This window comes from Parvibaculum lavamentivorans DS-1, from assembly GCF_000017565.1.
GTDB classification, from domain to species: Bacteria; Pseudomonadota; Alphaproteobacteria; order Parvibaculales; family Parvibaculaceae; genus Parvibaculum; species Parvibaculum lavamentivorans.
Genome location: NC_009719.1, coordinates 2,870,448 through 2,925,956, shown reverse-complemented (window position 1 = coordinate 2,925,956; position 55,509 = coordinate 2,870,448). Strand labels below are relative to the sequence as shown.

The 55,509-nt window shown below is 63.5% G+C and carries 54 protein-coding genes and 1 tRNA gene (2 of these 55 running past the window's edge); 24 read left to right on the top strand and 31 right to left on the bottom strand.

Annotated features, from left to right (window positions below; genetic code table 11):
- Positions 1–154, bottom strand: partial view of a hypothetical protein gene (locus tag PLAV_RS19065; RefSeq protein ID WP_143710228.1) — the beginning only. 926 nt of this gene lie to the left of the window's left edge; the window shows 154 of its 1,080 coding nt (coding positions 1–154); its start codon is at positions 152–154; the stop codon falls past the left edge of the window.
- A gap of 243 nt (positions 155–397) precedes the next feature.
- Here PLAV_RS19065 and PLAV_RS13785 point away from each other — a divergent pair.
- Positions 398–470: transfer RNA gene (locus PLAV_RS13785), tRNA-Thr, on the top strand.
- Between the two features lie 235 nt (positions 471–705).
- Here the strand turns inward: PLAV_RS13785 and PLAV_RS13780 are convergent.
- Positions 706–1,188: a Rap1a/Tai family immunity protein gene (locus PLAV_RS13780; RefSeq protein ID WP_143710227.1), complete on the bottom strand. Its 483-nt coding sequence runs from the start codon at positions 1,186–1,188 to the stop codon at positions 706–708.
- 104 nt (positions 1,189–1,292) lie between these two features.
- Between PLAV_RS13780 and PLAV_RS13775 the strand changes: the two genes are divergently transcribed.
- From PLAV_RS13775 to PLAV_RS13765, 3 genes are all read left to right on the top strand, one after another.
- Positions 1,293–2,666, top strand: a complete 1,374-nt coding sequence (locus PLAV_RS13775) for an aspartate aminotransferase family protein (RefSeq protein ID WP_012111641.1) — start codon at positions 1,293–1,295, stop codon at positions 2,664–2,666.
- Positions 2,663–4,030 carry a glutamine synthetase family protein gene (locus PLAV_RS13770; protein WP_012111640.1) on the top strand — a complete coding sequence of 456 codons (1,368 nt, stop codon included), beginning with the start codon at positions 2,663–2,665 and terminating at the stop codon, positions 4,028–4,030. Before PLAV_RS13775 ends, PLAV_RS13770 begins: the two co-directional genes overlap by 4 nt.
- Positions 4,031–4,119: 89 nt before the next feature.
- Positions 4,120–4,677: a DUF4142 domain-containing protein gene (locus PLAV_RS13765; RefSeq protein WP_012111639.1), complete on the top strand. Its 558-nt coding sequence runs from the start codon at positions 4,120–4,122 to the stop codon at positions 4,675–4,677.
- Between the two features lie 59 nt (positions 4,678–4,736).
- On the opposite strand, the gene PLAV_RS13760 is transcribed toward PLAV_RS13765, so the two are convergent.
- The 5 genes from PLAV_RS13760 to PLAV_RS13740 all read right to left on the bottom strand — a co-directional run bounded on the left by PLAV_RS13760 (position 4,737) and on the right by PLAV_RS13740 (position 9,465).
- Positions 4,737–5,177 (bottom strand): Rap1a/Tai family immunity protein, encoded by a 441-nt coding sequence (locus PLAV_RS13760; RefSeq protein WP_012111638.1) that lies wholly within the window; start codon positions 5,175–5,177, stop codon positions 4,737–4,739.
- Positions 5,178–5,303: 126 nt separating this feature from the next.
- Positions 5,304–6,188, bottom strand: a complete 885-nt coding sequence (locus PLAV_RS13755) for an SDR family NAD(P)-dependent oxidoreductase (RefSeq protein ID WP_012111637.1) — start codon at positions 6,186–6,188, stop codon at positions 5,304–5,306.
- Positions 6,185–7,219 carry a hypothetical protein gene (locus PLAV_RS13750; RefSeq protein ID WP_012111636.1) on the bottom strand — a complete coding sequence of 345 codons (1,035 nt, stop codon included), beginning with the start codon at positions 7,217–7,219 and terminating at the stop codon, positions 6,185–6,187. Before PLAV_RS13750 ends, PLAV_RS13755 begins: the two co-directional genes overlap by 4 nt.
- Before the next feature lie 44 nt (positions 7,220–7,263).
- On the bottom strand, positions 7,264–7,947 hold the full coding sequence (locus PLAV_RS13745) for a TetR/AcrR family transcriptional regulator (protein ID WP_012111635.1): 684 nt from the start codon (positions 7,945–7,947) through the stop codon (positions 7,264–7,266).
- Positions 7,948–8,022: 75 nt separating this feature from the next.
- Entirely contained in the window at positions 8,023–9,465 is a 1,443-nt protein-coding gene (locus tag PLAV_RS13740) for an MFS transporter (RefSeq protein ID WP_012111634.1), read from the bottom strand.
- Between the two features lie 117 nt (positions 9,466–9,582).
- Between PLAV_RS13740 and PLAV_RS13735 the strand changes: the two genes are divergently transcribed.
- Complete coding sequence (locus PLAV_RS13735; RefSeq protein ID WP_012111633.1) at positions 9,583–10,242, top strand: class I SAM-dependent methyltransferase; 660 nt, start codon at positions 9,583–9,585, stop codon at positions 10,240–10,242.
- A 3-nt stretch (positions 10,243–10,245) separates the two neighbouring features.
- On the opposite strand, the gene PLAV_RS13730 is transcribed toward PLAV_RS13735, so the two are convergent.
- From PLAV_RS13730 to glpK, 6 genes are all read right to left on the bottom strand, one after another.
- Positions 10,246–11,022 (bottom strand): helix-turn-helix domain-containing protein, encoded by a 777-nt coding sequence (locus PLAV_RS13730; protein WP_049767792.1) that lies wholly within the window; start codon positions 11,020–11,022, stop codon positions 10,246–10,248.
- Between the two features lie 35 nt (positions 11,023–11,057).
- A complete protein-coding gene (locus PLAV_RS13725; RefSeq protein ID WP_012111631.1) occupies positions 11,058–13,397 on the bottom strand; it encodes a xanthine dehydrogenase family protein molybdopterin-binding subunit in 2,340 nt (779 codons plus the stop codon).
- Between the two features lie 94 nt (positions 13,398–13,491).
- Positions 13,492–14,268, bottom strand: a complete 777-nt coding sequence (locus PLAV_RS13720) for a class II aldolase/adducin family protein (RefSeq protein WP_012111630.1) — start codon at positions 14,266–14,268, stop codon at positions 13,492–13,494.
- Positions 14,269–14,355: 87 nt separating this feature from the next.
- Positions 14,356–14,664 (bottom strand): hypothetical protein, encoded by a 309-nt coding sequence (locus PLAV_RS13715; protein ID WP_041536023.1) that lies wholly within the window; start codon positions 14,662–14,664, stop codon positions 14,356–14,358.
- Entirely contained in the window at positions 14,661–16,070 is a 1,410-nt protein-coding gene (locus PLAV_RS13710; RefSeq protein WP_012111628.1) for an FAD-binding oxidoreductase, read from the bottom strand. Before PLAV_RS13710 ends, PLAV_RS13715 begins: the two co-directional genes overlap by 4 nt.
- A gap of 152 nt (positions 16,071–16,222) precedes the next feature.
- Positions 16,223–17,716, bottom strand: coding sequence for a glycerol kinase GlpK (glpK, locus tag PLAV_RS13705; RefSeq protein ID WP_012111627.1), 1,494 nt, complete (start codon positions 17,714–17,716; stop codon positions 16,223–16,225).
- A gap of 110 nt (positions 17,717–17,826) precedes the next feature.
- Between glpK and moaA the strand changes: the two genes are divergently transcribed.
- The gene (gene moaA, locus PLAV_RS13700) at positions 17,827–18,864 is read left to right on the top strand and encodes a GTP 3',8-cyclase MoaA (RefSeq protein ID WP_012111626.1); all 1,038 of its coding nucleotides are present in this window, start codon (positions 17,827–17,829) and stop codon (positions 18,862–18,864) included.
- On the opposite strand, the gene cutA is transcribed toward moaA, so the two are convergent.
- Complete coding sequence (cutA, locus tag PLAV_RS13695) at positions 18,861–19,202, bottom strand: divalent-cation tolerance protein CutA (RefSeq protein ID WP_012111625.1); 342 nt, start codon at positions 19,200–19,202, stop codon at positions 18,861–18,863. The genes moaA and cutA overlap by 4 nt on opposite strands.
- Positions 19,203–19,278: 76 nt before the next feature.
- On the opposite strand from cutA, the gene PLAV_RS13690 reads away from it, so the two are divergent.
- Positions 19,279–20,046, top strand: coding sequence for an NAD kinase (locus PLAV_RS13690; protein WP_012111624.1), 768 nt, complete (start codon positions 19,279–19,281; stop codon positions 20,044–20,046).
- A 234-nt stretch (positions 20,047–20,280) separates the two neighbouring features.
- Here the strand turns inward: PLAV_RS13690 and PLAV_RS13685 are convergent, their stop codons facing one another.
- Complete coding sequence (locus PLAV_RS13685; RefSeq protein ID WP_012111623.1) at positions 20,281–21,102, bottom strand: NUDIX hydrolase; 822 nt, start codon at positions 21,100–21,102, stop codon at positions 20,281–20,283.
- A gap of 148 nt (positions 21,103–21,250) precedes the next feature.
- Between PLAV_RS13685 and PLAV_RS13680 the strand changes: the two genes are divergently transcribed.
- Positions 21,251–22,447 carry an EAL domain-containing protein gene (locus PLAV_RS13680; protein WP_012111622.1) on the top strand — a complete coding sequence of 399 codons (1,197 nt, stop codon included), beginning with the start codon at positions 21,251–21,253 and terminating at the stop codon, positions 22,445–22,447.
- Between the two features lie 3 nt (positions 22,448–22,450).
- Here the strand turns inward: PLAV_RS13680 and pcaF are convergent, their stop codons facing one another.
- The 3 genes from pcaF to PLAV_RS13665 all read right to left on the bottom strand — a co-directional run bounded on the left by pcaF (position 22,451) and on the right by PLAV_RS13665 (position 25,409).
- Entirely contained in the window at positions 22,451–23,653 is a 1,203-nt protein-coding gene (gene pcaF / locus PLAV_RS13675) for a 3-oxoadipyl-CoA thiolase (protein WP_143710329.1), read from the bottom strand.
- A gap of 94 nt (positions 23,654–23,747) precedes the next feature.
- Positions 23,748–24,884 (bottom strand): DUF2336 domain-containing protein, encoded by a 1,137-nt coding sequence (locus PLAV_RS13670; RefSeq protein ID WP_049767791.1) that lies wholly within the window; start codon positions 24,882–24,884, stop codon positions 23,748–23,750.
- Between the two features lie 111 nt (positions 24,885–24,995).
- Positions 24,996–25,409 carry a DoxX family protein gene (locus PLAV_RS13665; protein WP_012111619.1) on the bottom strand — a complete coding sequence of 138 codons (414 nt, stop codon included), beginning with the start codon at positions 25,407–25,409 and terminating at the stop codon, positions 24,996–24,998.
- A gap of 156 nt (positions 25,410–25,565) precedes the next feature.
- Here PLAV_RS13665 and PLAV_RS13660 point away from each other — a divergent pair, with 156 nt between their 5' ends.
- The 3 genes from PLAV_RS13660 (at position 25,566) to PLAV_RS13650 (ending at position 28,851) form a co-directional block, all read left to right on the top strand.
- Complete coding sequence (locus PLAV_RS13660; protein WP_012111618.1) at positions 25,566–26,762, top strand: CaiB/BaiF CoA transferase family protein; 1,197 nt, start codon at positions 25,566–25,568, stop codon at positions 26,760–26,762.
- Between the two features lie 42 nt (positions 26,763–26,804).
- Positions 26,805–27,671: a glutathione-dependent disulfide-bond oxidoreductase gene (gene yghU, locus PLAV_RS13655; protein WP_012111617.1), complete on the top strand. Its 867-nt coding sequence runs from the start codon at positions 26,805–26,807 to the stop codon at positions 27,669–27,671.
- A gap of 88 nt (positions 27,672–27,759) precedes the next feature.
- A complete protein-coding gene (locus PLAV_RS13650) occupies positions 27,760–28,851 on the top strand; it encodes an NADH:flavin oxidoreductase (protein ID WP_012111616.1) in 1,092 nt (363 codons plus the stop codon).
- A 3-nt stretch (positions 28,852–28,854) separates the two neighbouring features.
- On the opposite strand, the gene PLAV_RS13645 is transcribed toward PLAV_RS13650, so the two are convergent.
- The 3 genes from PLAV_RS13645 to PLAV_RS13635 all read right to left on the bottom strand — a co-directional run bounded on the left by PLAV_RS13645 (position 28,855) and on the right by PLAV_RS13635 (position 35,475).
- Entirely contained in the window at positions 28,855–32,130 is a 3,276-nt protein-coding gene (locus tag PLAV_RS13645) for a carboxyl transferase domain-containing protein (RefSeq protein ID WP_012111615.1), read from the bottom strand.
- Positions 32,131–32,216: 86 nt separating this feature from the next.
- Positions 32,217–34,934, bottom strand: coding sequence for a cation-transporting P-type ATPase (locus tag PLAV_RS13640; protein WP_012111614.1), 2,718 nt, complete (start codon positions 34,932–34,934; stop codon positions 32,217–32,219).
- A 73-nt stretch (positions 34,935–35,007) separates the two neighbouring features.
- Complete coding sequence (locus PLAV_RS13635; RefSeq protein ID WP_012111613.1) at positions 35,008–35,475, bottom strand: group III truncated hemoglobin; 468 nt, start codon at positions 35,473–35,475, stop codon at positions 35,008–35,010.
- A 112-nt stretch (positions 35,476–35,587) separates the two neighbouring features.
- On the opposite strand from PLAV_RS13635, the gene PLAV_RS13630 reads away from it, so the two are divergent.
- The gene (locus PLAV_RS13630; protein ID WP_012111612.1) at positions 35,588–36,025 is read left to right on the top strand and encodes an Rrf2 family transcriptional regulator; all 438 of its coding nucleotides are present in this window, start codon (positions 35,588–35,590) and stop codon (positions 36,023–36,025) included.
- Between the two features lie 6 nt (positions 36,026–36,031).
- Here the strand turns inward: PLAV_RS13630 and PLAV_RS13625 are convergent, their stop codons facing one another.
- The gene (locus tag PLAV_RS13625; protein WP_143710226.1) at positions 36,032–36,241 is read right to left on the bottom strand and encodes a hypothetical protein; all 210 of its coding nucleotides are present in this window, start codon (positions 36,239–36,241) and stop codon (positions 36,032–36,034) included.
- A 78-nt stretch (positions 36,242–36,319) separates the two neighbouring features.
- A complete protein-coding gene (locus PLAV_RS19060; protein ID WP_012111611.1) occupies positions 36,320–37,318 on the bottom strand; it encodes a hypothetical protein in 999 nt (332 codons plus the stop codon).
- Between the two features lie 171 nt (positions 37,319–37,489).
- On the opposite strand from PLAV_RS19060, the gene PLAV_RS13615 reads away from it, so the two are divergent.
- Entirely contained in the window at positions 37,490–38,908 is a 1,419-nt protein-coding gene (locus tag PLAV_RS13615) for a spinster family MFS transporter (protein ID WP_012111610.1), read from the top strand.
- A 143-nt stretch (positions 38,909–39,051) separates the two neighbouring features.
- On the opposite strand, the gene PLAV_RS13610 is transcribed toward PLAV_RS13615, so the two are convergent.
- From PLAV_RS13610 to PLAV_RS13600, 3 genes are all read right to left on the bottom strand, one after another.
- Positions 39,052–39,513 carry a response regulator gene (locus tag PLAV_RS13610; protein WP_012111609.1) on the bottom strand — a complete coding sequence of 154 codons (462 nt, stop codon included), beginning with the start codon at positions 39,511–39,513 and terminating at the stop codon, positions 39,052–39,054.
- Between the two features lie 92 nt (positions 39,514–39,605).
- A complete protein-coding gene (locus PLAV_RS13605) occupies positions 39,606–40,013 on the bottom strand; it encodes an HIT domain-containing protein (RefSeq protein ID WP_012111608.1) in 408 nt (135 codons plus the stop codon).
- An 8-nt stretch (positions 40,014–40,021) separates the two neighbouring features.
- Positions 40,022–41,191 (bottom strand): acyl-CoA dehydrogenase family protein, encoded by a 1,170-nt coding sequence (locus PLAV_RS13600; protein WP_012111607.1) that lies wholly within the window; start codon positions 41,189–41,191, stop codon positions 40,022–40,024.
- A 98-nt stretch (positions 41,192–41,289) separates the two neighbouring features.
- Between PLAV_RS13600 and PLAV_RS13595 the strand changes: the two genes are divergently transcribed.
- The 4 genes from PLAV_RS13595 (at position 41,290) to PLAV_RS13580 (ending at position 45,379) form a co-directional block, all read left to right on the top strand.
- Positions 41,290–41,754 (top strand): MaoC family dehydratase, encoded by a 465-nt coding sequence (locus tag PLAV_RS13595; protein ID WP_012111606.1) that lies wholly within the window; start codon positions 41,290–41,292, stop codon positions 41,752–41,754.
- A 3-nt stretch (positions 41,755–41,757) separates the two neighbouring features.
- Positions 41,758–42,609: an HpcH/HpaI aldolase/citrate lyase family protein gene (locus PLAV_RS13590; protein ID WP_012111605.1), complete on the top strand. Its 852-nt coding sequence runs from the start codon at positions 41,758–41,760 to the stop codon at positions 42,607–42,609.
- 7 nt (positions 42,610–42,616) lie between these two features.
- Positions 42,617–43,537, top strand: coding sequence for a 2-hydroxyacid dehydrogenase (locus tag PLAV_RS13585; protein ID WP_012111604.1), 921 nt, complete (start codon positions 42,617–42,619; stop codon positions 43,535–43,537).
- A gap of 102 nt (positions 43,538–43,639) precedes the next feature.
- Positions 43,640–45,379: an N-acyl-D-amino-acid deacylase family protein gene (locus PLAV_RS13580; RefSeq protein WP_012111603.1), complete on the top strand. Its 1,740-nt coding sequence runs from the start codon at positions 43,640–43,642 to the stop codon at positions 45,377–45,379.
- A gap of 107 nt (positions 45,380–45,486) precedes the next feature.
- On the opposite strand, the gene chrA is transcribed toward PLAV_RS13580, so the two are convergent.
- Positions 45,487–46,818, bottom strand: a complete 1,332-nt coding sequence (chrA, locus tag PLAV_RS13575) for a chromate efflux transporter (RefSeq protein WP_012111602.1) — start codon at positions 46,816–46,818, stop codon at positions 45,487–45,489.
- A 164-nt stretch (positions 46,819–46,982) separates the two neighbouring features.
- Here chrA and PLAV_RS13570 point away from each other — a divergent pair, with 164 nt between their 5' ends.
- Together PLAV_RS13570 and PLAV_RS13565 are read left to right on the top strand one after the other, a co-directional pair.
- On the top strand, positions 46,983–48,413 hold the full coding sequence (locus PLAV_RS13570) for a tetratricopeptide repeat protein (protein WP_168713204.1): 1,431 nt from the start codon (positions 46,983–46,985) through the stop codon (positions 48,411–48,413).
- A 51-nt stretch (positions 48,414–48,464) separates the two neighbouring features.
- Positions 48,465–49,274, top strand: coding sequence for a phytanoyl-CoA dioxygenase family protein (locus tag PLAV_RS13565; RefSeq protein WP_012111600.1), 810 nt, complete (start codon positions 48,465–48,467; stop codon positions 49,272–49,274).
- Here PLAV_RS13565 and PLAV_RS13560 read toward each other — a convergent pair.
- Positions 49,271–49,999 carry an HAD family hydrolase gene (locus PLAV_RS13560; protein ID WP_012111599.1) on the bottom strand — a complete coding sequence of 243 codons (729 nt, stop codon included), beginning with the start codon at positions 49,997–49,999 and terminating at the stop codon, positions 49,271–49,273. The two genes, PLAV_RS13565 and PLAV_RS13560, sit on opposite strands and share 4 nt — an antisense overlap.
- Positions 50,000–50,085: 86 nt before the next feature.
- Here PLAV_RS13560 and PLAV_RS13555 point away from each other — a divergent pair, with 86 nt between their 5' ends.
- The gene (locus PLAV_RS13555) at positions 50,086–50,373 is read left to right on the top strand and encodes a hypothetical protein (RefSeq protein WP_012111598.1); all 288 of its coding nucleotides are present in this window, start codon (positions 50,086–50,088) and stop codon (positions 50,371–50,373) included.
- 3 nt (positions 50,374–50,376) lie between these two features.
- Here PLAV_RS13555 and PLAV_RS13550 read toward each other — a convergent pair whose 3' ends face one another.
- Entirely contained in the window at positions 50,377–50,979 is a 603-nt protein-coding gene (locus PLAV_RS13550) for a nitroreductase family protein (RefSeq protein WP_041536021.1), read from the bottom strand.
- Between the two features lie 130 nt (positions 50,980–51,109).
- Here PLAV_RS13550 and PLAV_RS13545 point away from each other — a divergent pair, with 130 nt between their 5' ends.
- On the top strand, positions 51,110–51,898 hold the full coding sequence (locus tag PLAV_RS13545) for a hypothetical protein (protein WP_041536020.1): 789 nt from the start codon (positions 51,110–51,112) through the stop codon (positions 51,896–51,898).
- 1 nt (position 51,899) lies between these two features.
- Here PLAV_RS13545 and PLAV_RS13540 read toward each other — a convergent pair whose 3' ends face one another.
- Complete coding sequence (locus tag PLAV_RS13540; RefSeq protein WP_012111595.1) at positions 51,900–53,654, bottom strand: hypothetical protein; 1,755 nt, start codon at positions 53,652–53,654, stop codon at positions 51,900–51,902.
- A 142-nt stretch (positions 53,655–53,796) separates the two neighbouring features.
- On the opposite strand from PLAV_RS13540, the gene PLAV_RS13535 reads away from it, so the two are divergent.
- Genes PLAV_RS13535 through PLAV_RS13525 form a run of 3 tightly spaced genes read left to right on the top strand, consistent with a single transcriptional unit; the run spans position 53,797 to position 55,107 of the window.
- Positions 53,797–54,117, top strand: coding sequence for an ArsR/SmtB family transcription factor (locus PLAV_RS13535; protein ID WP_012111594.1), 321 nt, complete (start codon positions 53,797–53,799; stop codon positions 54,115–54,117).
- A 31-nt stretch (positions 54,118–54,148) separates the two neighbouring features.
- Positions 54,149–54,691 carry an SRPBCC family protein gene (locus PLAV_RS13530; RefSeq protein ID WP_012111593.1) on the top strand — a complete coding sequence of 181 codons (543 nt, stop codon included), beginning with the start codon at positions 54,149–54,151 and terminating at the stop codon, positions 54,689–54,691.
- Positions 54,692–54,708: 17 nt separating this feature from the next.
- Entirely contained in the window at positions 54,709–55,107 is a 399-nt protein-coding gene (locus PLAV_RS13525) for a VOC family protein (protein ID WP_012111591.1), read from the top strand.
- A gap of 147 nt (positions 55,108–55,254) precedes the next feature.
- Here PLAV_RS13525 and thrS read toward each other — a convergent pair whose 3' ends face one another.
- On the bottom strand, positions 55,255–55,509 hold the 3' portion of the coding sequence (thrS, locus tag PLAV_RS13520) for a threonine--tRNA ligase (protein WP_012111589.1). Its footprint extends 1,704 nt past the window's final position; 255 of the gene's 1,959 nt are visible here — the last part of the coding sequence; its start codon lies beyond the right edge, outside the window; the stop codon is at positions 55,255–55,257.

Below are 55,509 nucleotides of genomic sequence, written 5' to 3'. Positions count from 1 at the left end.
CAACCAGCGCGCCATCCTCAGCGTAACTCACGAGATCGCGGACAGGGCCGAAATTCATCAGGGCCTGCCCGCTGCGTTCCAACGCGGATTGCTCGTTCTCAGATGTCACGACGTCCCAGATCAACAAACCTGCGAGCAGAATAGCGATTCTCATCCACATAACCCGATGCTCCTTTTGGCGGCGGGAGCGCGCCCCTCGAAGGAGGACGGGGGCTAGCTCGCCAGCGCCCCCACAAGCAGCACCAAACTAGATTATGGAGCTTGAACCCATAATGAGACACTCGTTCATCTGGCGTTAACATGGAATCGCCGGGAGATCGGCCATTTACCTGCCATCACCCCCGAGGAAGCTTCGCTTGCCGCGCGCGCTCGCCGCAACTATCTTGCGCGCACGGTCGCCCTTGTAGCTCAGTTGGTAGAGCACCTGATTTGTAATCAGGGGGTCACGGGTTCGAATCCTGTCGGGGGCACCGTTATTCACTAGCCGGTGCCAGGGTGCCGCGCCAGTGTGACAATGGATTGTCGCAACGGCGGTCCGGCCCGCCATCCTCTTCCTCCATACGCCAAGATGGCGGAGCGCCCGCTGCCAGCCTTTATGAGTGGCGTCCAATTCTGGAAACGATTGCGGATCAGGGCCGAATAGGCAGCAAAAAGCAGAAAAGCCGTCCCGAGGGACGGCTTTTATTTCTTGAGGTACGAGGTGCTTTAATCAGGACAAGGATAATGCTCGGCCAGCGTCCTTGCGCCCATCTCAAAGGCCGAACGGTCGTAAAGTTCCGGATGCTCCGGCGCAAATGAGATCACCTGCTCCGCAAAGGTTGCATAAGCAAGCTTCTCGGGAAGCCGGAAGCAAACTTCTTCGTCCATTCCGGGTCCCAGCCGCCGCACAACCATTGGCGTCCCCTTCTCCACCGAACCATAAACGCCCGCCACCAGACCGGCGAGAAACTGATGGCACGAGGCCCGCGCGATCCTGTCATCGGTCGACCCGCCAGGGCCCACAGCCATCGAACAGGCCGAAACAAGCTCAGCCCCCGTCGCAATGCGCGGCACCTGCGCCCAAGCCAAACCCGTGGGCACCATCGCAGCAACCACCAAAAACCCGGCTAATTTCCCTCGCCATTCCATCTGAAATCCTCCGCTTTGTTGAGACTTTCCATTTTGCTCCTTGCAGATGGCGCTCAACATGTGCGGCTTGTCGCGCGTCCTTTGGGCGCAGCCGCGGCGCGCTCCCTATGCGGCGGGGCGGCCTTGCGCTAAAGAAACCTGTATTGCCCACCGGAGTCCCCACAATGACCATGCCTGTTGAAATCAGGCAGCGCGCCGAAGCGCTCATCGCCGCCGAAAGTACCCGCTTTGACGAGCTGCATCCCCGCTCGCGTCAAATGGCGGTGGAAGCTTCCGCCCATTTCCCCGGCGGCGTACCCCTTCATTGGATGCTCGACTGGGAAACGCCCTTCCCCATCTTCGTACGCGAAGCGAAGGGCTCCACCGTCACTGATGTCGACGGCCACGCCTATTCCGATTTCTGTCTCGGCGACACCGGCGCCATGTTCGGCCACTCGCCCGCGCCTGTCGCCAAGGCTATCTCCGAACAAGCCGCGCGCGGCCTCACCGCCATGCTGCCTTCGAATCTGACAGCCCAGGTCGGTGCGTTGCTCGCCGCCCGCTTCGGCCTTCCATTCTGGCAGGTAACGGCAACCGCCAGCGACGCAAACCGCGCGGTCGTTCGATGGGCGCGCGCGCTGACGAACAGGCCAAAGGTTCTCGTCTTCGACGGCTGCTATCACGGTCAGGTGGAAGATGCCTTCGTGAAACTCGATGGCGGCGGGACCATAATGAAGCCGAGCCTGCTTGGCCAGGTAACGGACATTTCCGCGACCAGCATCGCCGCGCCGTTCAATGATCTCGAAGCTGTCGAGAAAATTCTGGCGGCAGGCGACGTCGCACTCATCCTCACGGAGCCCGCCCTCACCAACACCGCAATGGTTTTGCCGGAACCCGGCTTTGTCGAAGGCCTTGTCGCCTCCGCCCGCCGCCACGGCACGCTGCTCTGTCTTGACGAAACCCATACAATCTCCGCGGGGCCTGGCGGCTTCACCCGTGAGCATGACCTTTCGCCGGATTTCTTCGTCCTCGGCAAGCCCATCGCCGGAGGGTTGCCTGCCGCCGTCTTCGGCTTCACGCATAAGGTCGAAAACGACATGCGCCGCGTTCTTGGAACAAAAACGCCGGGCTATTCCGGCATCGGCACGACGCTCTCAGGAAACATGCTCGCTCTCGCCGCCATGCGCGCCTGCCTCGAAGAAGTGATGACACCGAAGAACTACGGCCACATGACAGCTTTGGCCTCACGGCTCGCCGATGGAATGCGCGCAGCCGTAACTCGTCACAACTTGCCATGGACCGTTACGCAGCTCGGTGCGCGCGCGGAACTCGTCTTCTCCGAACGGCCCCTCCGAAATGGCGCGGAAGCAGCCGCCGCAATCGACCATGCGGTCGAGCGTGCCATTCATCTCTTTCTGCTGAACCGCAACCTGCTTGTCACGCCGTTTCACAACATGACGCTAGTCGCGCCGACCACCACCGAAGCGGATGTCGAAAGCCTCGTTATCCGCTTCGACGAAGCATTGTCCGCCCTCAGCGGCGAAGGAGAATTCGAATGACGCGCGCGAGTGAAAGTGAAGCAGCGGAGTTTCTCGCCGCTCATCCGGATACAGTCCAGATTCAGGCTTTCCTCACCGACCCGTCTGGCGTGGCGCGCGGCAAGGTGCTGCGCCCGGAAGAACTTCTTCCAGCCTATCGTGACGGGCGGCCACTCCCCTGCTCCATCCAATCTCTCGATATGCTCGGCGCGGACGTTCTTGAAACCGGCCTCGTCTGGGAAGAGGGCGACAGCGACCGTCCCTGCTATCCCGTCGCCGGCACCCTCACCCACGCGCCCTGGCACGACGTGCCGACCGCGCAATTAATTCTCGCATCTTACGAACGCGATGGCTCGCCGACACCGGCAGACCCGCGCCACGCACTCGCACGCACCGTCGCCGCGCTGGAAGCGAAAGGCCTCGTTCCGGTCGTGGCCATCGAGTTGGAGTTCTATCTGATCGACCCTGATGTCGCCCTTTCCGGCAAGCCGAAGCCGCCCACCGCGCCGAACGGCTTCTCGCCCGCACACCTTCAGGCCTATCTGATGCAGGATCTTGAGGACTTCGCACCTTTCCTCAATGAGGTCTTCGCCGGCGCAAAGAAGATGGGGCTGCCCGCCCGCACGCTCATTTCCGAATACGCACCCGGCCAGTTCGAGATCGTGCTTGCGCACCGCGCCGACGCGATGCGCGCTGCCGATGATGCCATTCTCTACAAGCGTCTCGTGAAAGGCGTCGCGGATCGCCATGGCTATGTCGCGACTTTCATGGCCAAGCCCTATGCCGAAACCTCCGGCAGCGGCATGCATGTCCATGTCTCACTCGCGGACGAGGAGCATGAAAATCTCTTCGCTGGCAACGGCATCGAGCTTACGCACCATCTTCGTCATGCAATCGGCGGCCTTGAGGCAACGATGGCGGAAAGCATGGCCATCTTCGCACCCAACGCCAATTCCTTCCGCCGCTTTCGTCGCAACACCTACGCCCCGCTCAATCCAGCATGGGCTTTCGATAACCGCTCGGTGCCCCTCCGCATAACGGCAGGCAAGCCCGAAACGCGCCACCTGGAGCACCGTGTCTGCGGCGCCGACGCAAATCCATACGTAGCCCTCGCCGCCGTTCTTGCCGGCATAGCCACGGGGATCGAAAATGAGATCGAGCCGAGCGCCCCGGTCACGGGAGATGGATACAGGCATGAGCAGGAAGCCACGTTGCCCATGAACTGGTGGAAAGCACTGGAGGCCGCTCGCAGCTCCGCATTTTTGTCCGAATATCTGGGTAAGGAGTTCATGAACATCTTCCTCACCATCAAGGAAGCGGAATGCGATCGCTTCTTCGCGGCAATCAGCGATCTCGATTTCGCCTGGTACCTTCGCAACGCCTGACTTCTTGTCACTGCGAAAAGGAACCAACGGCCTTGGCCGTTGGTTATGTGTTCTCAAATGAGGAGAAGTCTCTTCACAGGAGAACCATTATGCGAATTCGTACCCATGTGGCTGTCACAGCCGCTCTTCTCGCCTTCGCGCCGCTCTCCGCGGTTCCGCTCGCCGCACAGAACGCCGCGCCTGGCATGGCGGAAGAAATGAAGGAAATCACGACCGAGCAATACGTCAACAAAGCCGCTTTAGGCGACCTTTTTGAAATCCAATCGAGCGAAATCGCTCTCTCGAGGTCGGGAAATGACGACATCAAGGCTTTCGCCGAGATGATGGTCGAAGATCACACCGCATCATCCGACAAGCTGAGCGCCGCCGTATCGGAAGGCGGCAGTCGCGCCCAGATTCCGACCACACTTGATCCGGCGCATGAAGAAAAAATCAGCCAGCTGCGGAATGCGGACGAAGGCGAATTCGACGCTCTCTATCTGGAAATGCAGGAGGAAGCACACGAGAAGGCTCTGCAACTCCACCGCGCCTATGCAGCGAATGGCGACGATGAGGCGCTGCGAAATATTGCCGACGAAATGGTGCCCGTGATCGAAGGCCACCATGAAAAGGTGAAAAGTCTTCGCGAAAGCGAAGACGCCTCCTGACACTTTGCGTCGCACGGGGTGAGCCGCAACAGCCTCAGGGCGTTGCGGCTTCTCCCGCTCTACTCTTCCTGTGGCTCGTGACGGAGCTGCTCTTCAGTACAAGGATAGCTTTGCGCCAGCGCCCTCGCGGCGAGTTCATAAGCAGGCGCGCGCTTCATTTCCGGATTTGTATCGGCATAGGCAATAACCTGCCCAGCGAAGCCCGTGAACGGCAGGCTTTTCGGCAACTGGAAGCAAGCCGTTTCGTCCTCGTTCGGTCCGAGCCTGCGTGCACGAAACGGCTCTCCCACCGTTAGGGTCTGCTCCTGCGTCTTCACCATATCGACAAGGAAATTCTTGCAGAGCGCGCCGGGGGAACCGTCCTGCGAGCCGCTGTCAATCAGCGATTGACACGCGCTGACGAGCTCCGGGCCCTTCGTTATTCTCTGCGCATATGCATCACTTGTAGACATCACGGCGGCAAGCGCGACGCCACATGTCAGAGTGGCAAGTTTTTTCATTCTGCTTCTCCTTGCTGGCTCGCCGCCCTCAACATCAACTAATGCGACCGCTCCTGCCGTCAACCATCTGAAGACGACAAAGATCAGGAGCGCTTCCAGAAAGCCTCGTTCGGCTTCCAAACACTCTTAGTCGAAAACCTTGATTTCCTTCGGCGTCTGGTATGCCGCGCCGCTGAGCGCGGGGCTTTCGCTCGCGCGCAAAAAGGCGGCCATGATATTGCGCGCACGCTCCTCGAAGAGCGGCGCCATATCCGGATGTGTAAAAATATAGAGCTCGTTGGCCTGTATGGCTTCCAGCACCCGCGCGCCGACCCGGTCCGGATCGAGCCCGCCAAGCACCAGTTGCTTCGCCGCCTCGATCCGAGCGGGATCCCGCTCGTCGGTCGCGGCCGGCCCGAACTTTTCTTGCCGCGCGCGCCCGCTTTCGTGGATGCGGGTACGCACGAAGCCGGGACAAAGCACCGATACGCCGATATTCTCCGGCGCAAGCTGTCCCGCCCATCCCTCCGACATGCCGACAACGGCGTATTTTGACGCAGTGTAAGGCTCCATTCCGGGAACGGAAATCATGCCCGCCATCGACGCCGTGTTGACGAAATGTCCGCCCTCGCCATGCGCGCGGATGTGAGGGAGAAAGGCTTCCGTGCCGTAAACGACGCCCATCAGGTTCACTGCGATGGTCCAGTCCCAGTCGCCAGGCTTCACAGTGCCGATCGCGCCACCTGCACCCACGCCTGCATTGTTGCAGACGACATGCACCTTGCCATAGGTCGCGACGGTTTCTTCCGCCGCCTGCTCCAGCGATTTGCGGTCCGCGACATCGCAGCGAACGCCTGCCGCCTTGATTTGCCGCTCGTTCAGCTCGGCGACGGCCACCCCGAGATCGTCTTCGTTGATGTCGGCCAGCATGACGTTCATGCCGGCGGCGCCGAATGCCCTGGCCATCGAAAGGCCGATGCCGCTGGCGCCGCCCGTTACGAACGCCGTCTTGCCCTGCAGGTCGCGCATCATGCTGCCTGCTTCTCTTTTTCAAGCGCGTCGAACTCGGAAAAAAGCTTCGCTCCCTCAGGCGCGTTCGCAAGCCCGGCCTTGATCGCCTCGCGCGTCTGTTCGCGTGAAAAATCGGCTTGCGTTACCGAATGCCAATGCACCATGCCTTCCCAGATCGGATCGATCAGATCCTTGCCCTTCACCGTCCCGCCATCGACGGACTTGAAGGTGAAGCTCCGCATTTCCGAAATCGTCGTCTGCAAATAGCCGACATGGATCGCTTCGTCGGTGCGGATACGCTCGACCATTTCCGCCGCCTTGGCTGCGTCGCCCCGCCGCTCCGGAAATGCTTCAGGGTCGCGCATGATCTCGCAGCAGAACGCGAAGAAGCTCTCCGCGCGAACTTCGATCATCAAAACATTCATCAGCAAAAGGATAAGCTGCTCGAAGCCCGCCGGAAGCTGCGGCATAAGCCTTCCCGTATCCGGCCGCCCGATGCTCTCAGGTATCTCCGGCAGCGGATACCGGTCCTTTCCGAAGCACAGATCGCGCGCCGCATACCACATCTGGTCATGCGCGCCATATTCCGGTTCGTCCGGATCGCCGCCCTCATCCGCGCCATGCGCGTAGAGAAGACCCTTGTGCAAATGTCCTGTGCAGGTCTGCGAAATATCGTCTTCGATGATCGCCTGGAAGTCCGGCGCCTGCAGGTCGCAAAGCGCGCGGCCCCGTGCCTCGATCACGCCGGTGATGGTCAGCGAGTTCCAGAGCGACTGGCCGACACCGTGAGCAAGCAGAAATTTCTCCTGCGGAATGTTCGGATAGTTGCCGCGCTTCAGCAGTTGCACCGTCGCGTCAATCAGCGGCCAGCCCTTGGCCGTCAATTCGCGCTGCCAGGCCTTCACTGCGGGCCACCGGTTCAAAACCCGTGGCGAAACATAAGTGCCGTCCGCCAGCAGCCCGCCATGCAGCTTGTAGCCTACTGCTTCGTGCGGCTTCGCATAGTCATGCGAGGCCATCAGCTCATCTCGCGTATAGGACAGCTTCGCCATGTGATTTCCTCCCGCTCGGCCTCTTCGGACCGTCATTGTTTGCGTTATTTTTTCAGCGCACGAACAAACAGCCGCGCCATTCCTTCGATCACATCCGCCCGCTCAAGCCTCCGGCGAAAACCGTAGGCCCCGCCCTGCTTGATCGCACCTACAATCAGATAGCCCGCCATCCTCGTGTCGAGCTCGGCGAAGGCCTCGCCGGTTTCCTTCCAGTGCTCCATGAGCTGCGCCCAGACATCCGCCCAGCGGTCCACCGGCATCTTCTTGCCGGTGTCCCCCGTCGACAAAACGCTGATATCCGTCAGCGCCGCGGCAAGCACGCCCGGGTTCTTGTCCGAATATTCGAAGATGGCCGTCAGCAGTTCGCGGATGCCCTCCTCCAGGGAACCCGCCACCGCGTGATGCGTCTGCACGAAGATTTCAAGTTCATCCGCCGCCTCTTCCGTGAAGGCGAGAAAGCAATCGAGCTTGTCTTCGAAATGAAGATAGAAGGTGCCGTGGCCAACGCCGGCCGCCTTGGAAATGTCCTGCGGCCGCGTTTCGTGATAGCCGCGTTCGACAAAGAGTTTGCGGCGGCTTTCAAGTTTCCGCCGCGACGCGCCGGTAAGCACGGCCACGCCCTGGCCGTCTGCCTCGTCAGGGGCAGTGGCCTCTCCTGTTTGCCGATCCTCCAGAATGGCCGCTTCAGCGGCTTCTCGGGTTCTGGAACCCGCTTCCTCCGTGGTCATGAAGAAAGCTTTGGATCAAAATGACAAAATGTCAACAAAACAGGATGAATTTTGAGGGCATTTTTTCTCCCTGCCTCAGTCCCACGCCCTCAGCGGCTTCGTCACTGTCTCGAGAGCCTGGCGTTCCGCGGCAACGCCCCAGATCGCCTGCACGATTGCTGCGGCTGTCATGAAGCCTGCTCCCACCAGGTATCCGCCGAACACCGCGTCGCGCGAGCCGGATTCGATCAGCCATCCGAAGAGCGCCGGCCCTGCCACCCCGCCGAGCCCCGTCCCAACGGCGTAGAAAACGGCAATCGCCACCGCGCGCATTTCCAGCGGAAAGGTCTCGCTCACTGTCAGATAGGCGGAGCTCGCCGCCGCTGACGCGAAGAAGAAGATCACCATCCAGGCAATCGTCTGTGTCTGCGCGGTCAGCAGCCCTTCGGCGAACATATAGCCACTGCAGGCAAGCAATACGCCCGATATTGCGTAAGTGGATGCGATCATGATCCGCCGCCCCACCGTGTCGAACAGCCGCCCAAGAATAAGCGGCCCGAAAAAATTCCCCGCCGCGAAGGGCAGGATGTACCAGCCGACCTGCGCCGCCGGAATATCGTAGAAATCCGTCAGCACCAGCGCATAGGTGAAGAAGATCGCATTGTAGAAGAAGGCTTGTGCCGACATGAGCGCCAGCCCAACCAGCGCGCGGCGGCGATGCACCTGAAACAGCGTATGGAAAATCTCGCGAACGCGCAGCGGTCTGTGCTGCCGCAGCTTTATGCATTCGAGTCCTTCCTCGGCAAGCTCGTGCCCCCGTCTGCGATACTGCCCCTCGATATCGGCGAGGATGCCGCTCGCCTCGGCGACGCGTCCATGCGTCATCAGCCAGCGAGGGCTTTCCGGCAGCCAGAACCGCATCGCAAAAATGAAAAGCCCGAGAACGCCGCCAATGAAGAAGCAAAGCCGCCAACCGAGGTCTCCACCGGCAATGTCCGGGTCGAGAAGGACGATGGATAACCCCGCACCCAGCGCCGCACCGAGCCAGAAGCTTCCATTGATCGCAAGATCGGTCCACCCGCGGAAGCGCGCCGGAATGAGTTCCTGGATTGTCGAATTGATTGCCGTGTATTCGCCGCCGATCCCCGCCCCGGTCAAAAATCGGAAAAAGGCGAAGCTCGCAAGGCTCCAGGAAAATGCCGTGGCGATTGTCGCAGCAACGTAAAGCGCCAGCGTGATGAAAAACAGTTTCCGCCGTCCGAACCTGTCGGTAAGCCAGCCGAAAAAGACGCCTCCAAAAACCGCGCCGACAAGATAGGCGCTTGCGGCGAGCCCGATATCCGACGCGTTCATGTCGAGCGACGGGCTCTCCCGCAACGCGCCGGCGACAGCCCCCGCCAGCGTCACTTCCAATCCGTCGAGTATCCACGTGATACCGAGCGCGGCCACAACCAGCGTATGGAAGCGTCCCCATGGCAGCCGGTCTAGCCGCGCTGGCACGTCGCATTCGATGGCTTCACCTTCGGGGTTGTCTCTCATGGATGCCCTCCCTGCCGCTGAAACGCTCGCATCGGCCCTGCGGTTCCCTCTCAGCGTTTCGTTCAAGACCTGTGCAAACCGCTTCTCCTAGATATCGCTCGTACAAAGGAGATGGTCATGCAGGAACGCAGCTTCGTCCCCGCCCTGGGGAAGTCGGAATTCACGAACAGCTACGACAAGGTGATCGCCGTAATGACACGCGAGAAACGCTGGCGACCGCTCGTCGTGAACGCCCTCGCTCTTCAAACAGGCGAGACGGTCGTCGACATTGGCGCCGGAACCGGCTCGCAGGCAATCCTTCTGAAACAGGCCGTGCCCGGCATACGCATCATTGGCATTGATCCCGACCCCGATGTACTCGCCATCGCGCGCGCAAAGGCCGAGGCCGCCGCCGTGGAGGTCGACTGGCGGCAGGGCTTCGGCGATGAAGCGGACCAGATCGCAGGCTCTGAAATTGCGGATGCGGTCGTGTCGAGTCTCGTCCTCCATCAATGCCCGATGGAGGTAAAATCCGGCATCCTTGCGGCGGCGAACCGTGTTCTGAAACCGGGTGGTCGTCTCGTCATCGCCGATTTCGGCCTCCAGCGCACCTTCTTGATGCGTACGCTCTTTCGGCAGGTTCAGGCAGTCGATGGCTATGAATACACACAGCCGAACGCCGAGGGCATCCTGGCGGAGTTGATCCCGGCGGCAGGCTTCACCAATTTCGAGGAGCGGCACGTCTTCCCGACACATACCGGTTCGATCAGCATATATTGTGCCTTGAAACCGAGCTGAAATTCAGGCGAGCAGGTCTGCGGCGATGCGCGGCGTCACACCGAACATGCGCCGCATCGTCCGCGCGAAATGTGCCTGATCGGCAAAGCCGCCTGTCGCCGCCGCCTCTGCAAGCCCGGCGCCGTCGGCAATCGCATGAGAAGCACGCGCAAGCTTTTGCCATAACAGCCATTGTGACAGCGCAACACCCAACTCCGCTCGCGCCAGTTCGCGCAATCGCGGAGCAGATATGCCTGCCGCCTTTGCGGCCTTTCCCACGGCGCCGGGAGCGCCGGGCCCATGCCGCAAGCAGGCAAGCGCGCTGGAAAGCCTTGGGTCGATGGGCCCCGTCTCGCGTACTGCAAGCAGCGCCGACAGTCCTTCCATCGCTTCCGGCGGATCGCTCTCCCCGAGCAAACCATCAATGGCAGGTGGCGCGGGCATCGCCTGATCGCCTGGACAAAGGGTCCGCAACGCACGTCCCGGAAGCCCTTCCGCCTCCAGATAAAACGCCGTCACGGATGTTGCCTGCGACAGCAATTCATGGCGCACCATCGAGGGAATGATCACCGTCCGGGCGCGCGTCGTAACATCGCCGCACCGTACCCCCACCATACCCTCTCTCGCCACCGCAATCTGGATCGCGGCATGGCGATGTGCCGTGTTCGCATCCGCCGGCCCGCGATAGACAGCCCATCCGTCGCCGAATTCGAACCGCCCGGCCCACATGACGCGACCCCTCGTTCCCAGCCGGCCGCCATGCGCATCCGGCGGAAGGCAGAAATCTTTTGCGGCAGCCATGAAGAAAATGGCGACCGCAATCCCCCCTTTGTTGTCTACTCCGCCGCGCTGCGCTCGCCCCGCACGATATTCCAGAGTTTCAGCGGCGTCACCGGCATGTCGATTTCCTCGATCCCGTATGGCCGAAGCGCGTCGATCACCGCGTTGATGAAGGCCGCCGGCGCGCCGACTGTCCCGGCTTCACCCGCACCTTTCACGCCCAGCGCGTTCGACTGCGCCGGAATCTCGTTGTAGCTCACATCGAAATGCGGGAAATCGCCCGCACGCGGCATCCAGTAATCCATGAAGGAGCCGGTCACGAGCTGGCCGTTCGCATCGTAGACCGCATGCTCGCCCATCGCCTGGCCGAGCCCCTGCACGATGCCGCCATGCACCTGCCCCGCCACCAGCATCGGATTGAGGATCTGCCCGAAATCGTCGACAGCCGTAAACCGCGTCACATGATAGACGCCGGTATCCGTGTCGATCTCGACCTCGCAGATATGAGCGCCGTTCGGGAACGTGTTGCCCTTCTGCGAATATTCGCCGTCGCCCGCGAACTCGCCGAGATCGGCCTGCCCCTCTGCGAGCCGCGCCACCGCGAACAGGTCGATCACCTTGTCCGTGCCCGCCACCGCGAACACAGGCTCGCCGTCCGCACCTCGATACTCGATGTCGGCCTTCGCCGCTTCGAGTTCGTTCGCCGCAATCTCGCGTCCCTTCTCGATCAGCTTGTCGCCCGCGTCGGAAATCGCGCCCGACACCATGTAGACGGCCTTCGATCCGCCCGTGCCCGCGCCGCCCGGCAACACGTCCGAGTCGCCAAGATGCACCTTGATCTTTTCCGCCTCCACGCCGAGCCGCGACGAGATGAGCTGTGTCCACGCCGTCTCGTGGCCCTGCCCGTTCGTCTGCTGTCCGGTCCAGACATGCACGATGCCGTCCTTCCCGTCGACGGCGATACGCGCATAATCGGTCATGCCCGCCGCCGTCCGTTCCACGTAATAGCTGTAGCCGAGTCCGAGCAGCTTGCCTTCTTTCGCCGCCGCCGCGCGCCGCGCCTCGAAGCCCGTCACATCGGCGCGCTTCATCGCATCGTTGAGGTTGCGCTCGAAATCGCCGGAGTCGAAAGGCAGCGACGGCGGCGCATTGAGCGGCATCGCGCTCGGCGGCACGAAATTGCGCCGGCGGATTTCGTCCGGCGCAAGGTTCATCTCCCGCGCCGCCTTCTCCATCAGCCGTTCGATCACATAGGAAGCTTCCGGCCGTCCCGCCCCGCGATAGGCGTCCACCGGCACCGTGTTCGTATAGACCGCGCGCACGCGGTTATGCATCGCCGGCACCATATAGACGCCGACATGCATGCCGCGCGGCGCGAGCGACGGAATGAACGGCCCGAACTGGCTCTGATAGGCGCCGAGATTGGCGATCGTCGACACCTGCACGGCGAGAATTTTCCCGTCCTTGTCGAGCGCCACCGCCGCTTCCGTCACATGGTCGCGCCCCTGGCTGTCGGTGACGAAACTGTCGGAGCGGTCCGCCGTCCACTTTATCGGCCGCCCCGTCAGCTTCGACGCATAAAGCACCAGCGGATATTCGGGATAGACGAAGGTCTTCATGCCGAAGCCGCCGCCCACATCTTCCGTCACCACGCGCAGCTTCTCGACCGGAATCTTGAGCGAGAACTGCGCGATATAGTTGCGCATCGAATGCACGCCCTGGCTGCCGGTATAGAGCGTGTAGTGGTCGCGGTCCGCCTCGTAATGTCCGAGCGCCGCGCGCGGCTCCATCGCGTTCACGACGATGCGGTTGTTGATGAGCTTGATCCGCGTCACGTGATGCGCGGCCTTCAAGCCCTCTTCCACTTTCGCGGCGTCGCCGATCTCCCAGTCATAGGCAAGGTTGCTGCCGTTCTCCTCCCAGATCACCGGCGCGCCATCGGCAATGGCGCCTGCCGTATCCGCGACCGACGGCAGATCGTCATAGTCGATGATGAGAAGTTCCGCCGCGTCGCGTGCCTGCGCCGCCGTCTCGGCAACGATCACCGCCACCGTGTCGCCGACATGGCGCACCCGCTCCCGCGAGATCAGGTTGCGCGTGGTCTTGAAGATCGCCGTCCCGTCCTTGTTCTTCAGCATGTCCGCCGCCGGGCTCGCGACGATGCCGAGCCCCGCCGCTTCCGCATCCGCGCCGGTGATGACCGCGATCACGCCCGGCGCCGCCTTCGCGTCTTCCGCGTCGATGCCGGTGATGACGGCATGGGCACGCGGGCTCCGCACCATGTAGGCATGCGCCTCGTTCGGAAGCGAAATATCGTCGGTAAACCGCCCCTTGCCCGAAATCAGCCGCATGTCCTCGACGCGCCGCGCCGGCTGCCCCACACCGAACTTCACCATGAACGGACCTCTTTCAATGCGTAACGGATGCGGAAGGCCGAAAGCCTCCCCATCTCAATTGGAAAGTCGTTGAAGCGCGCGCTCCTGAAACGGATCAATCGCGATAGGACGGATCGATCCGGTCGAGCGTACGCAGAAGCGCCGGCCAGGCGAGTTTGCCGATGCCGTGCTTCTTGTGGAACATGCCCTGGTCGGCGGTCTTCTCCGGCACGCCCTGGTTCGGCATGGTCAGCTTCACGCCGCCGGAAAGAGCGCGCACCTGCATCGTGCAAGCCCGCTCCAGAAAATAAAGCCGCAGGAAGGCGTCGGGGCAGCTCGCGCCCGCCGTCAGCAATCCGTGATTGCGCAGGATCATGCAATGCTTGTTGCCGAGATCGCGCACCAGCCGCTCGCGCTCGTCATGTTCGAGCGCGATGCCTTCATAATCGTGATAGGCAAGGTCCTCGAGCACGATCATCGCCGTCTGCGACAGCGGCAGCAGCCCGTCTGCCTGCGCCGACACCGCGACCCCGTCATCCGAATGCGTGTGGATCACGGCATTCGCATCCGGCACCGACATATGCACCGCGCTGTGGATCGTGAAGCCCGCCGGGTTCACCGCATATTCCGTCGGCATGACGATATTGCCGTCGAGATCGATCTTCACAAGGCTCGACGCCGTGATCTCGTCGAAGCTCATGCCATAGGGGTTGATCAGAAAGTGATGCTCCGGCCCCGGCACGCGCGCCGAGATATGCGTATAGATGAGGTCGCTCCAGCCGTAATGCGCCACCAGCCGGTAGGTTGCCGCGAGATCGACGCGCACCTGCCATTCGGCTTCCGAAACCTGGTCGCGCACTGAAACGCCGCTGAAATCCTCCGCTACCGACATGGGGGCCGCCTTCCGTCACTCATTATGAAAAACCGGATTCTGTGTTCCGGTCAGTCTGCCACGCCATCACCCGCGCCGCAAATTGCCTCACGGAAAGCCCGGTTCCCGCGCCTCGGCCGTTTCGTGCTCCTTGTCGTAAAGACAGGCCCACTGCGCCGTCTGCCCCGCCATCGCGGAACCCTCCGGCCATCTCCCGTCCACCACGGCGAATACATGATGCTCAAAATTCGTCACCGGCGCGGCGATGCTCGGCGCGTCGAGCCCCGACGCCGCCATGCAGGCCGCCTCCGCGCGCTTCTTCAACTCGTCCCAGGCATCGGGCGAAGAGGCCCACGCCACGATCGTCCCGGCGCTCAGCACCATCGCAATACCCGCCGCCATTGCCGTCCGCTTCATTCCGCCGCCTTCGCTTGCGGCAAGGGCTCAAGCACCTTGCCGGGATTGAGAATATTCTTCGGATCGAGCGTCCGCTTCAGCATCCGCATCAGCGCCACTTCTTCCGCGCTCCGCGACCAGTCGAGATAGGGCCGCTTTTCGAGGCCGATCCCGTGTTCCGCCGAAACCGATCCCTGCCTGTCCCGCAGCCGTCCATAGACCACCGCCTCGACACCATGCCGCGTCTCCGGCCCCGCATCGGGAAAGCGCCCCGGAATGACATGCAGGTTGCCGTCGCCCAGATGCCCGAACACCATCAGCGAACTATCCGGCCATTTCGCGGCAAGCCCCTTCTTCACATCGGCGATATAGCTTTCCATGTCGGCGATCTTGAGGCTCACATCGAAAGTGAACATCGGATAGGTATGCACCACCTGCCCCACATCGTCGCGCAGCGCCCACATCGCGTCGCGCTCCGCCTGGCTCTTCGCGATCACGGCATCCGAAATCTCGCCCGCTTCCAGCGCCTCCATCATCGCCGCCTCGAAGCGCGCGCTATCGGCCTCCTGGTCGCCGCCCATGGATTCCACCAGCACATAATAGGGGTGGCCATGCGGCACGATCGGCTTCCCCTTCGCGGGTTCCATCGTCACCAGCTTGTAGAAATCCTCCCACATCACCTCGAAGGCCGAGAGCGTACCGCCCAGCGCCCGCTCCATGTGACGCAGAAACTTCGGCAACTGGTCGAAACTCTCGACCGCCACAAATCCCGTATCCTGCGACACCGGCTTCGGCCGCACGCGCAGCACCGCCCGCGTGACGACGCCAAGCGTCCCTTCGGAACCGATGAACATCTGCTTCAGGTCGTAGCCTGCATTGTTCTTGATGAGCTTGTTCATCGAGCTCATCACCGTGCCGTCCGCCAGCACGACTTCGAGCCCCAGCACCAGGTCGCGCGTCATCCCGTAGCGGATCACGCGGTTGCCGCCCGCATTGGTGGAAATGTTGCCGCCGATGGTCGCCGAGCCACGCGCGCCGAGATCGAGCGGAAACAGCAACCCCTTCGCCTCCGCCGCCTCGCACACCGCCTGCAGCACGCAACCTGCCTGCACGCTCATCGTGCCGCCCAGCGTGTCGATCTCCTCGATCTTGTTCATGCGCTCGAGCGACAGCGCAATATGCCCCTCTGCCTCGCCGCCTTCCACAAGCCCCGTCTTGCCGCCCCACGGCACCACGCCCTCGCCCGCCGCATGGCAAAGCTTCAGCGCCTTCGAGACCTCTTCGGTCGATGCAGGCCTGAGCACCGCGGCGGGCACCCCGAGCTTGCTCCAGCCCCCTTGCGCCTTCTCCTCGGCATCCTTGCCGGTAAGCACACCGGCATCACCCAGCGCCGCCTTCAGCTTCGCAATAAGATCGTCCGACGCCATGTCATCCTCCCGGGATCAGCGTTCTTTCAGAAACTATAGCGCGATCAGGCTGGAATGGCCCGGCTTCTTCCCACCCTCCCCTCGGGGGAGGGTCGAAATTTGCGCTGCAAATTTCGGGGCGGGGGCGCGGCGCAAACCACGGAACGGCAACCTCATCCGATCACCCGCTTCACGCACCCCCGCCACCGCTCATACCGCTCCGCCCGCTCAGCTTCCGCCATCTTCGGCGAAAACGCCCGCTCGCAGCGCCAATGCGCGGCGACGTCGCTCATGTCGCCGTAAAACCCCACATGCATCCCCGCCAGATAGGCCGCGCCCAAGGCCGTCGTCTCGGTGATTTCCGGCCGTTCCACCGGCCGCGCCAGAATGTCGGCGAGGTTCTGCGCGAACCAGTTGTTCGCCACCATCCCGCCATCGACGCGCAGCGCCTGCGGGCTTTTGAGCCCCGCCGCCTTCATGTCCGCCGCCATCGCATCCATCAGGTCCCGCGTCTGGTAGGACACGCTTTCGAGCGCCGCCCGTACGATCTCCTTCGCGCCCGTATCCCGCGTCATGCCGAACAGCGCCGCCCGGGCATCCGGCTCCCAGTAAGGCGCGCCGAGCCCCGTGAACGCCGGCACCAGCACGGCATGGCTGTTCGGGTTCGCATCGCGCGCCATCGCCTCACTGTCTTCGGACTTCGCCACCAGCCCCATCTCGTCGCGCAGCCATTGCACGATCGCCCCCGCCATGAAGATCGAACCCTCCAGCGCATAGGTCGTCTTGCCGCCGATCCGGTAGGCGACGGTCCCAAGCAGCCTGTTCCGGCTTTCGACGCGCCGCTCGCCCGTATTCACCACCGCGAAGCAACCCGTCCCATAGGTCGATTTGATGAGCCCCGGCTCGAAACATGCCTGCCCCACCGTCGCCGCCTGCTGGTCCCCTGCCACGCCCGCCACCGGGATCTCGATGCCGAACAACTCTTTCTCGGTCACGCCGAAATCCGCGCAGCAATCCTTTACCTCCGGCAGTATCTCGCGCGGAATGTCGAACCAGCCGAGCAGCTCGTCGTCCCAGTCCTGTGTCTCGATGTTGAAGAGCAACGTCCGCGACGCATTCGTCGCGTCGGTCGCATGCACTTTCCTGCCCGTGAGATTGAAGATGAGCCACGAGTCGATGGTCCCGAAGCAGAGCTCGCCCTTCTTCGCCCTCTCCCGCGCGCCCTCCACACGGTCGAGCAGCCATGCGAGCTTCGTCCCCGAAAAATAAGGATCGAGCAGCAGCCCCGTCTTCGCCTGTACGACGGGCTCCTTGCCCTCCGCCTTCAGCTTCGCGCAAAGCTGCGCCGTCCGCCGGTCCTGCCACACGATGGCATTGTGCAAGGGCTTCCCCGTCGCCCGCTCCCAAAGCACCGTCGTCTCGCGTTGATTGGTGATGCCGATGGCCGCGACATTCCCCGCCGTCGTTCCCGCCGTCAGCAGCCCCCGGCAAACCTCCAGCGTCGCCGCCCAGATCTCGGCCGCGTCATGCTCCACCCAGCCATCCTGCGGAAATATCTGCCGCAAATCCTTCTGCCGCACCCGCATCGGCGAACCCGACCGGTCGAACAGCAGCGCCCGCGTGCTCGTCGTCCCCTGATCGATGGAAAGAATGTAGTCGGCCGCCATGAACGTCCCCCTCGTCTTGATTGAGGCAGAGGCTATCCCGCTCCGGCACCCGGCAAAACCCCTCTCACACAGGGGGCGAAATCCGGCTGACCCGATGCTATATTCCGGTCATGGACCTGGAAGCGCCTCTTTTCCCCGCCGGAACGCCCGCCACGCCGATGATCGATCCCTTCGGCCGCGCGGTCACCTATCTGCGCGTCTCGGTGACGGACCGCTGCGACTTCCGCTGTGTCTATTGCATGTCCGAGCACATGAACTTCCTGCCGAAGCCCGAATTGCTGACGCTGGAAGAACTCGACCGCGTCTGTTCCGCCTTTATCGCCAAGGGTGTCCGCAAGCTCCGCCTCACCGGCGGCGAGCCGCTGGTCCGCCGCGATGTCATGACGCTGATCCGCTCCCTCGGCCGCCACCTGGAATCAGGCGCGCTCGACGAACTGACGCTCACCACGAATGGCAGCCAGCTCGCGCGCTACGCTGACGATCTCCATGCCGCCGGCATTCGCCGCATCAACGTTTCGCTCGACACGCTGAACCCCGATCTCTTCGCCGAAATCACCCGTTGGGGCCGCCTGCCGCAAGTGCTCGACGGCATCGCCGCCGCAAAGCGCGCCGGCCTCCAGATCAAGATCAACACGGTCGCGCTCAAGGGCGTCAATGAAGCCGAGCTCCCCTCGCTCATCGAATGGGCGCATGGCGAAGGCCACGACATCACGCTGATCGAAACCATGCCGATGGGCGACATCGACGGCGACCGCACCGAACAATACCTGCCGCTCTCGCAAGTCCGCCGCGCGCTCGCCGAAAGCTGGACACTCGACGAAATGGATTTCCGCACCGGCGGCCCCGCGCGCTATCTCCGCGTCAAGGAAACCAGCGGTAAGCTCGGCCTCATCACGCCGCTGACGCACAACTTCTGCGAAAGCTGCAACCGCGTCCGCCTCACCTGCACCGGCACGCTCTATATGTGCCTCGGCCAGGAAGACGCCGCCGACCTCCGCAGCGCCGTCCGCGCGAGCGAAACCGACGAAATCCTCAACGCCGCCATCGACGAAGCAATAGGCCGCAAACCCAAAGGCCACGACTTCATCATCGACCGCACCCACAAAGGCCCCGCCGTCCCCCGCCACATGTCGCTGACGGGCGGCTAGCCTCCGGTCTGCCCCCTCGCCCAGGCCAAATAATCCTCATTCCCGCCCTCGATCGGCAGCACCAGCATCGCCGGCACCTCATAAGGATGCAGTGCCCTCAGCCGCACCATCACCTCATCCACAAGCGCCCGTCTTGTCTTGATGAATGCCGCCGCCTCGTCCTCCCGCTCCACCGCGCCCTTCCATTCGTAAACGGAGCGCATGCCGGGATGGATATTGACGCAGGCCGCCAGCTTCTCGCGCACCAGCACCTCCGCGACCCGCTCCGCATCCGCCGCCGAGCCAAGCGTCGTGTAGACGAACACGAATTCATCCTTGGCTTGCGTATCTCCGCCCATATGCTTACCTCCTTGTGTCGGCGGTTAATTTACCGTTTCGTGAGGAAAATTATCCGCCGCCCTCGAGGGGAAGATAATGAAATTCGAGAAGATCGCCTTCGTGGCGACCGAAATGCCGGAAGCGGAGGCCGCGCGCAAGGCGCTCAGCCGGCGCTATGGCGACGCCAAGCCCGAGGAGGCGGATGTCATCGTCGCGCTCGGCGGCGACGGCCTCATGCTCCAGACCATGCACCAGCACATGAAGCGCCGCATCCCGATCTACGGCATGAACCGGGGCTCGGTCGGCTTCCTGATGAACGAATATCGCGACGATAATTTGACGGAGCGTCTCGCCGCCGCTGAATGCGCGACCATTCATCCCCTGCGGATGCGCGCCTCGCTCGCGGATGGTTCCTGTCACGAGGCGCTGGCAATCAACGAGGTCGCCCTCTTCCGCGAAACCTATCAGGCCGCCAAAATCCGCATCTCCATCGATGGCAAGACGCGCATGGAAGAACTCGTCTGCGACGGCGTGCTCGTCGCGACGCCTGCCGGCTCCACCGCTTATAATCTTTCCGCGCAAGGCCCCATCGTGCCCATCGACGCCGCGCTTCTCGCGCTGACGCCGATCAGCGCCTTCCGCCCTCGCCGCTGGCGTGGCGCATTGCTCTCGCACCGTGCGCAACTGCGCTTCGAAATTCTGGAAGCCGAAAAGCGCCCCGTCAGCGCCGTGGCCGACCACACCGAGTTCCGCCAGGTGCGCGAGGTCGAGGTCGAGGAAGACGGCTCCATCGACATGCTGATGCTCTTCGACCCCGACCACGGCCTCGAAGAGCGCATCATCACCGAACAATTCCTGTACTGAGTCGGATAAAGAACGCCACGCTTGCTGGCCACGTTGCACTTCTTCCCACCCTCCCCTTGGGGGAGGGTCAAAATTTGCACAGCAAATTTTGGGGCGGGGTCACAGCCTCCATCCCATGGAACAAGCTATCGAATTTCACCTGCCACCCTCCCCCTGTGGGAGGGTCAAACGGCTGCAAGCCGTTTGGGGAGGGGTAAGCGTGGAACCTCAGCGCATAATCCCGAAAGCCGAACCCTACCCCGCCTTCGGCTTGGCCACATTCGCCACCGCCGACAAGGGCTCCTCCGTCACCGAATAACCTGCCTCAACAGGAATCCGCAGCACCGGTTCGCCCGCATCGTTCTTCGTCACCTGCGGCTCCACCGTCACCACAGGCCGCCCCCGCGCCGCCTCTATGGCATGAGCGGCGCTCGGGCTCTCTCCGAGCTTCTCCACATTCATCCGTGTCGGGAAGATGATCGTCCGCGTCCCCGCCTCCGCTTCGGCCAGCGCATGCACCGGCCTGATCCACACGCTGTCGACCGACTCCGACCCGTCATGCACCGCCAGATGATCCTCCGGCGCCACCGCGAGATAGAACCGCGTGTCGAACCGCTTCGGCATCATGCTCGGCGTTATCCAGTGCGCGAAGGGCGTCAGCGCGTCGCCGCAAAGCCGCAAGCCCTCCCTCGCGAGGAAATCGCCGATGCCGACCTCCCCCTTGTTCAGCGGATCGCGGTAATGCTCCAGCATCTTCAGCCGCGCCGCATCGACCAGCTTGCCCGTCTGCTCGCTCCGCGCCAGCAGCACGCCCGATTCCTCGAACGCCTCGCGGATCGCCGCCACGCGCATGGAAAATTCCCAGTCGTCCAGCCCCTCCGCGCCGTCCACGCGCTCGCGCACATGCGGCTCGCGGTCGAGCTTGTCCACCTTGCCGCCCGGAAAGACGAGCGCGCCGGAAGCGAAGTCGATCTGGTGATGCCGTACCACCATGAAAACCTCGACGCCTTCCGCGCCATCGCGCAGCAGAAGGATGGTCGCCGCCGGAATCAGCGCATCGCCCGCGGATTTGCTCACTTGAAACCTCCCATTGCTTCAATTCGAAGCATTCTTTTTATCTTTTGGCGACGCTGTCCGCCGCTCGTTTCATCCCGTTAAGCACTCGGAAAGAGACTCGGCCCACCCTGTGCCGAAGCCCGATTGTTGTGTGCCGCCCGGGACCAAGATGTACAGCAGTTCCTTTCGCCTGACCAACCGCGACATCGACCTCGCTTTCGAGGCCGCCCATCTTTTCATCGTCTGCCAGCCTAAGATCGCGCTGGCCACCGGCGAGGCGATCGGCGCGGAAGCCTATGTGCGCTGGAACCACCCGGATTACGGTCTGCTCCCGCCTGGCCTTTTCCTCTCCTTCTTCGAGCGCCGCGAACGCGCCGGCGAACTCACGCGTTACGTAGCGTCGGCCGCGGCCGATACGCTCGCCGAGCGGCAAGGTGCGGGTCGCGACTGGCCGCTCTCCATCAATCTCGGCGCGCCTGATCTCGCCGATATGGGCCTCCCCGGCGCGCTCGACGCCATCATGGCCGAGCGCGGTCTCGACCCCGCCACCCTCATTCTCGAAGTGCCCGAAGGCGCCTTTGCCCGCCATGGCGAGGCAGCCGCGCAAACGCTTGCCGCCTTCCGCCGCCTCGGCTTCCGCACCGCGCTCGACGGCGGCGGCGCCGTCATCGTGCCGGATGAATTCATCTCGCCCGACTATTTCGACGAAGTGAAAATCGGTGGCGCCGCGATCATCCAGTTCGCCCACCGCCTGAAGCTCTCCGGCCTCGGTTTCGTCGGCAAGCGTGTCGCCCTCGCCGCCTCGCGCGGCCTCGGTGCCGCTGCCGTCGGCGTCGAGGATGAAACGACGCTCGCCGCCCTTTCCGCCCTCGGCTTTACTGCCGCGCAAGGCGCCTATATCTGCCGCCCCTTGCCGCCCGAAGACCTCACCTTCTGGTCCGCGCCGCATCTCGTCTCCGCGCTGGAGGAGGCGGAAACCGAAATCCTTCTCACCGATCCCCTGCCCGAAGAGGAAGAGCCCTGTATCGAGGAAGTGCCGCAGCCCGTGATTGCCGCGCCCGTCCTGGAATATTCATGGGAAGATGTGGACCCGGCGATCCCCGGCGAGGAAATCGCCATCGCCGCCTGGCGCCTCGACCGCACCTGCCTCTCGCCGGACCGCCACCTGCTCGCCCTCGTCCGCCGCCCCCGCCGCCTCGCGCATATGGCAAAGCCGGCGCGGAAAGAGCCGAAGCCGCGCGCGCCCGAACCGGCGAAAATGAAATCGGAAAAGCCGCTGGCCCCGCGCGCACCGAAACGCAAACCCCGCACCCCCTCCGGCCTCGTCACCCGCCCCAGCCTCGTGCAGATCGCCTTGGGCTTCTAGCCCTCAAACCCTCTCGATCACCATCGCAATGCCCTGCCCCACGCCGATGCACATCGTGCACAGCGCATAGCGCCCGTCGCGCTTCTCCAGTTCGTACATCGCCGTCGTCACCAGCCGCGCCCCGCTCATGCCGAGCGGATGGCCGAGCGCGATGGCGCCGCCATTCGGGTTCACGTGATCCGCATTGTCCGGCAGCCCGAGATCGCGCAGCACGGCAAGCCCCTGCGAGGCGAAAGCCTCGTTGAGTTCGATCACGTCGATATCGCCGATATTGAGCCCCGTCTTTTCCAGCACCTTGCGCGTCGCTGGCGCCGGCCCCATACCCATGATGCGCGGCGGAACGCCCGCCGTCGCCATCGCCACGATCCGCGCCCGCGGGCGAAGCCCGTTCGCCTCCGCTCCGTCGGCCGACGCAATGATGAGCGCGCAGGCACCGTCATTCACGCCCGATGCGTTCCCCGCCGTCACCGTGCCGCCTTCGCGGAACGGCGCCTTGAGCTTGCCGAGCGCCTCGAGCGTCGTTTCTGGCCGCGGGTGCTCGTCCGCGCTCACCACCGTCTCGCCTTTGCGGCTCGCAATCGTCACCGGCACGATCTCCTGCGCGAAACGCCCCTCTTCGATGGCCCGTCCGGCACGCTGCTGGCTCCGCCACGCAAAGGCATCCTGGTCGGCGCGTGAAATCTGGAAATCCTCGGCCACGTTCTCCGCCGTCTCCGGCATGGAGTCGACGCCATATTGCCGCTTCATCAGCGGGTTCACGAAGCGCCAGCCGATAGTCGTGTCGTAAATCTCCGCATCGCGCGAAAAGGCGCTCGTCGCCTTCCCCATCACGAAGGGCGCGCGCGACATGCTCTCCACGCCGCCGGCGATCATCAGCGATGCCTCGCCCGATTTGATTGCCCGCGCCGCCGTGCCGACGGCATCCATGCCCGAGCCGCAGAGCCGGTTCACCGTCGATCCCGGCACGCCTTCGGGCAGCCCCGCCAGCAGCGCCGACATCCGCGCCACGTTCCGGTTGTCCTCGCCCGCCTGGTTGGCGCAGCCGAAGATCACATCGTCCACCCGCTCCCAGTTCACATCCGGGTTCCGCTCCATCAGCGCCATCAGCGGCACCGCGCCGAGATCGTCCGCGCGCACCTGCGCCAGCGCCCCCGCATAGCGCCCGATAGGCGTCCGCACGGCGTCGCAAATGAAAGCGTCTCTGATCTGATGGGTCATGAATTGTCCGCCTCTTCCGGTTTGAAGTAGGCGAAACTAGATCATTTTCGGGAGAATAAAAGCCCGCCCTCCGCTAAGGCGGTCAGGCGACGTGCTGCGAGCGCACCGCCGGCTGCGGGCCGATGATCTTCGCCAGCTTGTCGATCATGCTGTCGAGGTCGGGGGCCACCGTTTCAAACGTCTCCTGCAGCCCTTCCAGCACATGCAGCCGGTAGAAATCGAGCTCCAGCGAGCCATCGGAGCTGCGAACCGCATGATAGGTGTCGAGCACGCAGCGGAACGCCGGATAAAGCGCCTCCGGCATCCCCGCCCGCGCATAAACGGCCCGGAAGCCGAGCGCGCCGACATCGTGAATGAGCCGCCAGATGCGCTCGTCCGGCACGCCGGTCAGCTCCGCGAAGGCCGCTTCCACGAAGCGGATTTCGCCGACACATGCCGCCCGCAGGATCAGCGTCGCGGTCAGCCGGTTGTTTTCCGCAAGCTGCGCCACCAGCCCGCGCAGATCGTCATTGCCCATGCGGCCGATCGTGTCGGTCGTCGCCCGCTCGCGCGCCTGCTCTTCCAGCGTCGCCGCAACGCGCCCGTCGACCTCGTGATGCGACACGAGATATTCGCGCATCTGTTCGGAGACCATCGCGATCAGCCGTTCGACGAGCAGCGCCGGCAATTCGTTCCGCTGCACCAGCGGCGCTGCAACGTCCGCATCGTCCGCATAGCGTTGCACCAGCATCGTCGCCGCCGCTTCGTTGATGACGGCCCCGCTATTGTGAATGAGTTTCAGCACCGCGCTGCGGTCGCCGCGATGGGCAATCGCCTCGGACACGGTCGCGCGCACCTCTTCCCGCCCGGCAATCGCGCATTGCTTGTCCGAACTGCCGTAATAGACGAGCCCCACAAGGTCCTCATCCGTCAGCACCGGCGAACGCTCGAGAATGGGAATGGCCACCTGGTCGATATCGCGCGCGAGATGCAGCACGATGTTGCGCGGCGCCGCCGGATTGTCGTTCAGGCAGCGCGACAGCGCCTCGCGCACATTGACGGCAACGTCGCGTACCAGATAGCCGAGGATTTCATGCGCCAGCTCGCGCTCGCGCGGCGCCAGCGTGATGGTGCTGAACTGGCTGGCGACTTTCGCCGCCACGGCCGCGCGTGCGTCTTCGGACGTATCCGTAAGGAGACGCTGCACATCCGCGACTGTCAGCTTTTCCGAATCCATCATCGCCTCGGGCCCAAATTCAGCGCCATCTCACAGGAAAGCGCCCTGATTGGAGCCTAGGCGAAACCGCTTAACGAACGGTTTCACATAAAGACACGCAGTAAACGGATGATTTCAGCGTGCGGCCCGCCGATGCATGAAAATCGTTACCAGAACGAGCGCGCCGATCACGCTCACATGCTCCGTCGCTGTATGGAAACTGTTAACCTGTTGCGGCCCCTCCGGCATCGCCCAGAAATTATGGACGAAGAGGATGGTGAGGAAGGTAAAGACGCCGAGCGCCCCCGCCCCGAGCCACACATAGCGCCCCGAAATCACCAGCGCCGACCCGATGAGCTGCGTTGCCGCCGTCGCGATCACGACAAGCTCAGGATAGACAAAGCCGAGCGCCCCGAAAATCTCCACGCTCTGATTGAAATTGGCCAGCAGCCCCAGCCCGCTCGCCCAGAACATGAAAGTCAGCAGCACCCGCGTCGCCACCGCGACGGCCGGCGCTTCGAGAATGGCCGCAATAAAACCTGGTGTCATGTGGTCCCCCCGGACAAAAGAATCTCCCCGAAAATAATTCTCCCACTCCCGATTTCTGTCCAGTCCCCTCCGTCTTCACCCCCCACTTTGACTCCCCCGCCTTTTCATGGATGATCCGCCCCAACAAGAAATTCAGCTAAACGGGGATCGGACACCATGCTTGAGGGCCTCAAGGTCATTGAAATGGCCACCTACATCGCCGCGCCGGGCGCCGGCGGCATCCTTGCCGACTGGGGCGCGGACGTCATCAAGGTGGAGCCGCTTTCCGGCTGCCCCATGCGCTATACGATGCAGAATGTCGGCGCCGACCATCTGAAGGGCAGCCCGATCTTCGATCTCGATAATCGCGGAAAAAAAGGCCTCGCCATCGACACCTCGAAACCGGAAGGCGTCGAGGCCGTGAAGCGCCTCGTCAAAGACGCCGACATCTTCATCACCAATGTCCGCCCCGGCGGGCTGGAGCGCGCGGGCCTCGATTACGAGAGCCTGAAAACCGTGAACCCCCGCCTCGTCTATGCGAGCGTCACCGGCTACGGCCTCGAGGGCCCGGACCGCGACCGCCCCGGCTTCGACATCGCCGCCTTCTATGCCCGCTCCGGCGTCGGCTGGCTGCAGACCGTGAAAGGCAAGGAGCCGACGACGCTGCGCACCGGCATCGGCGACCACACCACCAGCATGGCCACGGTGGGCGGCATCCTCGCCGCCATCTTCGAGCGCGAGAAAACCGGCAAGGGCCGCCTCGTCGAGGCCTCGCTGCTCCGCGCCGGCATCTATGCCGCCGGATCGGACACCGCCGTCCAGCTCCGCTACGGCAAGCTCGGCTCCACCAAGTCGCGCCACGAAGCACTCATGCCGATCAGCAATTTCTTCAAGACGAAGGACACCTGGATCGTCATCGTCCCGCGCCAGGGCACGGTCGACTGGACGGCCGTCTGCCGCGCCATCGGCAGACCCGAGCTCGAAACCGACGAGCGGTTCGACAATCCGAAAAAGCGCCGAGCCAACGCCGCCGAACTGGTCGACATTCTCGATGCCGCCTTCGCCGCGCATGATGTCGATTACTGGCGCGCAAAGCTCGATGCTGAAGACATTATCTGGGCGCCCCTCATGCGCCCCGGCGACGTCTTCGAGGATCCGCAGGCCCACGCCGCAGGCGCCTATGTCAAAGTGCCGGAGGAAGACGGCTCCGGCACCTATCTCGCGCCCGCCTCGCCCATCCGCTTCCCCGGCTTCGACGACACGCCGAAATCGGCCTCACCCGCGCTCGGCCAGCACACGCTCGAAACATTGAAGTCCCACGGCTTCAGCGACGCCGAAATTGAAAGCCTTCGCGCCTCTGGCGCCATAAAATAAAACACCCATATCCGGACATTCGCCGCACAAAGGAAACGCTCCATGACCGACCAAACCTACACGCCGCCGAAAGTCTGGACCTGGAACCAGGACAAGAACGCCAACCGCTTCTCGAACATCAATCGCCCCATCGCGGGCCCGACGCATGAGAAGGAGCTTCCCGTCGGCAAGCATCCCTTCCAGCTCTATTCGCTGGCGACACCGAACGGCGTCAAGGTCACGGTCATGCTGGAAGAGCTTCTCGAAGCCGGTCACAAGGGCGCCGAATACGACGCCTGGCTCATCAACATCTCGGAAGGCCACCAGTTCGGCTCAGGCTTCGTCGCCGTCAATCCGAACTCGAAGATCCCCGCCTTGATGGACCACAGCACCAATCCGCCGACCCGCATCTTCGAAAGCGGCGCCATGCTCCTCTATCTCTCGGAGAAGTTCGGCGGCGCCTTCATGCCGAAGGACCTCACGAAGCGCGCCGAGGTCTATTCCTGGCTCATGTGGCAGATGGGCTCCGCGCCTTATCTCGGCGGCGGCTTCGGCCATTTCTATGCCTATGCACCGTTCAAGATCGAATATGCGATCGACCGCTTCGCCATGGAGATCAAGCGCCAGCTCGACGTCCTCGATCGCCGCCTCGCCGAGAGCCGCTACATCGCGGGTGACGAATACACCGTCGCCGACATGGCCATCTGGCCCTGGTACGGCGCGCTCGCCAAAGGCCTCCTCTACGAAGCCGCCGAGTTCCTCAGCGTCCACGAATATAAGAACGTCATCCGCTGGACCGACGAAATCGCCGAACGTCCGGCGGTGAAGCGCGGCCGCATGGTCAATCGCGCCTGGGGCGAGCCTTCGAGCCAGCTCCCCGAGCGCCACGACGCCTCGGACTTCGAGAAAGTCGCGAAGGCCGAAAGCTGACGGCATCTTTTTTGCCGGCGGATGGATGAATGCACAGATGCCCCCTATATAGGGGGCATCGCCATTCGCTTTCATTTCGAGGACGGAAATGCTGACAACGGAAAAGCTTGCCGAGCCGCTTTCGCTCGCCCACGGACCCGCCATGAAGAACCGCTTCATGCTGGCGCCGCTCACCAACACGCAGAGCCACCCCGATGGCCGTCTCTCCGACGATGAATTCCGCTGGCTCACCATGCGCGCGGAAGGCGGCTTCGGCCTCACCATGACCTGCGCTGCCCATGTCCAGGCGGGCGGACAGGGCTTCCCCGGCCAGCTTGGCATCTGGGACGACCGTCACCTCGAAGGGCTGACGCGCCTCGCCGCCGCCATCAAGGCGCAGGATTCGGTCTCCTCCGTCCAGCTTCATCATGCGGGCATCCGCTCGCCGAAGGACCTCGTGGGCGATGTCGTCGGCCCCTCCGACGACAAGGACACCGGCGGCCGCGCGCTCACCACCGCCGAAGTCGAAAAACTGCGCGACGATTTCATCGCCGCCGCAAAGCGCGCCGAGAAGGCGGGCTTCGACGGCGTCGAGGTGCATGGCGCGCATGGCTACATCCTCGCGCAGTTCCTTTCGCCCGAATTCAACCGTCGCGACGACATCTATGGCGGCTCGCTCGAAAACCGCGCCCGCCTCGTCTTCGAGATCGTCAACGGCATCCGCGCCGCCTGCCGCCCGGACTTCCAGCTCGGCATTCGTCTGTCCCCGGAGCGTTTCGGCCTGAAGCTCGCGGAGATACGCGATGTCGCCGCCGAACTTCTCTCCGACGCAAAGATCGACTATCTCGACATGTCTCTCTGGGATGTGAAGAAGGAGCCGGTGGAAGAGGAATTCCACGGCCGCTCGCTGATGAGCCTCTTCACGGACCTGCCCCGTGGGCCGGTCCGCCTCGGCGCCGCCGGCAAGATCATGACCGCGCAGGATGCCGCCGAAGTCATCGAGGCCGGTTGCGACTTCGCGATCATCGGCCGCGCCGCGATCCTGCGCCACGATTTCCCGCGCCGGGCCCTCGCCGACCCCGCCTATGTCTCGCCGCCGCTCCCCGTCACGGAACAGCATCTCCGCGACGAAGGCCTCGGCTCCGCCTTCGTCACCTATATGCGCGGCTGGAAGGGCTTCGTTGCCGAAGAGGCCGCGTAAACCTCACCACGTATCGATGAAGGCGCGGGAGGGTTTCGCTTCCATCGGCGGCAGCGATTTCAAGCCCCGCGTGATCCAGTGCCTTGTCTCCGCCGGATCGATCACCGCGTCGATTTCTAGGAAGGCGGCCATATTGGTCGCCTTTCCGTTCTCGTAATAGCGGTCGACCATCTTGCGGTAGAAGGCGTCGCGCTCCTCCGGGTCTTCGATCGCCTCCATCTCGCGGCGATAGCCGAGCCGCGCCGCCCCTTCGAGGCCCATGCCGCCGAATTCGCCCGTCGGCCAGGAGATGTTGAAGAACGGCGCATGAAAGCTCCCCGCCGTCATCGCCTGCGCGCCGAGCCCATAGCCCTTGCGCAGCACCACCGCGAAGAGCGGCACGCTCATATTCGCCGCCGTCACGAACATGCGGCTGACATGGCGCACCTGCGCCTCTTTCTCGATCTCCGGCCCCACCATGAAGCCCGGCGTGTCGCAGAGCGACAGGATCGGCAGCCCGAACGCATCGCAAAGCTGCATGAAGCGCGCCGCCTTGTCCGCTGCCTCCGCGTCGATGGCGCCGCCGAGATGATAGGGATTGTTCGCCATCAGCCCCATCGGCCGCCCTTCCATGCGGATAAGCGCCGTCTTGATGCCGATACCGAATTCGCGCCTGAGTTCCAGCACCGATCCCTTGTCCGCCACGCCCTCGATCACCTTGTCGATGTCATAGGCGCGCAACCGGTTCTCGGGGATCATGTGGCGCAATAGCCGCTGGTCGCTCTCCTCCCACTTCTCCACCGCACCTTGAAAATACGAAAGATACTTCTGGCAGGCCTCGATCGCTTCTTCTTCGTCCTTCACGAAAATATCGATGACGCCATTCTTGCGGTGAACCGCCGCCGGGCCGATATCCTCGGGCGCATAAACGCCGAGCCCGCCCCCCTCGATCATCGCCGGGCCGCCCATGCCGATATTGGAATCCGCCGTCGCGATGATGACGTCGCAGCAGCCGAGCAGCGCCGCATTCCCCGCGAAGCACCGCCCCGCCGTCATGCCGACAAGCGGCACCTTGCCTGAAAGCGTCGCAAACGTGTGGAAGCTCGGCGTGTCGAGACCGGCAACGCCCGCCGTGTCCGTGTCGCCCGGCCGCCCGCCGCCGCCTTCCGCCAGCAGCACGATGGGCAGCTTCTGGTCCCGCGCGAGGAAGAGCATGCGGTCCATCTTCTTGTGGTTCATCGCACCCTGGGTCCCTGCGAACACGGTGAAGTCGTAGCCCATCACCATCGCGCGCGCCTTCTCTTCGCCGAAGAGCGAGGCGTTCACAGTGCCGATGCCCGACACCAGCCCGTCCGCCGGGCTCATCTTCAGAAGCTCCTCCAGCGAGCGCCGCCTCCGCTGCGCGGCCAGCGCCAGCGCGCCATATTCGATGAAGCTCCCCTCGTCGCAGAGCTGGTCGATATTCTCGCGCACCGTCCGCTGGTTGCGCTTGCGCCGCCGCGCCACAGCGTCCGGCCGGTTCTCGTCGAGCCCCAGCGCATGCCGCTCGATCACATGTTGCAGGTCGGGGCGGATGTAATCGGGATCGACCGCTTCTTCCGTCACCGCCGCCGCGTCGTCGCCCGCGCCCTCTTCGATGAAGAGGATCGGCTCTCCCTCCATCAGCGTTGCATTCGTCACGGCGGCGATTTTCCGCACCGTGCCGCCGAACGGCGCCGCGATGGTGTGCTCCATCTTCATCGCTTCGAGCACCGCGATCTGCTGTCCCTTCGCAACCGTCGCGCCTTCCGCCACATCGACGGAAATCACCTTGCCCTGCATCGACGAAGGAACAGGCGTCGTCCCCGCCGGCCCTTCCACATGTCTGGCAGCCGCCGCCGCGCCCGTACCGTTCCCGCCGGTGAAATAGCGCCCCGGTGTCGCCTCCGCCTTTGCCAGCTCGCCCGCATGTTCCGCGATGAAGCCCGTGCTCACCTCATTCGCCTGCACGTCGTCCCGCGCCATCAGCGCCTGCAGGAACGAAATATTCGTCGTCACGCCCTCGATCTGGAATTCACTGAGCGCGCGCCGCGCCCGCGCCACCGCCGCCGCATAGTCCGGCGCCGGCGAATGTGCGATCAGCTTCGCCAGCAGCGAGTCGTAGTTCGGGCTCGTGCGGTATCCGGCATAGCCGAACGTGTCGACGCGAATGCCCGGCCCCGAAGGCGGGTTGAACGTATTGAGCACGCCGCCCGTCGGCACAGCCTCGCCCGTCTCGTTCATCCGCTCCATGTTCACGCGAAGCTGGATCGCGAAACCGCGAGGGCTTGGCGTCTCCGTCAGCCCCACTTCCTTCAGCGTCGCGCCGCCCGCGATCCTGAGCTGCGTCTTCACGAGGTCGACCCCCGTCACTTCTTCGGTGACGGTATGCTCCACCTGCAATCGCGGATTGGCCTCCATGAAGGCAATCGCGCTCTCCGCGCTTTTCGCTTCCATGTCGATCAGGAATTCAAACGTGCCAAGCCCCTTGTAGTTCGCCGCGCCCGCCAGCTTCCGCGCCGCCTCCACCAGCCGCTTGCGAAGCCCTGCGTCGAGCGTCGGGCTTGGCGCAACCTCCACCACCTTCTGGTTCCGCCGCTGCAGCGTGCATTCGCGCTCGCCGAGATCGATCACATCCTTGCCGTCGCCGACGATCTGGATTTCGATGTGCCGCGCTTTCCGCACCAGCTTCTCGGCATAGAGGTCGCCGCTGCCGAATGCCGCCGTCGCTTCCGAGCGGCAGCGTTCATAGGCTTCCGGCAATTCCTTGATGTCGGTGACGGCGCGCATCCCGCGGCCGCCGCCGCCCGCCAGCGCCTTCAGCATGATCGGCGCCTTCACCTTCTCCATGAAAGCCCGCGCCTCTTCGAGGCTCGTGGCGCCGTTCGTGCCGGGAAAAAGCGGCACACCCTCTTTCTCGGCGAGCGCCCGCGCCTTGGCCTTGTCGCCGAACAGCCGCAGCGCCTCGGGCGAAGGTCCGACGAAAATAATCCCCTCCTTCGCGCATTCTTCCGCGAAAGCCGCATTCTCGCTCAGGAAGCCATAGCCCGGATGGATCGCGTCGCATCCCGCCTGCTTCGCCTCGGCCACGATCTGCTTGATGTCGAGATAGGCGGCTGCCCCCGTGCCGGTCAGCGGCAACGCCTCGTCCGCCGCCCGCACATGCAGCGACAGCGCATCATCCTCCGCATAGACCCCGACAGTCCGCAATCCGAGTTCCGCACCCGCGCGCGCAATGCGCACGGCAATTTCACCGCGATTGGCAATCAACAGGCTTTTCATGGATCGGGCCTCCCTCGCCCCAATGGCTTTTACCAATTGGAGTAGGGAGATGGACCGCCCCTGTCAAACCCGGCCTTCGGAAGTTCTCACCTTACAAATCCGAACCGCGCCGCCACGCGCTTCTCGATCTCGACCACGACCAGCAACAAAATGCCCGCGCCGACTATGACGGCACCGTCGGTCAGGGAGACCGGCCTGCTGCCGAAAATGCCCTGAAGGAACGGCATATAGGTAAAGGCGAACTGCGCCGCGATTACCGTCCCCACGCCCGCGAGAACGGCGGGCGTGCCCAGCACCCCCCGCCATGTCAGCGACGTGCCATGCACATAGCGCACGCTGAAAAGATAGAAGATTTCCATGACGACCAGCGCGTTCACCACCATCGTCCGCGCCGTCTCCACCGGCAGGCCCCGGCTCGTCGCCCAGGCATAGATGCCGAACGTGCCCGCCACCATCAGCAGCGAGACGAAAACGATCCGCCACAGCAGCCTGCCCGACAGCAGCCTCTGCCCCGCCTGTCGCGGCGGCCGGCGCATCGCGCCCGCCTCCGTCGGCTCGAACGACAGCGTCAGGCCGAGCGCCACCGCCGTCACCATGTTGATCCAGAGAATCTGCACCGGCGTCACAGGCAGCGTCAGCCCGAACAGGATCGCGAGAATGATGGTCAGCGCCTCGCCGCCATTGGTCGGCAGCGTCCAGGTGATCACCTTGGTGATATTGTCATAGACCGTCCGCCCTTCGCGCACGGCGGCGACGATAGACGCGAAATTGTCGTCGGCCAGCACCATCTCGCTCGCCTCCTTCGCCGCCTCCGTTCCCTTGCCGCCCATCGCGACGCCCACATCCGCGCGCTTCAGCGCCGGCGCGTCGTTCACGCCGTCGCCCGTCATCGCGATCACCGAGCCGTCCGATTGCAACGCCTCCACCAGCCTCAGTTTGTGTTCCGGGCTCGTCCGCGCGAACACCGCCGCCTCCCGCGCCGTCCTGCGGAATTCATCATCCGCCATCCGGTCCAGTTCCGCGCCCGTCACGGTCCTCGGCTCGTCGGCAATGCCGAGCTGCCGCGCGATCGCGCAGGCGGTGGCGGCGTGGTCGCCGGTAATCATCTTGACGCTGATGCCCGCCGCCCTGCATTCGGCCACCGCCTTCATCGCTTCCTCGCGCGGCGGATCGATCAGCCCGGCAATGCCGAGTAATGTCAGCCCCTCTTCCGCATCGCGCGGCGAAATCTCCGTGCAACCCTCCGGCATCACGCGCCGCGCCAGCGCAATCACGCGTTGGCCGTCGGAAGCCAGCGCCTCGATCTGCCGCTGCCAGTAATCCGCGTCCACCGCCCCCTCGCCCTCCGCCGTCGCGGCGCGCGCGCACATCGCCACCACCTGCTCGGGCGCGCCTTTCAGGTAAAGCACCGGCGCGCCGCTCCCGCGCGCATTGAGCGTCGCCATGTAGCGATGCCGCGCATCGAAGGGAATGACGTCGAGCCGCGTGAAGCGTTGGCGCGCGGCGTCGATGTCGTGCCCCGCTTTCGCCGCAAGCGAAACCAGCGCCCCCTCCATCGGGTCGCCATCCACCAGCCAGTTCCCGTCCGCATGGCGCAGATGCGCGTCGTTGCACAGCAGCCCCGCCAGCGACAATTCCTCCACCACCGGATAGGCGGCAATGTCGGCAGGCGCCCCATCCGCGAGAAACCGCCCCTCCGGCGCATAGCCCGCCCCTTCGACATCCGTTCGTCCAGCCGCCGTCACCGCCGCGCGCACCGTCATCTCGTTGCGGGTCAGCGTGCCGGTCTTGTCGGAACAGATCACCGACACCGATCCCAGCGTCTCCACGGCGGGCAGCTGGCGGATGATGGCATTGCGGCTCGCCATGCGCCGCACGCCGACGGCAAGCGCAATGGTCATGACGGCGGGCAGCCCTTCGGGGATCGCCGCAACCGCCAGCCCCACCATCACCATGAAGGCGTCGCTGAACGAATAGCCGCCCGCGAAAACCGCGTAGAGAAAGACGAGCGCGGAAACGCCAAGCACCGCCACAGTCACCTGCCGTGCGAACAGGTTCATCTGCCGCACCAGCGGCGTCGTCAGCCGCTCGACATCGCCGAGCATACCGCTGATATGTCCAAGCTCCGTTGCCGCGCCCGTGGCCACGGCCACGCCTGCCCCTTGTCCGGCGGCGATGAAGGTGCCGGAAAACGCCATTGAAAAGCGGTCGCCCAGCGGCGCTCCTGCATCCACCGGGGAGGTGCTCTTGTCGACCGGCACGGACTCGCCCGTCAGTGCCGCCTCGTCGGCTTTCAGGTTGTGCGCTTTCAGCAGCCGCAGGTCGGCGGGCACCCGATCCCCCGCTTCCAGCAGCACCACATCGCCCGGCACCACCTCGTCCGCGCCGATCGTCAGCCGCCGTCCGCCACGCATCACCGAGGCATGCGGATCGATCATGTCGCGTATCGCGTTGAGCGCCTGTTCCGCGCGCCCTTCCTGTACGACGCCGATAATCGCATTCAGGATGACGACCAGCAGGATCACGGCAGCGTCGGTCACATGGCCGATCCCCGCCGCGAGAACACCCGCCGCGATCAGCACATAGATGAGGAGATTGTGAAACTGGAGGAGAAAGCGCATCGCGAGCCCGCGAGGCTTCGCGCGGGGCAGCCGGTTCGGCCCATAGGCTTCGAGCCGCCGCGCCGCCTCCTCCTCGGAGATGCCGCCATGCCCGCTGCCGGTCTCGGCCAGAACGGCCTCGCGCTCCAGCGAATGCCATGCGCGCGCTTGCGGCGCTGCGACTTTTTCCTGCGATGCTGCCACGCCGGCCCCGTTCTGCTTCAGACCGTTTCTATGTAACAGATTTCCCGCAAAGCCGTCCCGCGTCGGAATGTCCTCAGCGTCTTTGCCGTTCCGGATCGTGCAGCGCCGGCTCGAAGAACATACCGAGCTGCAGGCTCTCCGCGATCCGCGCCGCCTTCTCCGTGAAGAGGTCCGCCACTTCCGGCGCGCAGATCTCGTCCGCCGTCTCGCGGAAAAGCGTCAGCCAGCGGTCGAAATGCGAGGGGCTCACCTCTTTCAGCTTCAGATGCGCCCGCATCGGCTGCCCCTTGTAGCGGCCGGTGGTCAGCATCACGGAGGACCAGAAGTCGAACATCTTTTTCAGATGCGGTTCCCAGTCCTCGCCGATGACGCCGTCGAAGATCGGCCCGAGAACCGCATCGCTCCGCACCTTCACATAAAAAGCGCGCACCAGCCGCTCGATTTCCTGCTCGTCGGTCGCGCGGCGCTTCGCATCCTCGTCGATGCACCAGCGGGCATTCTCGCTTTCGCCTTCGCCACCGCCCGGTTCGTCATTGCCCATTATCGCCCGCTCCTTTAACATGTATCTTTGATACATCTTTAAAGTCACGCCTCGCGGCGCCGAATGCAACATTTCCCGCCTGCGGCATTTCGCCGGTTCACGAAAGCTCCCCATGCGCCTCACCCTCCATACGGATTATGCGCTGCGCCTCCTCACTTATCTGGCGCTGAAGCCGGATGAGATTGCCACCATTTCCGAAGTGGCGGAGAGCTACAGCATCTCGCGCAACCATTTGACGAAAGTCGCGCATGAACTCGGCCGCGCCGGCTTCGTCGAAACGCTGCGCGGTCGCGGCGGCGGCCTGCGGCTCGCCCGCGCGGCCGGGAAAATCGGCATCGGCGACGTCGTCCGGGCGATGGAAGAGGATTTCTGCATCGTGGAATGTTTCGCGGCCGAGACGGACCGCTGCCGCATCGGCCCCGCCTGCCGCCTCAAGCGCGTGCTGAAGCAGGCGCTCGATGCCTGGCTTGCCGTGCTGGACGACACCACGCTTGCCGATCTCGTCGAACGACCGCAACCGCTCCGCCGTCTGCTCGCTCTTGCTGGCTGAGACGGATCAGTGCTTGCCCTGCTCGGTCTTTCCGAAATTCTCTCGCGTCACGACTTCGCGTTCGGCCTTCTCGGCAGGGGTCTCTTCCTGTCGCGCCGTGCGCCACTGCATCGTGGCATAGGCGAATACAACGCCAAGCACTACCGCGCCGCCGCCGACCACGAGAAGCCAGAGATTGCCGCCGGACCACAGGGCAGTCGTGAAATCGGTCTCCACAAGTACCTCCAATCGGAATGCAGGCGGACTTGAAGCCGCCTTCCTCTACCAACGGGAGGAATGGAACTTGGTTCCGTCTCAGCTATAGGCGAAGCCGGAGCGCGGCAGCATCCGCGCGCGCTCACGCCGCTCGTCGCGGGCTTCCGCTTCGTCGCGTGCATTTTTCTTGTCCCCGCTCCGCAGCGTTTCGCTGCCCTCGGGAATCGGGTCGAGCGAGGCCAGCAATTCGACGATACCGGGGGTAAGTTGCAGCGGCGCGCGTCCGACACTTGTCCCCGTGCTGGCGGCCGGATAGGCGCCGCCCGAAACCGGGGATAAAGCCGCCGCGCCGCGTGTCGCATAGCTCCGTCGCGCCTCGCCCGCCGGCTGCTCCGTGAAGCCCGGTTTTTCCTTTGTGACGGTTTGATTACGGTTCGATGACAGTGGACGGTTTTCCGCCATTTCCTGCATCCGCGAGGCATCGGCATTTTCATGCTTCGCCACCAGGTTCCGATAGACCTCGGAAACCGTCCGCGCGCGCCCATCCGCATTGTAGAAGATCGACCGGTTGGCATCCGCCGCAGCTGGAAAAAGCGTGTCCGCACGGGCATTTGGCGTGTCTTCCGCCGCCCCGATCAGCTTCGATGCGCCGCCCGCGCCGAGGAAATGCGCGATGTAAAGCTCGCCCTCATTCACCTCACGCCCCAGCCGCCCCTCGAGATGCGCCGCGCTGTCCTGCGTATAAGCCCCCGCCATCAGCGCCGAAGCATGCGCATCGTTCCGCAAGGCAAGAATTTCCTGCCTTTCGGCAGCATTTTCCACGACATAGCGGCCATTGGCATTGCGCGTGATCGACGCCGAATAGTCACCGAGACCCAGCGCCTCGCCATGCTTCTTCAGGGTGCCGAGCCAGCTCTGTTCGGTGAACTGGAACAACCCGCAGGCGCTGGAAGTCTTTGATTGTGCTTCACAATTCAGGCTCGACTCGCGCATGGCCGTCTTCAGCAGATAGTCGAAATCGGTCCCCGTGCGCTGGCTCGCGGCCTGCAGCGCGGTGGCGATTGTCGGCTGTATGCCAATGGTTTCGACAAGGCTCATCCGGTTTTTCCTCTCATTCCGGTGAGCAAGGTCGCAAGCCCCGTGCCAGTTCAATTTACCGTTCAATATCGCGGAAACCCTGCGTTTTTCGCGCGCATTTCCATCCTTCCGCGTTAAGCTTCCTCAAAAGCATGGGAAAACCATGCACCACCTGGAGGGAGGAAATACGGAATGGCCGAGATCGACGTCGCGGCGGAAGTCGAGGAGAGTCTTCATCACCCTGCAAAAGAAGAGGCGGAAAAGCCTTATCCCAAAGCCATTTACGGCTGGTACGTGGTCGGTATTCTCGTCCTCGCCTACACCTTCTCCTTCATCGACCGGCAGATTCTGAGCCTCCTGGTCGGACCCATCAAACGGGATCTGGCCATCTCCGACACGCAAATGAGCCTGCTGCAAGGCTTTGCTTTTGCTGCCTTTTACTGTGTTGCAGGCCTCCCGATCGGCCGTCTGGTGGACCGCTACCACCGCGTCAACATCATCGCCCTCGGCGTCTTCGTTTGGAGCTTGATGACCGCGCTGTGCGGCACCGCGCGCTCCTTCCTGATGCTTTTCGTCTTCCGCGCCGGCGTCGGCGTCGGCGAGGCGGCGCTCTCGCCCGCCGCCTATTCCATCATCGCGGACTATTTTCCGCCGAAACGCTTGGGTTTTGCGCTCGGCGTCTATGGCATGGGCGTCTATATCGGCGCCGGCCTCGCCCTCATCATCGGCGCCGCCGTTATCGCCCTCGTCTCCGAAGGCGGCAGCGCCACCCTGCCCCTGATCGGCGAAATCTACGCCTGGCAAATCACCTTCCTCGTCGTCGGCCTGCCCGGCATCCTTGTCGCCCTCTGGGTCTGGACCCTTCGCGAGCCTGTCCGCCGCGGCCATGTCCGTCAGGAAACCGGCGCCGACGGCATCTCCCGCCGCGTCGAGGTGCCGGTGAAGGAAGTCTTTGAATATATGGGCAAAAACTGGCGCACCATTGTGCCGCTTAACCTCTGCTACGCCCTCTCGGCCATGATGGCCTATGGCGTCGCTGCCTGGATTCCGACCCTCTTCGTCCGCACCCACGGCTGGACCTATCCCGAAGCGGGCTTCTGGTATGGCCTCGTCATCGTCATCTTCGGCACCACCGGCGTCATCGCGGGCGGCTGGACGGGCGACTTCCTGACCGGCAAGGGCATCCGCAACGGCCGCATGATGGTCTGCGCCTTCACCGGCCTTGCCGCCTTCCCCTTCTCCATCGCCTATCCGCTGGTGGACGACCCCTGGATTGCGCTTTTGCTGCTCTGCCCCTCGACCTTTTTCGCCACTTTCACCACCGGCGCCGGCCCCTCCGCGCTCCAGGAACTGATGCCGAACCAGATGCGCGGCTTCGCCTCCGCCATCCTGATTTTCGTGGTCACGATCATCGGCCTCGGCCTCGGCCCCACCTCGATCGCGCTGGTGACGGACTATGTCTATGGCGATGAAGCGATGCTGCGCTACTCGCTGGCAGTGGTACCGGCCATCGTCTTGACCCTCGCCATCGTCGCGGGCTTCCTCGGGCTGAAGCCTTATCTCGCGAGCCTCGACTACCTGAAGCACTGGAGCACCCAGAACGAAAAGTGACAGCAAAAACAAGAGATTGGGTCCGCAAGCGGATTCAATCTCTCAATATCTTGGGGCGCAAGGGCGCCTTAACCCTAAATCTCAGGATCAACTCTATATATAGGTGATTTCAAAGGCTTGGGCACATATCCACAATGTGGATATCAGACGGCCTTGCCAAACAGCCCAAAGCGCCACGCCGTGGCGCCGGCGGCTGAATTGTCCTGCACCAGCCGCAAGTGCGACCGCCCGGCGAGCCGCCCGCGCGTCCGCGCCTGCCCCAGCTTGAAGGCAAGCAACGCCTCATCGAACGGCTTCGCGAGATAGTCGTCGGCCCCAGCCTCGATCGCGCGGCGCACCGATGCCGGCGCGGCATCGCCCGTCACATGGAAAAGGCAGAAATCCTGCCCACCCGGCAGGCGCCGCAACGCCTCTACCAGCAGCCCGCCGCTCGGCATTTCCAGCCGCCCGTCGATCATGATGAGGTCCGGCGCCGTACCCGCCGCCATCGCCAGCGCCTCCTCGCTGCCGGACGCTCCCGCCACCCGAAAGCCGAGGCGTTCGAGCAGGTGGCTCGCGGCGCGGCGCGAGGCGGGCGAAAGATCGGCAACAAGGGCTGTGTTCAAGGCTCCGGCTCCGGAATGCGGGTGAATCGCTCCCCGTCTTCCCCCGGATATTGAGCCTCGAGTCTTAAACCAATCGTTAACCGTGACGGCCCTCAGCCGCGAAAATCCCGTCCCAGCCGTTCGACAAGGGCACGCCTCTCTTCCTCGCCGTAGGCTTCGGCCGTCCCAACGCCCCAGACCGGCGCCGGCCAGGCCGCATCCTCGGGAAACCGGGCAATCACATGCACATGAAGCTGCGGCACCATGTTGCCGAGCGCCGCCACATTCATTTTGTGTGCCTTGGTCACTTCCCTCAGCACATCCGAGGCAAGGTCGATCTCCGCATGGAATTTCGCTTTCTCCTTCGCCGCCACATCATCGAAATCCCGCAGCCCCTCGCGCCGCGGCACCAGGATCAGCCAGGGAAACCGCCGGTCATTCATCAGCAGCACCCGGCAAAGCGGCAGGTCGGCCACCAGCAGCGTATCGGCGGCAAGCCGCTCGTGAAGGGTGAATGCCATCGACAACCTCAATAAGACTTCGGCAGGCCAAGCACCCGCTCGGCAATGAAACTCAGGATCAGCTCACGGCTCACAGGTGCAATCCGCGCGATCATCACTTCGCGCATATAACGCTCGACATGGAACTCCTTGGCATAGCCCATGCCCCCATGCGTCATGATCGCCGTCTCGCAGGCCCGGAAACCCGCCTCCGCCGCCAGATATTTCCCCGCATTGGCCTCCGCCCCGCAATTCTCGCCCGCGTCGTAAAGCGCCGCCGCCTTGAACACCATCAGGTTCGCCGCTTCCAGTTCCGCCCAGCACCGCGCCAGCGGATGCTGGATCGCCTGGTTCTGCCCAATCGGCCGGCCGAACACCTCCCGCTCCCGCGCATAATCCGTCGCCTTCTTCAGCGCAATCCGGCCGACACCCACCGCCTCCGCGCCGATCAGCACCCGCTCCGGGTTAAGCCCATGCAGCAGATAGTGAAATCCCTTCCCCTCCTCGCCGATCAGGTCTTCCTTCGGCACCCGTAGCCCATCGAAGAACACCGCGTTCGAGTCGACCGCCTTCCGCCCCATCTTCTCGATCTCGCGAACCTCCGTGGCGCCACCGCGATCGAGGTTCGTATAAAAGAGTGACAATCCTTCGGTCGCCTTGGCGCATTTCTCCTTCGGCGTCGTCCGCGCCAGCAGCAATATCTTGTTCGCCGTCTGCGCGGTCGAGGTCCACATCTTCCGCCCATGCACCACATAGGCCTTGCCGTCCCACTCCGCCTTGGTGGAGATCGCGGTGGTATTGAGCCCCGCATCCGGCTCCGTCACGCCGAAGCAGCAGCGGTCCTCGCCCTTGATGAGCGGCGGCAGGTTCTTCTGCTTCTGCTCCTCGGTCCCGAACACCACCACGGGCATCGGCCCGAACAGGTTGATGTGAATGGCGGAAGCACCCGAAAGACACGCCCCCGATTCGGCAATCGTTTGCGCCACGATGGCCGCTTCCGTCACGCCGAGCCCCGAACCGCCATAGGCTTCCGGCATCGCGACCCCAAGCCAGCCGCCAGCCGCGATATCCCGCACGAAATCCTCCGGGAAGCCGCCTTCCTTGTCGTGTTTCAGCCAGAAGGCATCGTCATACTTCACGCAGATCCGCGCCACGGCGTCCCTGATCGCCTGCTGATCCTCGCTGAATCTGAAATCCATATAGCCTCCCCGGCGTCTTTTCGCGTTCTGCTGCGCGAGGCTATAACCTAGCCGGGATGCGGGCGGCGAGACAGCCTGCGGAAACAACAGGGATCGACATGCCGGGACTTTATTTCGAGGAATTCAGCGAGGGTCAGATATTCAAGCACCCGATCAGGCGCACGGTCACCGAGACGGACAACGTCCTCTTCTCGACCATGACCATGAACCCCGCCGCCCTCCACCTCGACCATCACTACGCGGCAACCGAAACCGAATTCGGCAAGCCGCTGGTGAACAGCCTCTTCACCCTCGGCCTGATGATCGGCATCTCGGTCAACGACACGACGCTTGGCACCACTATCGCCAATCTCGGCATGAACGACGTCGTCTTTCCGAAGCCCGTCTTCCAGGGCGATACGCTGCGGATCGAAACGAAGGTGCTTTCGAAGCGCCGCTCGAAGTCCCGCCCTCTCGCCGGCATCGTCACCTTCGAACACAAGGCCTACAACCAGCACGGAGACGAAGTTGCCTCCTGCACGCGCCAGGCTTTCATGCACGCCAAAAGCGTCGAAGAGGCCTGAGCCATGAGGTCCTTGCTCTTCGTCCCCGCCGACAGCGAAAAGAAACTCGCCAAGGGCTTCGGCTCCGGCGCCGACGCACTTATCCTCGATCTGGAAGATTCCGTCGCGCTTTCGAACAAGGAAGCCGCGCGCAAATCCGCGACCGATTACCTGAAAGGCGCTGACCGCTCCGGCCCCAAACTCGTGCTCCGCATCAATGCGCTCGACACACCCTTCTGGGAAGCCGACCTCGAAGCCATTATCCCCGCCAAACCCGACATGATCGTCATCCCGAAAACCCTGTCTGGTGCCTGCGTGAAAAAAGTCGGCGACAGGATCGACCGCCTCGGCGGCGGCGACATCGGCATAGGCTGCGTCGCCACGGAAACAGCCGCCTCTCTCTTCACGCTCGGCACATATGGCGGCTCGCATCCCCGCCTCGCTTTCCTCACATGGGGCGCGGAAGATCTTTCCGCCGCGCTCGGCGCGCGCGACAACAAGGACGACCACGGAAACTACACTGGCCCCTACCAGCTCGCCCGAACGCTGACGCTGCTCGGCGCCGTCGCCGCCGGCGTCGCGCCCATCGACGGCGTCTGGAAGGATTTCCGCGACGAGAAAGGCCTCGAAGCCGAAGCCCGCGCCGCCGCGCGAGACGGCTTCACCGGCAAGATGGCGATCCATCCGGCCCAGGTCGCGATCATCAATGAAGTCTTCACGCCGAACGAAGCCGACCTTGCCCATGCCCGCGCCGTCATTGCCGCTTTCGAGCAGGCGGGCGATGTCGGCGTCGTGGCGCTCGACGGTGTCATGCTGGATATGCCCCATCTGAAACAGGCAAAGGCGCTTCTCGCCCGTGCCGCCCAGTCGAATTGAGTAACTTATGAAACCGAACGTTCTGATCGCCCTCCCGCTCGGCAAGGCTTTCGAGCGGAAGCTCACCGACCGGTACACCATCGTCGCCGATCCGCAGGCGCAGAAGGGCGTCGATGCTGTCGTCACTGTCGGCACGATGCGCGCCGACGATGCCTGGTTCGACGCCATGCCCGACCTGAAGCTCATCTGCTGCTTCGGCTCCGGCTATGAAGGGATCGATATCGGCGCGGCGGCCCGGCACAACGTCACCGTCACCAATACCGTCGGCGCCAATGCCGCCACGGTCGCGGACCTCGCCGTCGCACTCCTTCTCGCCTCGGTCCGCCTCGTCGTCACTGGCGACCGTCTCACCCGCGCCGGGCAATGGCGCGGCGAAAACCCTGCGCCCCTCCTCTTCGCGCGCGGCATCACGGGCCGCCGGATCGGCGTCGTCGGGCTCGGCGCCATCGGCCTGAAGATCGCGAACCGGCTCGCCGCCTTCGAAGCCGAGATCGGTTATCACAACCGCAGCAGGAAAGACGTCCCCTATCCCTATTTCGAGACCGTGCTCGAACTTGCCGAATGGGCCGACACACTCATCCTCGCCCACCGCGCCGACGAGTCGAACCGTCACATGGTCAATGCCGGGGTTCTGGCGGCGCTCGGCCCTTCCGGTCATGTCGTCAATATCTCGCGCGGCTCCGCTATCGACGAGGACGCCCTGATTGCCGCCCTCAAAAACGGCACCATCGCGGGCGCCGGCCTCGATGTTTTCGAGGACGAGCCCCATCCGCGTCAGGATCTTGTCACCCTGCCCAACGTGGTGGTGACGCCGCATATCGGCGGCGGAACCTCGGAAGCCATCATCGCAATGGGCGATGCCGTAATCGCCAATCTCGACGCCTTTTTCGCCGGAAAACCGCTTCCAAACCCGGTCACTTCGGCCTGATCCCCGCGCCCGGACAAAAATAGACCTCGGTCTATTTTATGCTGGCCTCCGCAAATCGCCCAGCGTACTCTCCTCCCCAAAGCAACCGGGGAGGAGCCCATCATGCACGATCTCATCATTCGCGGCGGACTGCTGGCCGACGGCACGGGCGCGCCCGCGCGCATCGCCGACGTCGCCATCGACAACGGCATCGTCACCGAAGTCGGCACCGTTACCGGTACCGCAAGGCGCGAGATCGACGCGACCGGCCTCGTCGTCACGCCGGGCTGGGTCGACATCCACACGCATTACGACGGCCAGGTCACATGGGACCCGCTCCTTTCGCCCTCTTGCTGGCATGGCGTGACGACGGTCGTAATGGGCAATTGCGGCGTCGGCTTCGCGCCCGCCCGGCCCGACAAGCATGATTGGCTCATCAGCCTCATGGAAGGCGTAGAGGATATCCCCGGTGCCGCACTCGCCGAAGGCATCGAGTGGAACTGGGAAACCTTCCCCGAATATATGGACAGCCTCGACAAGCAGAAGCGCGTGCTCGATGTCGCGACGCAGGTGCCGCATGGCTCCGTCCGCGCCTATGTGATGGGCGAGCGCGGCGCACGCAACGAAGCCGCGACCGACGAAGACATTGCCGCGATGGCGAAGATCGTCGAGGAAGGCATCGCCGCAGGCGCGCTCGGCTTCTCGACCTCGCGCACCATGCTGCATCTCTCGAAGGACGGCGAACCCGTCCCCGGCACCTTCGCCAACAAGGCGGAGCTGATGGGCATTGGCCGCGCACTCGGCAAGGCGGGCCACGGCGTCTTCGAAATGGCGTCGGACATGACGCCGGCCGAAGAGGAATTCAACTGGATGAAGGAGCTTTCCGCGGAGACGGGCCTTCCCGTCACCTATGCCCTGCTCCAGTCGCCCGTCGAACCGGACAAGTGGCGCGACATGCTCCGTCTCACCGACGAAGCCCGCAAGCAAGGCGCCAATGTCACCGCGCAGATCGCCTGCCGCCCCACCGGCATGGTGCTCGGCTGGCAGAGCACGGTGCATCCCTTCATCGCGCATCCCGCTTATTACGAGATTGCCGCTCTTCCTTTCGCCGAGCGTCTCGAAAAGCTGAAGGACCCGGAAATCCGCGCCCGCATCATCGCAGATCAGCCGCGCGAGTTCGGCCCCCTCGGCAGTATCCTGACCAAGGGCTTCGATCGCATGTTCCGGCTTGAAAATACCGGCACGCTTGAATACGAGCCCCGCGCCGAAGACAGCGTCGCCGCCCTTGCGGAGCGCACGGGCAGGAACCCCGCCGAAATCGTCTATGACATGCTGATGGAGAAGGACGGCCGGGGATATGTCTACCTGCCGCTCCTCAACTACACGCTCTTCAACTTCGACCACATCCACGAAATGATGCGCCACCCGGCAACGGTGCTGAGCCTGTCCGACGGCGGCGCGCATTGCGGCGTCATCTGCGATGCGAGCTTCCCCACCTACATGCTGACGCATTGGGTGCGCGACCGTTCGCGCGGCGAGCGTCTGCCGCTCGAGGAAGTGGTGCGCATGCAGACGCACGATACGGCTCGCCTCTACGGCCTCAACGATCGCGGCGTCGTGGCGCCCGGCATGAAGGCGGATCTCAACATCATCGACCTGGAGAAACTCCGCATCCTCGCGCCGGAGATGGTCTTCGACCTTCCCGCCGATGGCCGCCGCATGATCCAGCGCGCCGACGGCTACCGCGCCACCATCGTCAACGGCGCGGTCACTTTCGAAAACGGAGAAGCGACAGGCGAAATGCCCGGCCGCCTCATCCGTGGCCCGCAGCGTCAGGTCCCGTCCGTTCAGGCGGCGGACTAAAGCGTTTTCAGCAAAAGTGGCTGCCACTTTTGCGGTTCGAAAACGCGACAAAACAAAGACTTGGGTGTCCTTCACCGTTTCCATGAAACGGTGAAGGACACCAGGTTTCAGAGAAAGCTGATCGCAACGCCTGCCGCCGCCGCCATACCGAGCGCCGGCAGCATGCCTGCGTGAAAGCGCAATACCGCGACAAGCGCGGCCACGCTCAGGGCGAGAGCCCATGGATCGAGCGTGGCCGTGTCCGGTATCCAAAGACGCAAAATCCCCGTCCGCACTTCCTCCACCTCGCCGAAAAGGACATGCAGTCCGAACCAGATCGCAAGGTTGAGGATCACGCCGACCACCGCCGCCGTGATCGCCGTGAAGGCTGCATTGAGCGTCGCGACCTTCCGCAGCCGCTCCACATAGGGCGCACCGAGAAAAATCCACAGGAAGCACGGCGCAAACGTGACCCAAACCGTCACCAGCGCACCGATGGCGCCCGCAAGCGCGGGATTTATCCCCGTCTCCGCCCGATGCGCTGCGAGATAGCCCACGAACTGCAACACCAGGATCAGCGGCCCCGGCGTCGTCTCGGCGAGGCCAAGCCCGTCCAGCATCTCGCCGGGATTGAGCCAGCCGTAATTCTGCACCGCCTCCTGCGCCACATAGGCCAGCACTGCATAGGCGCCGCCAAAGGTGATGACGGCCATCTTGCTGAAGAAAACCGCCTCCTGCGCGAACACATGCCCCATGCCGAAGAAAAGGATCAGCGCCGCCACCGGCCCGAGCCACAGCGCGAGCCCCACGAGAGCGGTAACGAAAGTGCGTCGCGGAGACGCTCGCGTATGATCGCCTCCATTGACCCGCCGCTCTTCTTCCTCCGGCGCCTTCAGCGTATCGCCGAATATCCACGGCGCCCGCCTCGCGGCAGCCAGACCGAACAACGCCGCCGCCGCGACAACCAATGGAAACGGCACGTCGAAAAAGAAGATTGCGGCGAAAGCGGCAGCCGCCACCGCATAAAGCGCGCCCGATTTCATAACCCTTTTTGAAATGCGGATCAGCGCCTCGATCACGATGGCGAAGACCGCCGCCTTGATGCCAAAGAACACAGCCTCCACCAGCCCGAGATCGGCATAAGCCGCATAAAGCATGCTGAGGCCTAGCATCACCGCCACGCCCGGCAGGATGAACATCAGTCCCGCTGCCAGCCCACCCTTCAGGCCATGCAGCAGCCAGCCCGAATAGGTCGCAAGCTGCTGTGCCTCTGGCCCCGGCAGCAACATGCAGAAATTGAGCGCATGAAGGAATTGCGGCTCGCTCAGCCACTTCTTCTCATCCACCAGAATGCGGTGCATGAGGGCGATCTGCCCGGCCGGGCCGCCAAAGCTCAGAAAGCCGATCTTCGCCCATATCCCGAAGGCTTCTCCAAAGGAAACGGTGCGTAGATCGGTCATCCATCAAGCCTTCCGGTAACGAATCTTTCTCCGCCGCCAATATGACACCCGTTTGTGATACATGCAGCATGGCCGCCCCGCCGACATAGGCCAGGATATGGGATTGACGGGTTCCGCGCCGCTATGCAGGTTGAACCTCGCTCCGCCGATGAATGGACAAGAACTTGAGCACTGAAACCGCCGCCGAGACCGCCCTTCCCGACCGCTACAGCGATGTCCTCACCCTTCTGAAAGAGGGCCGCAAGCGCATCGCGGAGGAAAAGTGCCGCGCGCTCCTGGCTGAAACGCCGGAAGACCCCGATGCCCTGGCACTGCTCGCCTCCATCGTCGTCGAAAGCGGCAGGCTGGAAGAGGCGGAGCAATTGCTCGGCTACGCGCTGAAACTTGCGCCCACCGAACCGACCCCCTGGATGAACCTCGGCCGCCTGTTGCAGCAGGCCGGCCGCTGGGGCGACGCGATGGACCATTACCATCATGCCGCCACCCTCTTCCCCGCTCACGCCGGCATCGCCGCCACGCTCGGCCAGCTCTATCAGCGCGCAAACCGTTTCACGGACGCAGAAGCTCAGTATCGCCGCGCTCTGGAAAACCGGCCCATCCCCGCCTATCACATGCAGCTCGGCATGGTTCTCCTGCGGCAGGAACGCACCGACGAAGCCGTCGAGGAACTGCAGACCGCAATCAAGGGCAACCCGAACCTCGCCGCCGCCTATGGCAATCTGGGCAATGCCGAGCAGAAGCGTGGAAACATCGAGGCCGCCGCCGCCGCCTACGAGAAAGCGGTCGCCCTCAATCCAAAAGACACGCTCTCATATGTCAGCTTCGGCATGGCGCGCCTCAAGCTCGGCGCCGCGCGCGAAGCCGCCGAAATCTTCGAGCGTGCCCTCGCCACCCATGGCCCGGAACGGCGCGCGGCGGCATGGCTTCCCTTCGCCCGCGCGCAGGAATTCGGCGACATGCCGTCAGGCTACCGCGCTGAAATCGGCAATCTCGTCAGCCGCGCAACGCTGACGCCACCCGAAGGCTATGCAAGCCTCGCCGATCTCAACTCCGCGCTCGCAAAAGCCCTGAAAGAAGATCCCACCGTCACATGGGAGCCGCTCGGAAAGGCGACCCGCAAGGGCGGCCAGACCGGCCTCCTGCTCGACGCGCCGCGCGAGCCTTTCATTGCCTTTGAGAAATCCCTTCGCCGCGCCATCGACGCCCATTTCGACAGTATCAAGCCGCAGCCGGGCCACCCATACCGGGGGCAAGTGCCAAAGACCTACCATCTCGATCTCTGGGGCACGCTGCTCTCCGAAGGCGGCCACCAGCATTCGCATATCCATGTCGGCGGCTGGATGAGCGGCGTCTATTATGTCGCCCTCCCGCCCGCCCTCGGCACGGGCGAAGGCAGCCATGACGGCTGGATTGAATTCGGCCATCCGCCACCGGAATTCGATGCGAAGTTCGAACCGAAGACGATTGCCTATGAGCCGCGAGAGGGCGACGCTCTCTTCTTCCCCTCATATCTCTTCCACCGCACGCTGCCCTTCTCGGGCGACGTGCAACGCATCAGCCTTGCCTTCGACGTGAAGCCGACAAGCTGGCGCTGATCTGGACGAAACCGCCGCCGCACGTATCATGCGGCTGGCGGGGAGGAGAAAATGACACCGGAAGAAGCAAACCGCCACATCGCCACCGTTGATGCCGAAGGCTACACCATCGTCGAAAACGCCATCGAACCGGCTCTCATAGACGAGCTGAACGAAACGCTGCTTCGCCTTGAGCGCGACATGAATGTGGTGCCCGCGAAAAACGGCTTCGAGGGGCACCATACCGTCCGCATCTACAACCTGCTCGCCTTCGGCGCCGTCTTCCAGCGCATCCCCGTCCATTCATCCGTCCTTCCCGTCATCGAAGGCGTGCTGGACAAGGGCTGCCTGATCTCCTCGCTCTCCTCCATCTCGATCGACCCCGGCGAAAAGAGCCAGCCGATCCATGCCGACGATCAGGTGATGCCGGTGGCAAAGCCCCACGCGCCCTTCGTCTGCAATTCAATGTGGGCATTGACGGATTTCACCGAGGAGAACGGCGCCACGCGCATTATCCCCGGTACTCATAAATGGGACCGCTCCCCCGAATACGGAACGCATTACGACAGCATCCCCGCCGAGATGCCGAAAGGCTCCGTCCTCATCTGGCATGGCAGCCTCTGGCATGGCGGCGGCGCCAACAAGTCCGGCGCGCGCCGTGTCGGCATCGCCATGAATTACTGCGCCGGCTTCATCCGTCAGCAGGAGAACCAGCAGCTCGGTCTCCCGCTCGACCTCGTGAAGACCTTCGAGCCGCGCCTCCAGGAACTCTGCGGCTTCGGCACCTACATGAACCTGATCGGCCATATCGACAAGAAAACGCCCGCCCAGCGCCTCCTCGGCGAAACGCGGGACTTCAAATCCATCTGGGATCTCGCCTAGCCGCCCAGCTCGTCCAGCAGCGCCGGCAGTTCCGCAATGCTCCCGATAACGTGATCGGCAAGCGGCGCGAGATCGTCGCGCCCGCTAGTCCCCGTCAGCACGCCGATATTGAGCGCCGCGCCCGCCCTTCGGCCCATTTCGAGGTCATGGCTGTTGTCCCCCACCACGGCAATCTCATGGGGCGCGAGCCCCACCGCCGCGCAAAAGGCGAGCGCCATGCCCGGCCCCGGCTTCTGCCCATGCCCGCTGTCATACCCGGCCGAAAATTCGATATAGGTCTCAAGCCCGAACCGCAGGATCGTCGCCCGCGCCGATTCCGCCACATCGTTGGTGGCAATGCCTGTCCTGATCTCCCTGTCCTTCAGCCCCCTGAAGAACACCGGCAGATCCGTCACCGGCAGCGACCGCTCCGGCGCCAGCCGGATGAAGAGCCCGTCCAGCGCCGCGATCAGCGCCGCCCTCTCCCACCCGCCGGCAATCGTGATCCACGCATCCACCAGCCCGAACGTATCTCCCGCCCCGGCAATGCTGCCCGCCGCGACCCGCGCCGTCGCCGGATCGAAGCCAATGACCGACAGCATCTCCGGCACAAGGTCGCGCCGCTCACGCGCGGCCATTTCAGCCGCTTCGACGAGGATCGGGCCCCAGGTTCCGTGATAGTCGAACAAGGTTCCATCCTTGTCGAACAGGATGCCCCTCGGCTTTCGCCCCGCGCCGCCGGCCATGCCCGCCCTTCCCTTGTTCCGTTTCGATACAATTTCGCGCTATATTGTCGTCTGACCGAGCCAACCGGAAGCCGTAGGGGTACCTTATGAGGACCTTCAAGATCATTCTGGCCGTGCTGCTCGCCGCTTTCTGCATCGGCGTGACGGGCATGATCTATCTGCAAAGCGGCGGTGCGGCAATCGCGGTCGGGCTCCTGCTCGGCCTCGTCGTGGTTTCATTCCTGTTCGACAACAGGCGCACGCTCTTCCGGGGCGACGCAGGACGCAAGGAGGTCGTGGACGGGAAGGCCGGCCTTGCGGTCGCTCAGGCTGCGGCGCTCACGCGCTTCTCCGAAGGCGAAGTGCGCGGCACGCCGAACTACAAGGGAAACTAGGCGTCAGCCTTTCGCCGCCCATTCGGAGGTGATCTCCGAAAGCTCCGGGCGCGGACGTTCGTCCTTGGGTACGCTCTCGCTGCCGAAATAGAGATAGCCGGCAACCTTCTCGTTCTCGCCAAGGCCGAGCGCCTCATTCACCTTCGCATCGAACGCATACCATTCCGTCAGCCATTGCGCGCCGAAGCCGAGCGCCGTCGCCGCGATCAGCATGTTCTGACAGACCGCGCCCGCGGACAGAAGCTGCTCCCACTCCGGAATCTTTATCCCCGGCGTCACGCGGGATATCACGGCGACAACCACCGGCGCGCGCGTCAGCCGTCCTGCCTCGAAATCGAGCTGGTCATTGGTGGCGCCAGGCTGGGCCCGCGCATAGACATCCCGCAGCACCGCGCCGAATTGTCCCCGCGCCTCGCCCCGGAAGACGATGAAGCGCCATGGCGCCAGCTTGCCGTGATCCGGCACCCGCGCCCCCGCCCGCAGGATCGTTTGAAGCTCGTCCTCGCTCGGCCCCGGTTCCACCATGGTCAGCGCCTTCGCGGAGCGGCGCGTGAGCAGGAGATCGATGGTTTCCTGGGATCGGGCCAAAAGAAAATCCTCTTCCATATAGGCGGCGCGCGGGAGCTCGCATTTTACTTAGGCTCCCCGCTTTACTTAGACAAGCCTGCCCGTCACCATGGCCTTAATGCCAGGGGGGCTTTCTGTGCGGCGATTCCTACCGCGCAATAACATATTTATGGTCTGCTTCTTCGCCATGTCGCTCATGGGCGGCGAGGTTTGTGCGGGCGGCTGGCCGCTTGCGCCCGGCAGCGGCGAAATCATCACAAGCATCACCTGGCTCTCGGCGGATGAAAGATACAACGCCGACGGCAACAAGCGCTCGACCAGCCGCTACACCAAGCTCGAGATCGCGCCCTATGCCGAATATGGTCTTCTCGAAAACCTCACCCTGATCGGCGAAGCCGCCTACACGAGCGAAGAGACGGATTACTTCGGCTATGAGTTTTCCAATGCCGGCCTGTCTCGCCTCAAGGCCGGCGCGCGCATCGCCCTCGGCACGTGGAAGGAAACGCTCTACTCGCTGCAACCCCTCATAACGCTTCATCTGATGGAAAACGGAAACGACCCCGCCGCAACGCGCAGCGGCGACGTCGATACTGAATTCGGTATCGTCATGGCACGAAGCGATATGTTTTATGGCATGAACATCTTCTCGGTGCAGGAGGTCGCCTACCGGTATCGCGACCGGCAAAGGCCCGACGAAGCCCGCGCCGACGTCACCCTCGGTATCAAGCCCTGGCCGGACATCATGTTCCTGCTGAAAAGCCTGAACACCGTCGCGTTGAAATCCACCGCCAATGATGAGCTCTATCAGTCGAGCAAGCTCGGCTTCTCCACCGTCCATACCCTGCCGCGGCATTTCGCACCCGGCTGGTCGGCGGAAACAGGCATCGAGCAGACGATCATCGGCCGCAGCACCATTGAGGAGACAGTGTTGCGTTTCGCAATCTGGTACAGCTTCTAGCTCACGGTTCGGACGAAGCGGCCCGAAGTCCGTTGCCCTGTCCCTCCGCCACATGCCGCCGAAGCGCCGCCATCACATCCGTATCCGGCGCCGCGTCCGCCCCGCTCCCGGATGCACCCCTCCTGAGGTCCGCCAGCGTGAAACCCATCCGCACGTCATAGGTCCGGTCGATCTGGTTGCGCAGGCGCTGCTGCGCGTCATACCAGGCGCGCTTTGTTTCTCCGTCAGGACATGTGGCAAGCTCGTCGGCCGAGCGCGCGCCCCAGCGAAGTTCCGGGCAGTGATAGGGATCGAACGAAAACCCGAAGACCCGCGCCCGCGCTTCCTCGAAACTCATGCGCCGCGAAGAGCCGTCGCTCGCGGTATAGGCAACCTCGCAGGCGCCGGCCTCTTCCGCATAGGCCGCCTTCAAATCCTTCGCAAGACTGCCCCCTTCATAGTCGAGTTTCGGATCGCCTTTCTCCGCCATGCCGATGAAGCGTTCCACCAGCTCGCGCAACTCCACGAATGAGGTCTTCAGCCGCGCATCGCGCGACGGCGTCGAATAGGTTTCCCAGTCGCCGGTCGTGCCGTAAATATTGTCGGGCAGCCGCGCCGGTTGCGCCTGCCGGTGCAGCCCCGCCATCACCGCCACATCGACCGATTGCGCGCGGTAGTGAAGATCGTCGCACAGCTCGCGCACCATCAGCCGCGTTTCCATGATCGGATCGTAAGTGACATTGCCGCCCGCAACCGCCTGCCGCACATAGTCGTAATAGTCGAGCCGCTGTCCGTCATGGATGAAGATTGCCGAAGCCCATTGCTTTGCGGCGGGCGAACCGTTCCCGTAAAATTGTTCGTCCGACCAGTCGGCGATCTCATGGTCCGCTGCCAGCACCACGCGCCCGCCATACCATGTGCCGTCGGCGCCCTGCCTCGCCCCGGCAAGCTTCATCGGCCGCCAGTTCTTGAAGCCCGCACCCATTGGCGCAGAGGCACGCACGAACCGCTTGCCATAGCTGCCGCGCGTCAACGAATTGTCGGGATGTGCGTCGATGAAGCGGATGCGTCCCTCTTCGTCCACGCTGTAGACGACCGCCACATGTCCGTTCGGATCGTAGATCACGGTGCCGGGACGGATCGACCCCTTGGCGATCTTCACCGGATAGAAATCGAACAGGTCGCCGCGCGACGGCGAAGGCGCGAAACGGTACATCGCCGTCGAAACGACATTGTTGATGGCGTTGAGAACGCTGCGTCCGTTCGGAAATGCTCCTTCCACGGAGGGAACCACATCGGTGCGCTTGTAGACGTAATTGCCATAGCGCGAATAGCGCAGATCCCTCGACTGCCCCACCGCCGCCACGCCGCTTGTGTAGGAAAACGGCAATCCCGTCTTCCAGGCGAAATAGGCGCGCAGCGCATAAGGCAGGTCCGCGCAATCGGCATAGAAGAACATGCCTTTCGGATCGCTCGTCCGGTAGATGTTCCACGGCCCCTTCAGGCATTCATCGAAGGTCCGGCAATTGCTCTCGCCGATCGCGGTCACGAATTCGCCAAAGGCGCGCTCGTCGCTCTCCGTCCACGCGGTTTTGGTGATGCGCCAGCGAAAGCCCTCGGGCGTCTGGTAAAGCTCAGGGCTCAGCACCTCGCCCCCGCTCGCCACCGGCGTCATCGTTGCCGTGGCCGGCTCCGGCACATCCGCCCGCGCGGGGCCGAAAGCGCAAGCCAGCCCGAGCGCGAACATCGCACCCCGCCATTTCGTTGAAAGCATCATCTTGAAGGCCCCTCACCGGCGTTCTGCAGCAGTACCCCGTGGCTGGATTTAACCATAGCCACACGCTTCTGTCCGATACCGCCCCGCCACGGCTTTTAAATTTCGCATTGACTTAATTAAGTCAAATGTGAAAATAAGAAACATGGAAACATTCACGGCATTGGCAGACCCCACCCGGCGGCAGATCGTCGAAATGCTCGCCGCCGGCGAACTTGCGGCTGGCGACATCGCGCGCCGTTTCGAAATGAGCGCACCTGCCGTCTCGCAACACCTGAAGGCCCTGAAATCCGCCCGCCTCGTCCGCGTTCGCGTCGATGCGCAGCGCCGCATCTATTCACTGGACCCGCAGGGCATCGAGGGCATCGAAACCTGGCTCGCGAATATCCGCCGCTTCTGGGGCCCGAAGCTCGATGCATTGGAGCGCGAACTTCTCGCGGCGGCGGAGCGAGACAGGAAGCAATGACAGCCCCGAATAACTCCCGCGAGGTAATCCGATGAGTGAATACGGCACCCTGGTCGACAATCACACCGTCCGCTTCGAACGCTTGCTCCCCGGCCCGATCGAGCGCGTCTGGAAATATCTGACGGATGCCGAACTGCGCGGCCTCTGGTTCGCGGCCGGCCCCATGGAGCCGCGCGTCGGCGGCAAAATGGACATTGTCTTCGACAATTCGAATATTGGGCCCCACCCCTCCGCGCCGCCTGAACGCTTCAGGAAATATGCCGGCCCCTTCGACAGCAAGCATGTCGTCACGATCTGGGAGCCACCTCATCGCCTCGGTTTCACCTGGGACGAAGACATGGACCCCAAGGGCTCGGTTGTGGAAATCGAACTGACGGAACAAGGCGACAAGGTCCGCCTCGTCCTCACCCACCGCCGCGTCTCCGGCGTCAGCGACGCAATCAATTTCTCGGGTGGCTGGCACACCCACCTCGCGATGCTCGCCGAACAGCTCGAAGGCAATCCGAAAACCCCCTTCTGGGAAGCCTTCGACGGCATTGAGGACGAATACAGAAAGCGCTATTCGGAAAAGTAAGCGCAGGAGGAAACAGGATGACCGGCACGACGATCAGACCCTTCCTGATGTTCGAAGGCAACGCGGAGGAAGCGATGAACCTCTACGTCTCGCTCTTCCCCGGCAGCCGCATCGACAGCATGAACAAATATGGACCGGGCGAACCCGGCCCCGAAGGCACGGTGCAGCTCGCGAGCTTCACCCTCGCCGGGCAAACGGTCATGTGCATCGACAGCCCGGCAAAACACGCCTTCACCTTCACGCCATCCTTCTCCTTCTTCGTCGATCTTCCCTCGCTCGAAGAACTTGAAAGGATCGCCGCCATCCTCGGCAAGGACGGCGCGGTGATGATGCCCCTCGATAATTACGGCTTCAGCCAACGCTTCACCTGGCTCAGCGACCGCTACGGAATCTCCTGGCAGCTGAACCTGCCGTGAGCATCCAAAACCAGTTCTAAAAAACAATGTCATTGCCGGGCTTGACCCGGCAATCCAGGGCGGCACGCTCCGTACCTGTCCATAAAAAAAGCCCGCCCACCTTTATTACAAAGGAGGACGGGCCACTCACATCGCTCAGCCAGAGCGCTATCGCATATCAGGCGGCGTCGCCTCTTCCGCCAGCGCCTTGATCGCCTCGTCGAGCTTCATCGTCTGCTGCTGCTGCGAACCGAGACGGCGGATCGACACAGTCCCCTCCTCCGCCTCGCGCTTGCCGGCCACGAAGATCGCCGGCACCTTCGCCACCGAATGCTCGCGCACCTTGTAGTTGATCTTCTCATTGCGAAGATCGAGCTCCGCGCGAATGCCTGCATCGCGCAGCTTCTGCAGCATCTCTTCGGC

What these genes read in the sequence shown, in the direction of transcription:
- PLAV_RS13615 (WP_012111610.1), top strand. Translation starts at nt 37,490, where the DNA reads ATGGCCGAGATCGACGTCGCGGCGGAAGTCGAGGAGAGTCTTCATCAC.
- glpK (WP_012111627.1), bottom strand. Translation starts at nt 17,716, where the DNA reads ATGGCGGCCGACTACATTCTTTCCATCGATCAGGGGACGACGAGCACG.
- PLAV_RS13780 (WP_143710227.1), bottom strand. Translation starts at nt 1,188, where the DNA reads ATGTTGAGCGCCATCTGCAAGGAGCAAAATGGAAAGTCTCAACAAAGC.
- PLAV_RS13650 (WP_012111616.1), top strand. Translation starts at nt 27,760, where the DNA reads ATGCTGACAACGGAAAAGCTTGCCGAGCCGCTTTCGCTCGCCCACGGA.
- PLAV_RS13725 (WP_012111631.1), bottom strand. Translation starts at nt 13,397, where the DNA reads ATGGTGAAGTTCGGTGTGGGGCAGCCGGCGCGGCGCGTCGAGGACATG.
- PLAV_RS13730 (WP_049767792.1), bottom strand. Translation starts at nt 11,022, where the DNA reads ATGGCTGCCGCAAAAGATTTCTGCCTTCCGCCGGATGCGCATGGCGGC.
- PLAV_RS13585 (WP_012111604.1), top strand. Translation starts at nt 42,617, where the DNA reads ATGAAACCGAACGTTCTGATCGCCCTCCCGCTCGGCAAGGCTTTCGAG.
- PLAV_RS13775 (WP_012111641.1), top strand. Translation starts at nt 1,293, where the DNA reads ATGACCATGCCTGTTGAAATCAGGCAGCGCGCCGAAGCGCTCATCGCC.
- PLAV_RS13550 (WP_041536021.1), bottom strand. Translation starts at nt 50,979, where the DNA reads ATGGAAGAGGATTTTCTTTTGGCCCGATCCCAGGAAACCATCGATCTC.
- yghU (WP_012111617.1), top strand. Translation starts at nt 26,805, where the DNA reads ATGACCGACCAAACCTACACGCCGCCGAAAGTCTGGACCTGGAACCAG.
- PLAV_RS13710 (WP_012111628.1), bottom strand. Translation starts at nt 16,070, where the DNA reads ATGGCGTCGGACGATCTTATTGCGAAGCTGAAGGCGGCGCTGGGTGAT.
- cutA (WP_012111625.1), bottom strand. Translation starts at nt 19,202, where the DNA reads ATGGGCGGAGATACGCAAGCCAAGGATGAATTCGTGTTCGTCTACACG.
- PLAV_RS13540 (WP_012111595.1), bottom strand. Translation starts at nt 53,654, where the DNA reads ATGATGCTTTCAACGAAATGGCGGGGTGCGATGTTCGCGCTCGGGCTG.
- PLAV_RS13565 (WP_012111600.1), top strand. Translation starts at nt 48,465, where the DNA reads ATGACACCGGAAGAAGCAAACCGCCACATCGCCACCGTTGATGCCGAA.
- moaA (WP_012111626.1), top strand. Translation starts at nt 17,827, where the DNA reads ATGGACCTGGAAGCGCCTCTTTTCCCCGCCGGAACGCCCGCCACGCCG.
- PLAV_RS13715 (WP_041536023.1), bottom strand. Translation starts at nt 14,664, where the DNA reads ATGAAGCGGACGGCAATGGCGGCGGGTATTGCGATGGTGCTGAGCGCC.
- PLAV_RS13770 (WP_012111640.1), top strand. Translation starts at nt 2,663, where the DNA reads ATGACGCGCGCGAGTGAAAGTGAAGCAGCGGAGTTTCTCGCCGCTCAT.
- PLAV_RS13690 (WP_012111624.1), top strand. Translation starts at nt 19,279, where the DNA reads ATGAAATTCGAGAAGATCGCCTTCGTGGCGACCGAAATGCCGGAAGCG.
- chrA (WP_012111602.1), bottom strand. Translation starts at nt 46,818, where the DNA reads ATGACCGATCTACGCACCGTTTCCTTTGGAGAAGCCTTCGGGATATGG.
- PLAV_RS13600 (WP_012111607.1), bottom strand. Translation starts at nt 41,191, where the DNA reads ATGGATTTCAGATTCAGCGAGGATCAGCAGGCGATCAGGGACGCCGTG.
- PLAV_RS13530 (WP_012111593.1), top strand. Translation starts at nt 54,149, where the DNA reads ATGAGTGAATACGGCACCCTGGTCGACAATCACACCGTCCGCTTCGAA.
- PLAV_RS13750 (WP_012111636.1), bottom strand. Translation starts at nt 7,219, where the DNA reads ATGGCGAAGCTGTCCTATACGCGAGATGAGCTGATGGCCTCGCATGAC.
- PLAV_RS13745 (WP_012111635.1), bottom strand. Translation starts at nt 7,947, where the DNA reads ATGACCACGGAGGAAGCGGGTTCCAGAACCCGAGAAGCCGCTGAAGCG.
- PLAV_RS13735 (WP_012111633.1), top strand. Translation starts at nt 9,583, where the DNA reads ATGCAGGAACGCAGCTTCGTCCCCGCCCTGGGGAAGTCGGAATTCACG.
- PLAV_RS13555 (WP_012111598.1), top strand. Translation starts at nt 50,086, where the DNA reads ATGAGGACCTTCAAGATCATTCTGGCCGTGCTGCTCGCCGCTTTCTGC.
- PLAV_RS13670 (WP_049767791.1), bottom strand. Translation starts at nt 24,884, where the DNA reads ATGATGGATTCGGAAAAGCTGACAGTCGCGGATGTGCAGCGTCTCCTT.
- PLAV_RS13630 (WP_012111612.1), top strand. Translation starts at nt 35,588, where the DNA reads ATGCGCCTCACCCTCCATACGGATTATGCGCTGCGCCTCCTCACTTAT.
- PLAV_RS13595 (WP_012111606.1), top strand. Translation starts at nt 41,290, where the DNA reads ATGCCGGGACTTTATTTCGAGGAATTCAGCGAGGGTCAGATATTCAAG.
- PLAV_RS13760 (WP_012111638.1), bottom strand. Translation starts at nt 5,177, where the DNA reads ATGAAAAAACTTGCCACTCTGACATGTGGCGTCGCGCTTGCCGCCGTG.
- PLAV_RS13580 (WP_012111603.1), top strand. Translation starts at nt 43,640, where the DNA reads ATGCACGATCTCATCATTCGCGGCGGACTGCTGGCCGACGGCACGGGC.
- PLAV_RS13665 (WP_012111619.1), bottom strand. Translation starts at nt 25,409, where the DNA reads ATGACACCAGGTTTTATTGCGGCCATTCTCGAAGCGCCGGCCGTCGCG.
- PLAV_RS13740 (WP_012111634.1), bottom strand. Translation starts at nt 9,465, where the DNA reads ATGAGAGACAACCCCGAAGGTGAAGCCATCGAATGCGACGTGCCAGCG.
- PLAV_RS13720 (WP_012111630.1), bottom strand. Translation starts at nt 14,268, where the DNA reads ATGTCGGTAGCGGAGGATTTCAGCGGCGTTTCAGTGCGCGACCAGGTT.
- PLAV_RS13590 (WP_012111605.1), top strand. Translation starts at nt 41,758, where the DNA reads ATGAGGTCCTTGCTCTTCGTCCCCGCCGACAGCGAAAAGAAACTCGCC.
- PLAV_RS13680 (WP_012111622.1), top strand. Translation starts at nt 21,251, where the DNA reads ATGTACAGCAGTTCCTTTCGCCTGACCAACCGCGACATCGACCTCGCT.
- PLAV_RS13660 (WP_012111618.1), top strand. Translation starts at nt 25,566, where the DNA reads ATGCTTGAGGGCCTCAAGGTCATTGAAATGGCCACCTACATCGCCGCG.
- PLAV_RS13645 (WP_012111615.1), bottom strand. Translation starts at nt 32,130, where the DNA reads ATGAAAAGCCTGTTGATTGCCAATCGCGGTGAAATTGCCGTGCGCATT.
- PLAV_RS13560 (WP_012111599.1), bottom strand. Translation starts at nt 49,999, where the DNA reads ATGGCCGGCGGCGCGGGGCGAAAGCCGAGGGGCATCCTGTTCGACAAG.
- PLAV_RS13635 (WP_012111613.1), bottom strand. Translation starts at nt 35,475, where the DNA reads ATGGGCAATGACGAACCGGGCGGTGGCGAAGGCGAAAGCGAGAATGCC.
- PLAV_RS13535 (WP_012111594.1), top strand. Translation starts at nt 53,797, where the DNA reads ATGGAAACATTCACGGCATTGGCAGACCCCACCCGGCGGCAGATCGTC.
- PLAV_RS13545 (WP_041536020.1), top strand. Translation starts at nt 51,110, where the DNA reads ATGGTCTGCTTCTTCGCCATGTCGCTCATGGGCGGCGAGGTTTGTGCG.
- PLAV_RS13605 (WP_012111608.1), bottom strand. Translation starts at nt 40,013, where the DNA reads ATGGCATTCACCCTTCACGAGCGGCTTGCCGCCGATACGCTGCTGGTG.
- PLAV_RS13755 (WP_012111637.1), bottom strand. Translation starts at nt 6,188, where the DNA reads ATGATGCGCGACCTGCAGGGCAAGACGGCGTTCGTAACGGGCGGCGCC.
- PLAV_RS13765 (WP_012111639.1), top strand. Translation starts at nt 4,120, where the DNA reads ATGCGAATTCGTACCCATGTGGCTGTCACAGCCGCTCTTCTCGCCTTC.
- PLAV_RS13525 (WP_012111591.1), top strand. Translation starts at nt 54,709, where the DNA reads ATGACCGGCACGACGATCAGACCCTTCCTGATGTTCGAAGGCAACGCG.
- PLAV_RS19060 (WP_012111611.1), bottom strand. Translation starts at nt 37,318, where the DNA reads ATGAGCCTTGTCGAAACCATTGGCATACAGCCGACAATCGCCACCGCG.